The sequence below is a fragment of the Methylorubrum sp. B1-46 genome, from assembly GCF_021117295.1.
In the GTDB taxonomy this organism is placed as follows: Bacteria; Pseudomonadota; Alphaproteobacteria; order Rhizobiales; family Beijerinckiaceae; genus Methylobacterium.
In genome coordinates this window covers 956,617-1,007,500 of sequence record NZ_CP088247.1, presented here as the reverse complement: position 1 = coordinate 1,007,500, position 50,884 = coordinate 956,617, and the positions used below count along the sequence as shown (strand labels likewise).

Below are 50,884 nucleotides of genomic sequence, written 5' to 3'. Positions count from 1 at the left end.
CGCAGGCCGCCCGGATGGCCGGATGCGACGCGCTCCAGCTTCTGGCGGCCGAGGGGAGCGGCCTGCCGGAATTCTGCGCAGCGACCGGCTTCACCCCAAGCGCCGGCTGCTTCGTGAGGCCCCTACGCAAGAAGGGGTGACACGCTCCCGCACGTTCGGGCAGCGGAGGATCAGAAGTGTAGGAAGGGCAGATCGAGCGGTTGGCGGCCGTCGGGCCGGCGGCGCGATCGGAGGTGGGGCGTCCGCCGCGCCAAACTGGCCTCGACACTCTCGGAGACACGCCCGACGAGAAGCGTGAGACGGTCGAGCGCCGCGATCAAACCCCCGACGCCGGCGCGCAGGCCGCCGCCGCAAGCCTGACCGATCGAATGGAAAACCTGCATGACGACCTTTCGAATGCCGTGGCGCCGGCCTGTCGGCGCGGTCGAAACGTGCAAGTAGAACGCGAGGGCGTCGTGGAAGCGCGACCGAAGGCAGCATCGCTGGGCGGAACTTCCTGGCTGCCGGCTCTCATTGAGCGGAAGCGCCGCGGCGGGAACAGGGAGGGCGCGGACGAGCATGGCTGTCCCCACGTCATCGTTCCGGCTCATCATCCATTGCCGAAAGATCATATTAAGTGGGGCTAAGTTTAGGTCGCACGTGAGCCCGCGATTTCATCGTCTCGACGCGCAACGCGGGGCTGAGGTGGGCTTCAACCATCTGTTACGTCTTTGCCCGTAGAAGCAGTACGCTTCATCTTCGAAGCATATGACAGGCTCGTTCGCCATGCGCTCACGTCCGAGCACCGGGCCGCAGCTCGACAGGCAGATCCGCCGCGATCAGCTCGACGCGGTTCGTGCCAGCGTGCAGCAGGCGCTGCCCATCAACATGCTGCTCGGCTTGGCGAGCTTCCTTGTGGCCCGGCATTCGGGGCACGGCGTGGCGGGTGGATTGTGGTTCTCCGCCTCCCTGGCCGTGAACCTGCTGCGCTTGGGGTTGTGCCGCGCACCCTGCGCCGGATTGGCGATGTCCGCGGACGAGAGCCCGATTGCGGGGGAGGCGGCCGCACGCTCGGTCGACCGTCACCTGCTGCTGGCCTGTCTCGCCGCCCTGTGCTCCGGCTCCGTCTGGGCCTTTCTACCGATCCTCTCCGAGGGTTACACGACGGCGCAGACACTCTTTTATCTGACCATCACCTGTGGGATCACCGCCGGGGCGGTGACGCACGGCATCGCCTACGCCCGCATCCCGATCTGCTTCATCACGCCGCCGCTCCTATCGGCCGCGCTCTGCCTGCTCGCCGGCGGCGGCTTCGACCGGAATTGTCTCGCCGCCACTGTCCTGCTCTATCTGGCCGCGCTGATCCGCAGCACGATCGCGACCGAGCGGAGCTTCCGCGAGACCAGCCGCCTGAAGAACGAGGCGACCGCGCTCGCCGAGGCGCGCAAGGCCGCCCATGCCAGCGCGAGCGCCCTGGCGGAGGAGATGCGCGAGCGGGCGACACATGACGGCCTGACCGGCCTCCTGAACCGCGCGGGCTTCATCCAGCGGGCGGAGGAGCGGCTGGCCGCCGGGGAGGCGCTGTGCCTGATGCTGCTCGATCTCGACGGCTTCAAATCGGTCAACGACGTCTATGGTCACAGCACCGGGGACCGCGTGCTCACCGAGGTCGCCCGCCGCATCCGGGCCGCCCTGCCGGCCGATTGCGATGCCGCGCGCCTCGGTGGGGATGAGTTCGCCCTGGTCTACGACGGTGCGCGGGTGAGCGAGAGCCCGGCGGCACTGGCGGACCGCCTCATCCAAACCGTGGCCGAGCCGTTCGAGAGCTTCGACACGGGGCGGCTCGGCATGAGCATCGGCATCTGCCCGCTTCCGGCCGGCAGCCTGACCCATCTCCTGAGCTGCGCCGACGAGGCGCTCTACGCCGCCAAGCATTCCGGCCGGAACCACTTCCGCCTGTTCGACGAGGGCCTGCACGCCCGCCTGGAGGTGCGGCGCGACTGCGAGCGCGACCTCTCGCAAGCCCTGGCCGAGGGGGCGTTGGAGGTGTGGTTCCAGCCGATCTTCGGTCGGGACGGCCGCACCGTGACCAACCTGGAAGCGCTGGTGCGCTGGCACCATCCGGTCCACGGCTGGGTGCCCCCGGCCGATCTGATCGCCGCCGCGGCCATGGCCGGACTGACCGAGTCACTGCTGCGGTTCATTCTGGAGCAGGTCTGCAGGATGCTGTGCGCGCTGCGGGAGCGGGGGCGTTATTATCTCTCGGTGGCGATGAACGTCTCGCCGCGGGAGATGGCGCAGATCGCCGTCGACGAGATCGTACTCGGCCGGCTCCGGCTGCTCGGCCTTCCGGCGACCGCACTCGAGATCGAGATCACCGAGGAGACGGCGCTCGATATCGAGGCGGTGCAGGGCAAGCTGATGGCGCTGTCGCGGGCCGGCATCCGGATGGCGCTCGACGATTTCGGGACCGGCTACTCCTCGCTCGCCTCGGTGCGGCAACTCCGAGCCAATCGGGTCAAGATCGATCGCAGCCTCGTCACGGGTCTGACCGAGGCCGAGGACAAGCGCGGCCTCGTCCAGGCGGTGCTCGGTCTCGGCCGGGCGCTGGGCCTGGAGGTCGTGGCCGAGGGGGTCGAGACGGCGGACGATCTCGCTACGCTTCAGGCCATGGGATGCCCGTTCATGCAGGGCTACCATCTCGCCCGCCCGCAATCGGCGAACGATGTGCTGCGCCTCCTCGACGCACACCTTGCCGCCAGCGGTGAAACCCGTGTTCAGCGCCTCGGCATGTGACACCGCCCGAAGCGAATCGGGTTCCGGCGAAAGGTCGAGAGGGGGCTAAGAAAGGTGCGTTTCGGCACTGCGACCCCTGCGCGCCCGTGACACGTTAAACCCGGACTCCGGTTCGCGCGTTGGGACCCTTGCGTGAACAGCGTTGGTCGCTACCGGGCATTTCGGATTTCCATTAAAGATGGGAAGCGGCGTGGCCGGCTCAAGGGAGCGGCCATTCGCTTGGGGCCCGCCCGACAGGGGGGCTGTTGAAGGAGGTGCACATGGCCGGCGCTCTGCCCGTGCTCGCCAATGAGGGAGGCCTTTCGCGCTACCTCGATGAGATCCGCAAGTTCCCGATGCTGGAGCCGGCGGAAGAGTTTACCCTTGCCAAGAGCTGGCGCGACGAGGGCGACCGCGAAGCGGCCCACCGCCTCGTGACCTCGCATCTGCGGCTCGTCGCCAAGATCGCCATGGGCTATCGCGGCTACGGCCTGCCCATCAGCGAAGTCGTCTCGGAGGGCAATGTCGGCCTGATGCAGGCCGTCAAGCGCTTCGATCCCGATAAGGGCTTCCGGCTGGCGACCTACGCGATGTGGTGGATCAAGGCGGCGATCCAGGAATATATCCTGCGCTCGTGGTCGCTCGTGAAGATGGGCACCACCGCCAACCAGAAGAAGCTGTTCTTCAACCTGCGCAAGGCCAAGGGCCGCATCTCGGCCCTCGACGAGGGCGACCTGCGCCCCGACCAAGTGCAGCAGATCGCCACCTCGCTCGGCGTCCCCGCTCAGGACGTGATCGACATGAACCGCCGCCTGTCCGGCGACACCTCGCTCAACGCGCCCCTGCGCGAAGAGGGCGAGGGCGAGTGGCAGGACTGGCTCGTGGACAACAGCCCGAGCCAGGAGACCGTGCTCGCCCGCGAAGAGGAGGGGCGCAACCGTCTCTCGGCCCTGCGCGACGCGCTCGGCGTGCTGAACCCGCGCGAGCGGCGCATCTTCGAGGCGCGGCGGCTGGCCGACGACCCGATCACCTTGGAGGATCTCTCCGGCGAATTCGGCGTCTCGCGCGAGCGCGTCCGTCAGATCGAGGTGCGCGCCTTCGAGAAGGTCCAAGAGGCGGTCAAGCGTAACCTCGCGACCCGCGAATTGCCGCGGACCGAGGCGCGGATCTCGTAGGCGGCGCGGAGATCGTCGACACGTCCGACCTGATCACATGAAAAAACCCGGCCCTCGTGGGGCCGGGTTTTTTCATGGGGAGGCAAGCGGAGCGACACCGTCGCAGCGTGCGAGCGACCGTCAGTCGCTCCAAGTGGCGCGACATTACTCCCGCCACTGACTGAAGGCGTTCTGCAGCGCCTGGGTGCCGGCGGTGCCCTTCTCGAAGGTGATGACCGCCCGCTGGCCGCTCGTGTAGGTCAGCGCCAGATCGAGCCAGTTCTTGTGCAGCAGCAACTCGGTGTTGCGGTCCACGTCGCTCTTCAGCGAGGACAGGCCGATCAGGAACAGGTTCTCGCGAACCCGCACCGGAAGGCCCGAAACGGGCGAGCCGCGGGCCGCCTCCTCGTCCTTGAGCTGGAGCAAGCCGATATTCTGCACCGCGCGCTTGGCGCCGGCCTCACCGGTATTGGTGAAGGCGAGTTCGATCGTGTGCGAGGCGGGAAGCGTCGCATCGAGATTCTTGCGCATGGTCATCGCCAGCGTCAGCCCCGCATCCGGGAACTCCACATTGGCGCGAAGCACCGTCTGAAGCGGCTCGCCCTGCGCACCATTCACGGCCTCCACCCGCCAGACCGTGTGACCGTTGGTGGCGATCGGCTGGGCGCGCGGGTCGCTCTGGTTCTCCTCGTAGAGGATACCCCGCTGTGAGACCGTGACCTCCGGCTGCACCGGTGCAGCGCCCGGAACGGCCGGCTTCGGGCGTGCCTCAGCCTCGCTGCGCTCGCCTCCGACCCGGTCCGAGAACTTCGCGTCCGGCTGCTCGGTCGGCACTTCCTGCTCGGCCGCGCTCTGCTGAAGGTCGGATGGCTTGTCGCGCAGGAAGAAGGCGGCCACCGCGATCAGCGCGATCACCATCGCGAGCACGCCGCCGACGAACAGATTGCGCAGCAGGCGCGATCGGCTCTCGGGCGGCGCCACCACATCGATGCGCGGCCGCTGGCGGCCGTTCAGCTCCGGGGCGGCGTCGGAGGAGGCGGCGTCGGCACCCGTTCTGGGCTCGGCTTCGATCCCGGCCTCGGCAGGAGCCGGTGTCGGTGGGATGAAAGCGTCGGCGGCCTCCGTTGCGGCCGTCTCCTGCGCGGATCGGGCGGCCTCGTCCGCCCGGGGGCGGCGGGGCGGCGGCATGAACGGCACCGTCTCGCCGGCCGGCTTGGGCTCCGCGGGGCCGAGGTCCGATCCGATCCCGGCCGGCACCGAGGCGGGCGGCAGGACCAGCGGCTCCTCCGGATTCTGCGGCGGCTCGGGCTCGGGCAGCGTCGGCGGCAGGGGGCCGGGCGAGAGCGGCTCCGGCCGGATCGGTTCGGGGACCGGGGGAGGGAGGGGCGCCTGCGCCGGTTCGGGCGCCTTCGTCAGTTCCTCGGCCGCAACCGGGGGCGCCCCGTAATCGGCCTCGAGCCGCCCGATTGCGGTGTCCAGCGCCCGGCGCTCGAGGTCGATATCGGCCTCGGGCACCGGCGGATCGAGCGAGCGGAGTTGTGCAATCAGGGCGCTGCGCGCGCGATCGTAGACGGCGCGGCGCAGGGCCGGGGATCGATCAGGCAGGGCGTCGAGCGCGCGTGCCAGCAACGGATAATAGTCGGCCATCGTGCCCGGATCTGCCTGTCTCTCCCCGCCGTCCCGGGACTTAATCCTCGAAGGGGTTGTGCATCAGGATGGTGTCGTCGCGCTCCGGCGACGTGGAGAGCAGAGCCACCGGCGCGCCGATCAACTCCTCGATCCGGCGCACATACTTGATCGCCTGCGCCGGCAGGTCGGCCCAGGAGCGGGCACCTGCGGTGGTGCCGCTCCAACCGGGAATCGTTTCGTAGACCGGCAGGGCGCGCTGCTGCGCCGCCTGGCTCGCGGGGAGATGATCGAAGCGCTGCCCGTCGATGTCGTAGGCGGTGCAGACCCGGATCTCGTCGAAACCGTCGAGCACGTCGAGCTTGGTCAGGGCGATCCCGTCGATGCCCGAGGTCTTCACGGTCTGGCGCACGAGGCAGGCGTCGAACCAGCCGCAGCGGCGCTTGCGGCCGGTGACGGTGCCGAATTCGTGGCCGCGCTCGCCGATACGCTGGCCGATTTCGTCATGCAGCTCGGTCGGGAACGGACCCTCGCCGACGCGGGTGGTGTAGGCCTTGGCGATGCCGAGCACGTAGCCGATGGCCCGCGGACCGAGGCCCGAACCGGTCGCCGCCTGTCCCGCCACCGTGTTGGAGGAGGTGACGAACGGGTAGGTGCCGTGATCGACGTCGAGCAGCGCGCCCTGCGCGCCCTCGAACAGGATGCGCTTGCCGCCCCGGCGCGCGTCGTCGAGCAGCTGCCAGACGGTGTCCTGATAGGGCAGAACGCGGTCGGCGATGCCCGTCAACTCGTCGAGGATCGCCTGCTCGGAGATCTCTTCGAGGGCGAAGCCGCGGCGGAGTGCGTTGTGGTGGGCCAGCAGCCGCTCGATCTTCGGCGGCAGGGTCTCGGGCTCGGCCAGATCCATCAGGCGGATGGCGCGACGGCCGACCTTGTCCTCGTAGGCTGGGCCGATGCCGCGCTTGGTCGTGCCGATCTTGGTGCCCGGCGCTCCGTCCTCGCGCAGGGCGTCGAGTTCGCGGTGAAGCGAGAGGATCAGCGTGGCGTTGTCGGCCACGCGAAGGTTCTCGCGCGTCACCGTCACGCCCTGGCTGGCGAGCCGGTCGATCTCGGAAGCGAGCGCGTAGGGGTCGAGCACCACGCCGTTGCCGATCACGCCGAGCGTGTTCGGGCGGACGACGCCGGAGGGCAGAAGGGAGAGCTTGTAGACGGCCTCACCGACCACCAGCGTGTGGCCGGCATTGTGGCCGCCCTGGAAGCGGACGACGATGTCGGCCTGCTCGGAGAGCCAGTCGACGATCTTGCCCTTGCCCTCGTCGCCCCACTGGGCGCCTACGACGACGACGTTCGCCATGCGCGTCTGACCTGTCTCGCAATCGCTGGCGCGGGCGCCAAGCGGTTGCGCCACGCGCGAAAACCCCGGCTGTCGAGCCGGGGATCGAGCATACGGGGGCGTCTTCGGCGATCTCGGCAGGCAGGTCAAGCGATGGGCGGGCCTGCGCTGGGGAGCGCCCCGCATGGCTGATGCGCTCTCGCCGGTTCCTCGGCCTCGGCGGTTACTTGGCCTCGGCGGTTACTTGGCGTTGCCCGGCGGCTTGATCACGGGGGTCGAGTTCGGGGTCGGCTCCGGCGCGATCGTCTTGATCTCGGGATCGACGCCCGCGGGTGGCTTGATCACGCCGTCCGACTTCTCGAGCTTCTCGCTCAGCGTGGCGCCGGAATTGCCGCTCTCCGGCCGGACCTTTTCCGGCACCTGCTCCTGGGGCGGGGGCAGCTTCGGGTCGCTGTCCTGGCCGCGCTGCGGCACCGACGGGTCCTGGGCCAGGGCCGCCGTGCTCATCAGGCCGCCCAGCAGCGCGGCGCCGAGGATTGAAGTTCTCTTGAAGGTCATCGCGTCCTCAATGGTCCTTTGGGAACCAACGGATGCGTGCGCCTTCGCGTTCCTGTCAGGCCCTTCCCGGCAGGCTAGGCCTTCGCGCCCTCGGCGAAGGCGAAGTACAATTCGCGCAACCGCCGCGCCACCGGGCCGGGGCGGCCGTCGCCGAGGATTTTGCCGTCGATCTCCACCACCGGCATCACGAAGGCCGAGGCCGAGGTGTAGAAGGCCTCCGCCGCCTCGGGCAGCTCGCGGGCGTTGATGAGACGCTCCTCGAAGGCGAGGCCGGTCTCTTCGGCCAGCGCCAGCACCGCCTTACGGGTGATGCCGGGCAGGACCGCGTGGGAGAGCGGACGCGTCACAAGTGCGCCGGCCTTGGTGACGATGAAGACGGTGGAGGAGGAGCCCTCGGTCACCACGCCGTCCTCGACCATGAAGGCTTCGGCCACGCCCGCTTCCGCCGCCTGCTGCTTGGCGAGCACCTGGGCCAGAAGCGCCACTGACTTGATGTCCCGCCGCTTCCAGCGCAGGTCCGGCACGGTGATCGCCTTCGCGCCCGTCTCGGCCATCGGGTTGTTCACGATGGATTTTTCCTGCGTGAACATCACCACGGTCGGGGCCACGTCGCCCTTCGGATAGGAGAAGTCGCGCTCGGCCACACCCCGTGTTACCTGGATGTAGACGAGGCCTTCCCGCACGCCGTTCCGCTCGACGAGCTGCGTCTCCAGCCGCTCCCATTCCTCAGGTGCGTGCGGGTTGCGGATGCCGATCTCGGAGAGCGAGCGGTCGAGCCGGGCGAGATGCCCGGCATTGTCCACGAGGCGGCCGTGCAGCACGGCGGCCACCTCGTAGATCCCGTCGGCGAACAGGAAGCCGCGGTCCATCACCGGCACGCGGGCTTCGTCCAAGGGCAGGAACTGGCCGTTGAGATAGGCGGTGCGGCTCATGACAGTCTCGATCGTCCGTCGTCGGGTGAAGCGCGAAGCAGGTTCCGTGCAGGACGGATCAGGCTTGGCCGAACACCCGCGAAAAAATCGTATCGACGTGCTTGAGGTGGTAGCCGAGATCGAAGCATTCCTCGATCTGCTCCGGCTTCAGCACGGCGGTCACCTCAGGGTCGGCCTTGAGAAGGGACAGGAAGTCGCCCTCACCGCGCCAGACCGGCATCGCGTTGCGCTGGACCAGCCGATAGGAATCCTCGCGCGAGAGACCGCCCTGCGTCAGCGCCAGCAGCACCCGCTGCGAGTGGACGAGGCCGCCGAGCCGGTCGAGGTTCTTCTGCATCTGCTCGGGGTAGATCAGCAGCTTGTCGATCACGCCGGTGAGGCGAGCCAGCGCGAAATCGAGGGTGACAGTCGCGTCCGGGCCGATCATCCGCTCGACGGAGGAGTGCGAGATGTCCCGCTCATGCCAGAGCGCGACGTTCTCCAGCGCCGGGGTGACGTAGCCGCGCACCATGCGGGCCAGTCCGGTGATGTTCTCCGTCAGCACCGGATTGCGCTTGTGCGGCATGGCCGAGGAGCCCTTCTGCCCCTCGGAGAAGAACTCTTCCGCCTCCAGCACCTCGGTGCGCTGCAGGTGGCGCACTTCCGTGGCCAGCCGCTCCATCGAGCTGGCGATCACGCCCAGCACGGCGAAGAACATCGCGTGGCGGTCGCGCGGGATCACCTGGGTCGAGACCGGCTCTGGCTGGAGGCCCATCTGCTCGGCGACGTATTCCTCCACCCGCGGATCGATGTTGGCGAAGGTGCCGACGGCGCCCGAGATCGCGCAGGTCGCGACTTCCTTCCGCGCCGCGATCAGGCGCTCCTTCGCGCGGGAAAACTCGGCATAGGCCTGGGCGAGCTTGAGGCCGAAGGTGACGGGCTCGGCGTGGATGCCGTGCGAGCGGCCGATGGTGGGGGTCAGCTTATGCTCGAAGGCGCGCCGCTTCAGCGCGGCGAGCAGCGCGTCGAGATCCTTGATCAGGATGTCGGCGGCGCGGGTGAGCTGCACGTTGAGGCAGGTATCGAGCACGTCTGACGAGGTCATGCCCTGGTGGACGAAGCGCGCCTCCGGCCCGACGATCTCGGCCAGATGCGTGAGGAAGGCGATGACGTCGTGCTTCGTCACCGCCTCGATCGCGTCGATGCGGGCGACGTCGAAGGTCGCGTCGCGGCCCTTCTCCCAAACCTTCTCGGCGGCCTCCTTCGGCACGACGCCGATATGGCTAAGAGCGGTGGTGGCGTGGGCCTCGATCTCGAACCAGATCCGGAACCGGCTCTCCGGCGACCAGATCGCGGTCATCTCGGGACGGGAGTAGCGGGGGATCATGTTTTTCCGTGCCTCGGACGTGTCGCGGTTTCGCGAAATCGCTCCGCGCGTAGCACGGCGCGGCCCGGAGCCTCAACGCGCCGCCTGGCCGGGATGTGCATGGCTCCCCCGCGACGTCACGGAGCGGTTGACCGAGCCGGCCCGCGGGGCAACATCGGCAGCATGAACAGCGAGCCGACGTCCCGCGCCTTCATCCCCCTCTCGATCGCCGTGCTGACGGTGTCCGACACCCGCGTGCTCGCCGACGATAAGTCCGGCGACACCCTGGCCGCGCGGCTGACGGGAGCCGGACACCGGCTGGCCGAGCGGGACATCGTGCCCGACGAGGTCGTCGCCATCCGTGAGCGGGTCGAGGGCTGGATCCGCGATCCGGCGATCGATGTCGTGATCACCACCGGCGGCACCGGCTTCACTGGGCGGGACGTGACGCCCGAGGCGATCGAGCCCTTGTTCGAGAAGCGCATGGACGGCTTCTCGGCGGTGTTCCACCGGATCTCCTACGACAAGATCGGCACCTCGACCCTGCAGTCGCGGGCGACCGCCGGGGTCGCCGGGGCGACCTACATCTTCGTGCTGCCGGGCTCGCCCGGCGCCTGCAAGGACGCCTGGGACGGCATCCTGGCGCAGCAGCTCGATTACCGCCACCGTCCCTGCAACTTCGTCGAGATCATGCCGCGCCTCGACGAACACCTGCGCCGAGGCTCCGCCGCGACGATGTGAGCGTCCAAGGAGGCGCGTCGCGGGCGGATATGGAGCGATCTGGCGCCGCAGCGCCCACCGCGGATGCGTCGTCCCTCAGCCAAGTCGACCCCGCAGCGCGGGGGCGGTCCGAGTGTCGTGATCCGAATTGCGCGGCGGCATTGTCATTTGGCGGCACCTCAAGTCGCGGATGGCGTTACGCTTCGGGACGGCCGGGCTGCGAGCCGGCGCCGTATCCCCGAAGACGGCGCCGGCAGGCGCCATTCTTGTTCACGGAGTCCCTGTCCTTGCGTCCGTCCCCGGTACGGCCCTTCCTTCTCGCCGCGCTGATGCTGTGCGCGCCGCTCGTGCCGGTCTCGGCCGCGCCGCGGGTCGATGCGCGGGCGAAGACCTGGGTGGCCGGGATCGTCAGCCGAATCGGGATGGCCGACCGCGCCGCCGCGCCGGGACGCGGTGGGCAGGTGACGATCCGGGTACGGATCGAGGCCGACGGCGCGCTCGGCGGGATCGTGCTGGAGGAGGGGCCGGCGGCGCTCGGTGAACGCGCGGCCCGCGCCGTGCAGGCGGCCGCACCTTTCCCGCCGCCGCCCGCCGGGCTGCTCACGCTGGAAGGTTTTACGGAGCTGAGCTTCCCCCTCACGCTGCGGTGACGCGGCGACGCGGGCGGCTGTCATCGAATCGTCGCGGATGGATCGGAAAGGCAGGCGTTCCGATCGTGAGAAGAGCGCTGCTCCATGGATTTTCACCGCCGTTTCACCGTGCTGATGTGCACGCCCGCCTTCGATCCGGATGATCTGGAGGGGGCGCGGGTCGAGCAGATCGTCGCAGCGGTCGAGTCGCGCGGCTTCGAGGTGGTGCGGGCTCGGCGCGTCGAGGACGCCTCGATCGCGGTGCAGACCGACTCGGCGGTCGGCTGCCTCGTGGTCGATTGGGGCAAGCGCGGGCTCGAGGGCAAGGCCGCCGCCCTCATCGACATGATGCGCCGGCGCGGCCTCGATATGCCGATCGTCATCATGGTCCGCCGCAAGCGGCTGGAGGACATCCCGGTCGAGCTGCTCGACTTCATCGACGGCTACATCTTCCTCGCGGAAGAGACCCCGGAATTCATTGCCCGCAACCTCGTCTCCCGCGTGACGCAGTACGCCGACACGCTGAAGACGCCGTTCTTCGGCGCGCTGGTGGACTATGCCGAGGAGGGCAACCAGCTCTGGACCTGCCCCGGCCATAACGGCGGCATCTTCTACAACCGCTCGCCGATCGGACGCATCTTCGTCGAGCATCTCGGCGAGGCGATTTTTCGCGACGACCTCGACAACTCGGTGCTCGACCTCGGTGATCTGCTGACCCACGAGGGGCCCGCGCTGAAGGCGCAGAAGGAAGCGGCGAAGATCTTCGGAGCGGAGAAGACCTACTTCGTCCTCAACGGCACCTCGGCCTCGAACAAGGTCGTGCTGGGATCACTGGTGGCCGAGGACGACCTCGTCCTGTTCGATCGCAACAACCACAAGGCCGCCCATCACGGCGCGCTGCTGCTCGCCGGCGGCATCCCGATCTTCCTGGAGACCGACCGCAACGCCTATGGTCTGATCGGGCCGATCTACCACGAGGCGCTCGACGAACAGCGCATTCGCGAAAAGATCCGCGACAACCCTCTCGTGAAGGACAAGGAGGCGTGGCGCCGCGAGCGCCCGTTCCGCTGCGCGGTGATCGAGCAATGCACCTATGACGGCACGATCTACGACGCGCAGGAGCTCGTCAAGCGGATCGGCCACCTGTGCGACTACATCCTGTTCGACGAGGCCTGGGCGGGCTTCATGAAGTTCCACCCGCTCTACCAGCGGCGCTTCGCCATGGGCCTGACCGGGCTCGATGAAACCTCGCCGGGCATCATCGCCACGCAATCGACCCACAAGCAGCTCGCCAGCTTCTCTCAGGCCTCGCAGATCCACACCCGCGACGGGCATATCCGCGGCCAGACCCGGCGGGTCGAGCATAAGCGCCTGAACGAGAGCTTCCTCGTTCACGCCTCGACCTCGCCGTTCTACCCGATCTTCGCCTCGCTCGATGTCGGCGCGCAGATGATGAAGGGCCGCTCCGGCGTGGTGCTGTGGGACGACACCATTCGGCTAGGCATCGAGTGGCGCAAGAAGGCGCGGGCCATCCGCAAGGAGTTCGAGGAGCGCGAGGCCGACCCGAAGCGGCGCTGGTTCTTCGACCCCTTCGTGCCCGACGTGGTGAAGGGCCCGGACGGCACGGAAATCCCGTGGGAATCCGTGCCGACGGACGCCCTGGCCGCGGATGCCCGCTACTGGGAGCTGACGCCGGGCGCGGCGTGGCACGGCTTCACCCATGTCGCGCCGGGCTTTGCCATCACCGACCCCAACAAGCTCACGGTGCTCACCCCCGGCTTCGATCGGAAGACCGGTGCCTATGCCGAGCACGGCGTGCCGGCGCCGATCGTCGCGCAATACCTGCGCGAGAACCGGATCGTGCCGGAGAAGAACGATCTCAATTCGCTGCTCTTCCTGCTGACGCCGGGCGTCGAGTCGTCGAAGGCCGGTACCCTGATCTCGGGCCTCGTCGCCTTCAAGCGCCTGCACGACGACAACGTGCCGCTCGAAGAGGCGATGCCGGAATTCGTCGCTCGCCGGCCTAAGCGCTACCACGGCGTCGGCCTGCGCGATCTGTGCGCCGACTATCACAGCTTCCACCGCGAATCGGGCACCTCGGCGCTCCAGCGCAAGCAGTTCATGCCCGAGCACCTGCCCGACATGGTAATGCCGCCCAAGGCCGCCGCGCAGATGCTGACGCGCAACCGGGTCGATTACGTACCGATCGCCGAGGCCGAGGGGCGCATCGCCACCACCCTGATGCTGGTCTATCCGCCCGGCATCGGCACCGTGCTGCCGGGCGAGCGTCTGGATGAGCGGGCGAAACCCATGCTCGACTACTTCAAGATGTTCGAGGCGGCCGCCAACCTGTTCCCCGGCTTCGAGGCCGAGATCCAGGGCGTCTACCGCGAGACCGATCCGGACGGGCGCATCCGCTTCCACACCTACGTCGTGCGCGAGGGCGCCTGATGGCGGAGGGCGCAGCGGCGATCTCCGCTCACGCCGAGGTGGTGATCCGACCCTCGTCGGATGCCGACGTGTCGGCGATGATCGCGATCTACGAGCGCCATATCCGGAGAGGCGTCGGGGATACCGGCGACTTCGAGGAGGAGCGCCTGCTCCCCGACGAGTTGCGGCGGCGGCGTAAGACCATGCGCAGCAAGCGCCTGCCCCACCTCGTCGCCGAGCGGGGCGGGCAGATCGCCGGCTACGCCTACGCCGTGCCGTTCCGCAAGCGCCCGGCCTACCGCTACGCCCTCAAACACTCGATCTACGTGCATCCCGACCACCTGCACGCCGGCATCGGGCGCCGCCTGTTGCCGGCGCTGATCGAGGCCTGTTCTGCCGGCGGCTACCGGCAGATGATCGGCTATATCGACGCGAGCAACGAGGCCTCGTTGCGCCTGCACGAGGCCTGCGGGTTCGCCCGCGTCGGCTACCTTCCGGCGATCGGCTACAAGTACGGGCGCTGGAGCGACAGCGTGATCGTGCAATGCCCGCTAGGGACGGGGGCGGAGGATCAGCCGAAGGCGTGGCATCGGCCGGAGCGGGCCGGTTCGTTTCCCTCCTCGTAACGGGGACACCGAATTTGATCCGCTGGAAACGGTGACGACCGCAGGGCTGCCCTATCCGCGCCCGCTTTTTTGCGTGAAGCCGGCGAGCAACTTTCCCTCCGATGCACTAGATCGGTTGCAGGAAGCCTCTCCCTCCCAGGGCCGCCCGCGTTCTTGCCGCGGGGCGGCGCATCGTTGTTCCGAGCTGTTCCCATGACCATCCTCGCACCCTCGATCCTCGCCGCCGACTTCTCCAGGCTCGGCGAGGAGACGCGGGCGATCGCGCAAGCCGGCGCCGACTGGATCCATCTCGATGTGATGGACGGGCATTTCGTGCCCAACATCAGCTTCGGCCCGGCGGTGGTGAAGGCGCTGCGGCCCTGGACCGACAAGGTCTTCGATGTCCACCTGATGATCGCCCCGGCCGACCCCTACCTCGCCGCCTTCGCCGAGGCGGGCGCCGACGCGATCACGGTCCATGTCGAGGCGGGCCCGCACATCCACCGCTCGCTCCAGACGATCCGGGGCTTGGGCAAGCGCGCGGGCGTGGCGCTTAATCCCGGCACACCGGCCTCCGCCATCGAGCCGGTGCTCGACATGGTCGATCTCGTGCTGGTGATGACGGTCAATCCCGGCTTCGGCGGCCAGAGCTTCATCCACTCGGCGCTCGAGACCATTGCCCGCGTCAAGGCAATGACGGCGGGCCGTTCGATCGACATCTCGGTCGATGGCGGCATCACCCCGGAGACGGCGGGACCGGCCGCGCAGGCGGGCGCCAACATCCTCGTCGCCGGCTCCGCCGCGTTCAAGGGCGGGCCGGACAAGTATGAGACCAATGTCGCGGCGATCCGCGCCGCGGCCGATGCCGCCGCCGGGCGGGACGGCGTGCGATGCTGAGGGCGCTGATCTTCGACGTCGACGGAACGCTCGCCGAGACCGAAGACCTCCACCGCCAGGGCTTCAACCGCGCCTTCCAGGCGCTCGGCCTGCCCTGGCACTGGTCGCCGGAACTCTACGCCGAACTTCTCAAGGTGATGGGCGGCAAGGAGCGGCTCGTCCACTACATCGAGCGCTTCCACGCCGAGGAGGCGGAGGCGCTGAAAGTGCGGATGCCGGAGATCCACGATCTCAAGACGCGCTTCTACGGCGAACTGGCCGAGAGCGGCGGCCTTTCGTTGCGGCCCGGCGTGCGGCGCCTGGTCGAGGAGGCGCGGGCGCAGGGCGTGCGGCTGGCGGTGGCCACCACCACCAGCCGGCCGAACATCGACCTGCTGCTCAGGCTCAACTTTCCGGGCGACGCGCAGCCCTTCGACGTGATTGCCGCCGGCGACGAGGCGGCGCAGAAGAAGCCCGCCCCCGACATCTTTGCCCTCGCGGTCCACCGCCTCGGCATCGACCCGTCCGAGGCGATCGCGTTCGAGGATTCGGCGGCCGGCATCCGCTCGGCACTCGCCGCCGGCCTGCCGGTGCTCGCCACGCGCAGCCGCTACACCCAGAGCCACCGCCTCGACGGCGCCTTCTCCGCGGTCTCCAACCTCGGCGAGCCGGACGCGCCGCACCAGCACCTTCAGGGCCATGTCTGGCCCGATGGTGTCGTGACGCTGGAAGCGCTGCGCGACTGGCATGCGGGGCATCTGCGCGGGGCGGCATAGGCGCCGGTATCGCGCGCTCGTCACCGCGGTTCCGCTTCCCAACCCGCCCCGGCGCAGTCTATCAGGGCGGCCGTCTTCCGCTCCGGGTCGCGGGTCCCGGAACGGCGCCGCACCGGTCGCCTCGCGCGCCGCGTGGGAGGCCGCGACTGACCGCTTCGACGTCACACCGCCGGACCGTGGAGCCTGATGCGCGAGCCGAACGCGATCGATTTCTGGCGCGGCTTTGCGCTGGTGACGATTTTCATCAACCACATCCCCGGCAACTTCTTCGAGCGCTACACCTTCTCGCAGTACGGCATCTCGGATGCCGCCGAGTTGTTCGTGTTCCTGGCCGGCTGGTCGATCGGGCTCGCCACCCGCGGGCGTGACGGCCTGCCGGAGCCGCGCCTCACCACCGTGCTGCGGCTCCTGTCGCGCACGGTCGAGGTGTACCGCGCGCAGATCACCATCATGACGCTGGCGCTCGCGATGATCGCCGGCTGCGCGCTCTATCTCGACAACCCGCTGATCCTCGAATGGCACAATGCCGGCGGCTTCTTCGCCGACCCGATTCAGACCATGGTCGGCGTCGTTCTGCTCACCCACCAGCTCGGCTTCTTCAACATCCTGCCGCTCTACGTAGTGCTGATCGCCATTGCCCCGGCCGTGGTGCTGATCGGCCGCGTCAGCCGGGTCCTGCTCCTGGCGTTCTCGCTCTCGCTCTACGGCGCGAGTCTCGTTTTCGAGTGGAATTTTCCATCCTGGCCGGGCGAGGGCGACTGGTTCTTCGACCCGCTCTGCTGGCAATTGCTGCTGGTGCTGGGCTTCCTCGCCAACGAGGCGACCCACGGCTCGGAGCGGCTGCGGCGCCTCTGGCCGCGGTTGATGCCGCTTGGCGTCGTCATCGTCGTCGTCGGCGTCGTGCTCGCGGTGCTCGAATTGCGGCCCGATCCGATGCTGGCGCCCGACCCGCGCCTCGTCTTCACCTTCGACAAGACCTACCTCTCGCCCGCCCGGCTGATCCATTTCTGCGGCATGGTGCTGGCTTTCCAGGGCGTCTACGCTCTCATCGCCCCGCATGTCGGGCGGCTTGCCCGGTTTCTGTCGGGTTTGGGGCGCAACTCGCTGGCCGTGTTCTCGATGGGATCGCTGTTGAGCCTGGGCGGACAGTTCGTGCGCTTCCAGACCGGTGGCGGTATCTTCGTTGACATTTCGGTCGTAGGCTTCGGCCTGATCGCACTGGGTTTCACCGCATGGTTCGTCGAATGGCGTTCCCGCAGACCGCGGCCGACGCGCAAGGCTCCCGACACCGCCTCGCCCGCCGGCTCGCCGTCCTCCTCGGCCTGAGTCTCGCCTCGCCCGCCTTCGGCGAGACCTCGGGCGCCGCACCGATGCCGGCCGGGCCGGCAACCACGACGGTCGAGGCGCTCGACCTCAGCCTGTCGCCCGAATGCCGGGTGCCGGGCTCGAAGCTCTACACCCTGGCGCGGCTCAAGGCGGTCAAGGCGGCGCTCAAGGAAAAGCGTGTGATCCACGTTCTCTCGATCGGCTCCTCCTCGGCGGGGCTCGGCGCCTCCGCGAGCTACCCGGTTAAGCTCGAGAACGCCCTGGAGCAGGCGCTGCCCGACGTCCAGATCGAGGTCGAGGCCCGCGGCCTGCCCGGCGAGGTGGCGAGCGGGGCGGGCGAGCGGCTCCGGTCCATGGTGGCCGAGATGGAGCCGGACCTCGTGGTCTGGCAGGTCGGCACCAACGATGCGCTGGCCCGCGTCGACATCGAGGCCTTCGGCGAGGCGCTCGACGAATCGGTTCAGTGGGTGAAGTCGCACGGCATCGACATCGTGCTGATCGACCCCGTCTTCACCGAGAGCCTGGCCGACGACGCCTATTACACGCAGATGGTGCGCACGGTGCAGGATGTGGCTCGCCGCGAAGCGGTGCCGCTGGTCCACCGCTACGCGGCGATGCGCTTCCTCTCGACCCAGCGAACCACCGAGGCGCATATGCTGGGCCGTCATTTCCGGCTCAACGATCTGGGCTTGCGCTGCATGGCCGAGCACGCCACGCGGGCGATCACCCTGTCGCTGCTCCAGCCGGAGGCGGCCAAGGATGCGGGCAAGGCGGACTCTGGCAAAACGGATTCGGGCAAGTCGGATGCGGCGAAGACGGACCACGCCACATCCGATATCCCGAAGACCGATCCGGCCCAGACCGGGACGCCCGGTGCCGGCCCGGCCCCGAAGAAGCCGTAAGCCGGCGCGGGCGTTTTATCGAGCGCTCTTAACCCGCCCGAAATCTCGCGCTTCCTAGGCTGATCTCCGAGCGTGCCGGCCATACCCGTGGCCCGGCGCCTGTGTCGGATGGCGCCCCATGGCAGCGGACAAGGTGATCGCGGGAGGCTTCCCGCCCTCCTCGTTCGAGGCGCTTCTCGTCCGGCTTCGGGCCGCGCGCGCCACGCCCGCCGTCTCCGCGCTCGGCGTGTTCGCGGTCCGCATCGGCGCGGCCGGGTTCGCCTACGGGGCGCAGGTCCTGATGGCCCGGATGATGGGCGGCGCGGAATACGGGATCTTCGCCACCGTCTGGGTCTGGATCGCCATCCTCGGCCACACCGCGACCTTCGGCCTGTCCCAGGGCGCCTGCCGCTTCCTGCCCGCCGATCAGGCGACAGACCGGCTCGACAGCGTGCGCGGCTTCCTGCTCGGCGGGGCGCTGGCGAGCCTCGGCGGCGGGCTTGCCCTCGCGCTCGGCGGCCTCGCCATGGCGCTCCTTCAAGGCGATCTGCTCGCCGGACCCTACGGCACGCCGATCCTCGTCGCGGCTTTGGTCGTGCCGCTCTTCGCCATCCAGGACTATCTCGAGGGCGTGGCCCGCAGCCAGGGCTGGCCGCTGCTGGCCATCGCGCCGCCCTACCTGCTGCGCCAAGCCCTCATCATGGTCGCGATGATCGGCGCCGTGCTCGCGGGCGCCCCGGCCGAGGCCTGGGTCGCCATCGCCTGCACGCTGGCCGCGACCGGTCTCGCCGCCGCCGTTCAGGCCGGGCTGCTGCTGGCGCGCCTGCGCCGGCATCTGCCGGCCGGCCCGCGCCTCTACCGCTGGCGGCTATGGCTCACCGCCTGCCTGCCGATCGCGGCGGGCGACCTCGCCGCCAGCGCCTTCGGCTTCGTCGATGTTGTGATCCTCGGTTTCCTCGCAGCCCCGGAGGCGGTCGGCCTGTACTTCGCCGCGACCCGGATCCAGCAATTCGTCGCCTTCGTGCATTACGCGGCCTCGGCCACCACCGCGCAGCGCCTCGCCGCCGCCCGCGCGCGGGGCGACGAGGCCGGGCTCGCCGGTCTCGTGCGGATGCAGGCGCGCTGGACGTTCCTCGCCACGGCCGGCGTCGGCCTTGCCATCCTCGCGGTGTCGCCGCTGCTGCTCGGCCTGTTCGGCGAGGGGTTTCGCGCCAGCCTGCCGGTGCTGGCGATCCTCGTGGCCGGCAGCGTCGCGGCGAGCCTGTTCGGACCCGCCGAGGACGTGCTGACCATGCTCGGCGGCGAGCGGCTCTGCGCCGGGATCACCCTGGCGATGCTGATCCTCGCCGTCGGACTTTGCCTCGCTCTGGTCCCCTGGCTCGGCGTCACCGGGGCGGCGATCGCGGTGGCGCTGGCCCAAACGCTGCGCGGGTTCATCCTAGCGCTCGGCGCGCGCTCCCTTCACGGGCTCGCGACGCCGGTCGTCGGGTTTCCCCAACGGAGTGCCGCCCGGTGACGCGCGCCTTGTCCCTTTCCGGATCGTCCGCCTCTCTCTCCAGATCGCTTGACTTGGCCGTCGAGCCTGTCGCCGCGCTCGCGGCGGAGGCGACGGCCTGGGACGCTCTGGCCGTCCGGGCCGTCGCGCCGCACCCGTTCTACGCGCGGGCGGTCGTCGCGGCGCACCGTGCCCATGGCCTGTGCGCGCCTCGCCTCTCCGCGGTGGTCGTCCGCGAGCGGGGACACATTGCGGCGCTGCTGCCCTTCGTCCTGCGGCCCGACATGACCGGCCTCGGCGCGGCGGTCGCGCAGCCCTTCCACTCGCCCTACGTGACATCGACCACACCCCTCGTCGCCGATGGTCCCGGCCTGGAGGGTCGGCTCGACGCCCTCGTCGAGGGCCTCGCGCTGGCCTCAGGCGGGCGTCCCTGGCGCTGGCCGCTGCTCGCCGTCGAGACCCGCCTCGGAGCCGGGCTCCTCGCCGCCATGGGGCGGGCCGGCTGGCAGATCGGTAGCGTCGCGCAGTTCGAGCGCCCGGTTCTCGACCGGCGAGGCGATTACGATGCCTTCCTCGCCGGCCACCCGCACAAGGGCCGCCTCAAGGACCTGCGCCGCCGCCGACGCCGGTTGGAGGAGGCGGGAGCGCTGATCGTCGAGAGTGCGACAGAGGGGGCGGCGCTGGAGCGGGCGCTGGAGGATTTCCTCGCCCTCGAGGCCGGCGGCTGGAAGGGCGAGGCCGGCACGGCCCTGCGCAGCCGCCCGCGGACGGAAGCCTTCGCCCGCGCCCTGTTCCGGCCGCAGGAGGGGCCGGTGACGGTTCGGGCCGACGGGCTGCGCCTGGACGGCCGCACGGTCGCGGCGAGCCTCGCCCTGGTCTGCGGCGGGACCGCCTACCTGCTCAAGACCGCCTACGATGAAGGCCTGCGCGCCCAGGCTCCCGGCCTCGTGCTGGAGGACGCCATCGTGCGCGCGCTGCACGCGGAGGGCTTTGCCGGGCGGCTCGACTCGGCGACGATGCCGGGCTCGGCGCTGGAGAGTCTCTACCCCGAGCGCGAGACCATCGCCGAGATCATCGCTCTGCCACCGGGCGCCGGCCGGATCTCCCTGGAGCGACGGTTGCGCCTCGCCCGATTCGAGCATCGCGCCAAGGCCGAGGCCAAGCGGCTGCTGCGGCGGGGCTGACGACGCCTCATCCGAGGGGCTTTCCAGGCCTTGCCAAGCCCTCAGCAGGCCTCAGCGGGCCGAGTTGTCGCTGTTGTTGCGCTGAACGCAGCGATAGCCGGCGAAGCAGTTCGGATCGTCGAGGGTCGGTTCGAAGGCGGGCCGGGCGGTCACCTCGTTCCGGCAATCGCCGCTCTCGTAATGCACCGCCTCGTAGGCGTGCGGGCTCGTGGCGAGCACGACGCGGCCCTGCCGCGCCACCAGCGCCTGAACCGCGGCGCAGGTGAGCGCCGGGGTGTAGGGCCGCTCCTGGGCCGAGGCAGCGGTGACGGCCAGACCGAAGACGGCGGTGCCGAGACACAGAGCGCGAGGGATGAGAGAGAATGAGCGCGGCATCGTCGTGGGGCCTTATCTGGGCCAAAGGGCAGAGCCCGAGTTCTGCCCCGTGAAACGCTTCGGCGCCAAGCCGGTTCGCGGCTTCGCTCGTCAATAAATCCCGCGCGTTTCTCGCAGGAGGGAACCGGGGTCACCCTGCGGCTCTTCAAGCGCAAAGACTTCGGAGACGACCGTTGAGCCCGACCGACGCGACCCGCCCCGACGACCCCGTCGAGACCCCGAGCGCCCGGACCTACGAGCAGCGCCCGGTCGCCGCCCCGGCGCCGGGGCACCGCTCCCGGGCACCGACCGAGCCGGGCGACATGGCGGCTGAGCGTGATGAGGAGACATCTTCGCCCCGCGAGGAAGCCGGCTCCGCGGGTGGCCAGGACTCTCGCGGCGGCTGAGCGTCCGGAGAACGAGAGCGGGAGTGAGCCCGTGCCGATCCCGATCTGCGTCACATGCGGGACCAGCTTCCCCGACGCCCCGACCCCGCCCGAGCGCTGTCCCATCTGTGACGAGGAGCGGCAATACGTGCCCGCTGCCGGTCAGCGCTGGACGACCCCCGAGGCGCTTGCGGCCGATCACGCCAATGCGTGGCGGCAGATCGAGCCCGGCCTGTTCGAGATCGAGACCCAACCCCATTTCGGCATCGGCCAGCGCGCCTTCCTGATCCGGACGCCGCAGGGCAATGTCCTGTGGGATTGCCTCGCGCTCCTCGACCCGGCCACGGTCGCGCTGGTGCAGGCGCTCGGCGGCCTTGCCGGCATCGCCATCTCGCATCCCCACTACTACACCACCATGCCCGACTGGGCGGCGGCCTTCGACGCGCCGGTCTACCTCCACGCCCGCGACCGCGAATGGGTGATGCGGCCGGACGACCGCGTGGTGTTCTGGTCCGAGGACGAGCGTGCCCTCGCCCCCGGCCTGACCCTGCTGCGCCTCGGCGGCCATTTCCCTGGCGGCACCGTGCTGCATTGGCAGGATGGGGCGGAGGGGCGCGGCGCGGTGCTCGCGGGCGACATCGTCCAGCCCGGCGCGGACCGGAAGAGCGTCTCCTTCCTGTGGAGCTACCCGAACTGGCTACCGCTCTCGGGAGGCACCGTGGCCCGCATCGCGGCACGGCTCGAAGAGAAGGCGTTCGGCCGCCTCTACGGTGCCTTCGGCCTGCATATCACGGAGGATGCGGGCGCCGTGGTCAGCCGCTCGGCGGCGCGCTACCGGGCTTTGCTGGAGCAGGATCAGCCCTGACATCGTCCCGCGCGCCGCCCTTTCTCTCGCGACCCTTGGCAGGTCTCGGGAATAGGGTCGCGCCGGCCAGGGCGCCCAGAAGCGCGGTGAGGCCGAGACGCAAGGGTTTGCGCCGCGGGCCGAGTCTGCTCGTCTTGGTCGTCGGCATCGCGATCGTCCCACCAGCAATTGTGAAAAGGGGTTTCGTCGCCGCCCGCCTGATCTATCATCTCGGCTGTGCTGCCGGCGAGCGTCGGCGCCGGGGGAAAGATGGGAGACCACATGCCGATCCTGATCGCGATCGTGCTGCTGAAGCTGGTGACGCTCGCCGGTTCCATCGCCCTCACCGCAGGCTTCCTTGGCCTCTTCGCCTTCAAGGACACGCTCGGGCCCCATCTCACCGCCCTATGGCTCGGCGGTCTCCTTGCGGTTGCGGTGGGGGAGGGCGGGGCGTGGTGGATCGGGCGGCGGGCTGCGAAGACGATCGAGACCGGACCGTAACCGCCTCGCGTTGCCTCGGGGGGCGGCGGCGGCCTATAAGCGGAGCCCCCGACACATCCCGCGCGACGTCGAGGATCCTTTTATCGCGAAAGGAGCCCTCCGCCCGCACGAACGAGAAGACCATCCCGCCATGGCCGGGCATTCCCAGTTCAAGAACATCATGCACCGCAAGGGCCGCGTTGACGCGGTCCGCTCGAAGGTGTTCAGTAAGCTCGCCCGTGAAATCACGGTGGCGGCCAAGCTCGGCACGCCCGACCCCTCGATGAACCCGCGCCTGCGCGCCGCCATCCTCGCGGCCCGGGCCGAGAACATGCCCAAGGACAACATCGAGCGCGCCATCAAGAAGGCGGCCGGCAACGAGGGCGAGAACTACGAGGAGATCCGCTACGAGGGCTACGGCCCCGGCGGCGCCGCCCTGATCGTCGAGGCGCAGACCGACAACCGCAACCGCACGGCGAGCGACGTGCGCTCGGCCTTCACCAAGTCCGGCGGAAGCCTCGCCGAGACCGGTGCCGTCGCCTTCATGTTCGACCGTGTCGGCGTCATCGCCTTTGCCCCCGACGTCGCCGATGCCGACACGATGCTGGAGGCCGCCATCGAGGCTGGTGCCGACGACGTGCGCTCGGATGCCGAGGGCCACGAGGTCATCTGCGCCCAGGATGCCTATGGCGACGTGTCGAAGGCGCTGGAAGGTCGTTTCGGCGAGCCGCGCCGCACCGGTCTGATCTGGAAGGCGCAGAACACCATCGACGTCGATGACGAGACCGGCGAGAAACTGATCCGTCTCGTCGAGGTGATCGAGGACCAGGACGACGTGCAGAACGTCTACGTCAACTTCGCGCTGTCCGACGCGCTGGTGGAGAAGATGGGCGCATAAGGGCGCCTCACAAAACTCCCGGTCACCGACCGTTCTCGTTCTGGCGAAGACAGCGCTGCGGGAGTTTCGTGAGGATTACTTAACGGGGTCCACGCCGTCTTCGCTCGGGTTGTTCCTCTCCGCTGACGGGGAGGAGATTTCCCGCAAAGGAACCAAGCTGCCGATTTGTCGCGCGGATCGATCGGGTCTGCGCGCTATATGCCCGGCAATGCCGGTGCCGAGCCGGCGAACGATCCATCGCCAGGCTCCCTCTCCCGATCGATGCAGGACCGCCCGCTCATCCTCGGCATCCACGGCCTCGCCAACAAGCCGCCGAAAGAGGAGAAGCAGGCTTGGTGGGCCGCCGCGATCCGCGAGGGGCTGCGGCGCAATCTCGGCGAGGATCGGCCGGATCTGGCCTTCGATTTCGTCTACTGGGCCGACCTGCGCTACGACGCCCCGCTCTCCGAGGATCACAACCGGGAGCCCTACTATCCCGCACGCGGGAGGGGACCTTTCCCGAGTGCGGACGGCGCCTGCGCCCCGACCCTGACCGACCGGCTCTACCGCATCGTCGAATGGGCGCAGGAGAAGACCGGGCGCCTCGTGCTCGACGACTTCATCATCGAGCACCGGCTCGACGACCTCTGGGGCTATTACGAGGACAGTATTTTTCGCGCGGCCGCCCGCGACCGACTGCGCGAGGCGCTGGAGCGCCATGCCGGCCGGCCGCTGCTGATCGCGGCCCATTCCATGGGCTCGCTGATCGCCTACGACGTGCTGCGGCAACTCGAACGCGACGGGCGCTGCCCGCGGATCGACCATCTCGTCACCCTGGGCGCCCCGCTCGGGCTCGCCGAGATCAAGCATCGGCTGGCTGAGGAGCACGGACCCCTGCGCGTGCCCTACGCCGTCGCCCGCTGGAGCAATCTCGGCGATCGCGAGGACGTGGCGACCGTCGGCACGACGCTGGCCGAGGCCTATGCCCCCAACATGCTGGGCGTCGCCGTCACCGATTGCCCGGTGATCAACGCCTACCGGCGCCCGCGCGGCAGCGTGAATCCCCACAAGTCCTATGGCTACCTGCGCACGCCGGAGTTTTCGCAGGCTGTTGCGGCGTTCCTCGATGCAGAGGGAGCCGCGGCCGCCGTCGAGCTGTCGGGCATCTGAGGAATGCAATCCTCGTCGTCATCGCGAGCGAATGCGAAGCGATCCAGAGGCGCGGCCTGTACGGAGAAGTCGGCGTTCCGGATTGCTTCGGCCCCGCCTCGCATGGACAGGACGGCTCACGCCAGCCGCCGCCGTCGCTCCACCAACTGCATGATGATCGGCGTCAGGATGAGCTGCATCGCCAAGTCGAGCTTGCCGCCGGGGATGACGATGGAATTGGCCCGGCTCATGAAGCTGTCGTGGATCATCGAGACGAGGTAGGAAAAATCGATCCCCTTCGGGTCCTTGAAGCGGATCACCACCATCGACTCGTCCGCAGTCGGGATCCAGCGGGCGATGAAGGGGTTCGAGGTGTCCACCGTCGGCACCCGCTGGAAGTTGATGTCCGTCCACGAGAATTGTGGGCAGATCGTCTGCACGTAGTCCGGCATCCGCCGCAGGATCACGTCGGTGACGGCCTCCGTGGAGTAGCCGCGGGTCGAGCGGTCCCGGTGCAGCTTCTGGATCCATTCGAGGTTGATCACCGGCACCACCCCGATCTTGAGATCGGGATAGCGGGCGAGATCGACGTTGTTGTCGACCACGCAGCCGTGCAGGCCCTCGTAGAACAACAGGTCCGATCCCGGCTGGAACGGCTCCCACCGCGTGAAGGTACCGATCGGTACGCCGCCGTAACGCGCTGCGTCCGCTTCGTCGTGGACGTAGTGCCGGGTGCGGCCGGTGCCGGATTCGCTGTAGCTGCGAAACACCTCCTCCAGCTCCGGCAGGAGGTTGGCCCGCGGCGCGAAGTGGCTCAGCGTCGGTTCGTGCGCCATCATCGCGCGCATGGTGTCGCGGTCGTAGGCGTGGAAGCCGTCGCCCTCGATGTAGACGGCGCTGACATCCTCCCGACGGAAGATCTGCTCGAAGGTGTTGCGGACGGAGGTGGTCCCGGCCCCTGAGGAGCCGGTGACCGAGATGATGGGATGACGCGCCGACATGGGCTTTTCAGATGAATCGGGCCGAGTGCTGGGTTCCAGAAGGCGATGATCCCGAATCACCGCCTTCTGCCCGCGCGCAGGAGGGACTAACCTTCGCGGCGGCGGTCGTCCGCCGGACGCTTCGTCCCCGACCACAGGTTGGGGACGAAGCGTCCTTTTATCAACTCCGCATCAGGCCGCGCTGGCCGAACAGGGGTGAGCGGCCGGCGCTGGGCTGGCGCCCGTCATAGTACTTGGCCACGCACTCGACCTCCTCGGTGGAGCCGAAGACCAGCGGCGAGCGCTCGTGGATCTTGGAGGCGACGCGCTCCATGATGCGGTGCTGGCCGTCGGTGGCCGCGCCGCCCGCCTGCTCGATCAGGAAGGCGATGGGGGCGGTCTCGTAGAGCAGGCGTAGGCGCCCCTGCGCGTAGCCCTTCCGGTTGTCGCCCGGATACAGGAACACGCCGCCACGGATCAGGACGCGCTGCGCATCCGCCACCAGGGCGGCGGTCCAGCGCATGTTGAAGTCGCGGTCGCGCGGGCCCTCCGAGCCGCGCAGGCAATCCTCGATGAAGGACTTCACCGGGCCGTCCCAGTGCCGCACGTTCGAGGCGTTGATCGCGTACTCGTTGGCGGTTGCCACGATCTTCATCGCGTCGTGGGTGAGGCGGAAGACCTTGTCCGTCCGGTCGAGGGTGAAGATGCGGGTGCCGTTGCCGAGCGTGACGACGAAGGTCGTGGCCGGGCCGTAGACGACGAAGCCCGCGGCCGTCTGCGTCGTGCCCGGCGTCAGGAACGAGGCGTTCGGGTCGTCACCCCGCGTCACGGGGCGGATGCCGAAGATGGTGCCGACCACCATGCCGACGCCGATATTCGAAGAGCCGTCGAGCGGGTCGATCGCCACCGCCAGCGGCGCGTCGGGCTTCAGTTCGACCACGTCCTCGGCTTCCTCCGAGGCGACCTGCGCCACGGGCGCTTCCTCCAGCGCCTGCATGAAGCGCTTGTGGGCGATCACGTCGAGCGCCTTCTGCACGTCGCCGTCGCTGTTGTGCTCGCCCTGGGCAGCGAGATCACCCGCCAGTGACCCGCGGCCCACGGTCTCGCTCACGTCGATCGCCGCGGCGGCCAGCGCCCGGATCGTGGCGGCGGTGTCGGCCAGCGAGGCGTCGCGCGCGACCTCGGCGTCGAGATGGTCGTCGAGGGATGACCCGTACGGCTTCGTCATCGTTTTAAGGCTCGCTCCCGTCGCGGCCGCGGGACACCTGAGGTCCTGCGCGGCGTTCTTGCCGGCCATGCGTGCGCGAAGGCGTGCAGGCCCGTCTGGCCCTATGATACTCTGCGGCGAGGCGGCAGCGCCAGACGGCAGGGGAGTGCTGTCGAAGGTTTTCTAAAAAAACTTGTGGTGCCCCGCAAAAAAACTAAAAACGAGGCATGCGCAATCTCTCGCTCAAGCAGCTTCAGGCGGTCGCAGCGGTCGCGCGGCTCGGGACCATGACGCGGGCCGCGCAGGAGCTGAACGTCACGTCCGCCGCGCTCTACGCCCGCATCCGCCAGCTCGAGGAGGAGGCCGGCCTCCTCCTGTTCGACCGGACGCCGACCGGCCTCAAACCGACCGATGCCGGCCGCGAGATGCTGTGGGCGATCAACAGCATCAACACCGTGCTGGAGACCTGCACCGACCGGCTGCGCACGCTCAAGGGCGGCGGCGGTGGCCGGGTCGGCCTCGGCGTGGTCTCGACGGCGAAGTACTTCGCGCCGCAGGTGATCGCGGGGTTCATGGAGAGCCACCCGAAGGTCGAGATCTCGCTCACCGTCGGCAATCGCCAGGATACGATCGAGGCGCTGCGCAACTACGACATCGACTTCGCCATCATGGGCCGCCCGCCGCGGGACTTCGCCATCGAGGCGGAGACCTTCGGACCCCATCCCCTGGTTTTGATCGCCGCCCCCAACCACCCGATGGCCGGGCGGCGGGGGCTGACCCGCGCGGATCTGGCGGAGGAGTCCTTCCTCGTGCGCGAGGAGGGCTCGGGCACCCGCTCGGTATTCGAGGAGTTCATGAGCGGCGTGATGATCCGCCGGGCCAAGCTCGGGATCGATTCGGGCTCGAACGAGACGCTGAAACAGGCGGTGATGGCGGGGCTCGGCATCGCGCTCCTGTCCGGCCACTCGGTGGCGGCGGAGATCGAGAGCGGACGCCTCGTCCTGCTCGATGTGCAGGGCTTGCCGATCCGTCGGGACTGGTACGTCGTTCGCCGCGCCGACAAGGTGCTCGGCCCGGCCTCCGACGCGTTCTGGGACTATCTCGCGCATGAGGGGCGCCGCTTCCTGCCGACCATCCCCGGCGGCTTCTTCGCGGAAGGGGCGGCTGCACCGGCGTCCAAGGCGGTGCCGAGTCCAGCCGAGGCGGGCGAATGAGCGGAGCTGTGGAGTCGATCGTCATCGTAGGCGCGGGACAGGCCGGCTTCCAGGCCGCCGCCTCGCTGCGGGAGGCGGGATTTGCCGGGCGCCTGACCCTGGTCGGTGAGGAGACCGCGCTCCCCTACCAGCGCCCGCCTCTGTCCAAGGCCTATCTCGCCGGCAAGACCGATGCCCGCGGTCTGCTCCTGCGGCAGGAGAGCTTTTTCGCCGAGCACCGCATCGACCACCGGTCCGGCACGCGGGTGACGGCGATCGACCGGGCGGAGCGCCGTGTGCAGCTCTCGGACGGCGAGCATCTCGCCTACGATCATCTCATCCTCGCCACCGGCACCCGCAACCGGGCCCTGCCGGTGCCGGGGGGCGATCTCGCGGGCGTGCGTCAGCTCCGCTCCCTCGACGATGCCGATGCCCTTCGTACCGCGATCGAGGGCGTGCGCCGGATCGTGGTGGTGGGGGCCGGCTTCATCGGCCTGGAATTCGCGGCGGTCTGCGCCGACCGAGGCCTCTCCGTCACGGTGATCGAGGCGGCCGAGCGGGTGATGGCGCGGGCGGTCTCGCCGGAGACCTCGGAGACGTTCCGCGCCTTCCACGAGGAGGTCGGCGTCCGCTTCCTGTTCGGGGCGGGCGTCACCGCCATCGAAGGCGCAGGGGGGCGCGCCACGGCGATCCGCACGGCCGATGGGCAGAACCTGCCTGCCGACCTCGTGCTCGTCGGCATCGGGGTGGTACCGAACCACGAACTCGCCGCGGAAGCCGGCCTCGCCGTCCGCGACGGCATTGAGGTCGATGCCGTCCTCGCCACCAGCGATCCGGCGATCTCGGCCATCGGCGATTGCGTCCGCTTCCCCAGCCGCTTCGCGGCGGGAATGCCCGGCGGCGACCGTGTGCGGATCGAATCGGTGCAGAATGCGGTCGATCAGGGCCGTTGCCTCGCCGCGCGCCTCACCGGCCGGCCCGCCGCCTACGACGCGGTGCCGTGGTTCTGGAGCGACCAGGGACCGCGCAAACTCCAGATCGCCGGGCTCGCCGCACCGGGTGACGCGAGCGTCCTGCGCCGAGTCGGTGCCGGCTTCTCGGTGTTCCGCTTCCGCGGCGACGCGCTCAGCGCCGTCGAGTCGATCGATCGCCCTGCCGATCACATGGCCGCCCGGCGCCTGCTCGCCTCTGGCAAGGTGCTGACGCCGGAACAGGCCACCGACCCGAGCTTCGACCTCAAGGCTCTGGCGACAGGGTAAGGGCGGACCTTGAGCATCGTGCTGGATATCGGATCCAGCACGATGCTCTCACCTCTTGCTTTTGCATCGTCTTTTTCCCGAAAGCCGGCGGCCACCTTTCGGGACGATGCTCTACCGGTCGTTCTCGGTGGTGAGCTGATCGACCCGCGTGCCCTCGTCGCCGCCCCGCTGCTGCTCGGAGAGCCGCACGCCCGGCGTCGCGCCGTTGGTGAAGACGACGCCGCCCTGCATCAGGGCGCTGCGCAGGGCCTCGACCTGGCCGGAGGCGGGATCGCCGGTGCCGGCCTCGAACCCCTTCACGAAACCCTCGTCCAGTCCCGAACGGCGAGCCAGTTCCGTCTCCGACCAGCCGAGCAGGCCGCGGGCGCCCCGGCACTGGGCCGCATTCATCGTGTTGGGGGAGGCACCGCTCGACACGCCTTCATCCGATCCGGTCAAACCGCTCTCCTCACTCTTCAGCGCGCAATTTGTGCCACGCATCCTGGCCACCCCGCGCCATCGGGCACGGGCATCGGGCACGGGAACGCCCCATCAACCATCCGAAGGCCCGGTTCGTTTCGGCAAAGCTTGTGAGAAACGGCATTTCGTCCGGTCTGGCCGGCTCGCTCACCGGAACGTCCTGACGCACAAGGTTTGCGGCGCCTGGAACAGGACAGGATCGCCGCCGAACCGGATCCCGGAGGGGTCTTCACCATAATTGTGCTTGAATCTGTGTCGATTCCCCCTAGCGCCCAGAACCAGATGCCAAGACCGGGTGCGCGACCCGAACCGTTCGGAGCCTGCGCGCCGCAATGGGCGAAGAGTCGAGAGCCGTGTCCGTGCGATGTGCGGCCAGCCGGGCTCCGGGGTGAGGCAGCCGAGCAGAAAGGGGGCTGAACGATGAACAGGATGCTGACCGCCGCGCTGGCCTGTGCGGTTGCCGCGTTCGCGGCCGCGCCGGCGATGGCGCAGATGGGCATGGGCGGCAATCCGTCCGGCTTCGGTGCCGGCAAGCAGCCGGAGAAGAAGCCGCAATACGTCCCTGGCGCCAAGCCGCAGGAGAAGATGTTTCCCCTCGGCGCGATGTGGACCGCGGTCAGCATGAACGGCAAGCCGTTCACCGGCATCGACCGTCCGAGCTTCATCATCGATGCGCAGTACCGCGCCCGCGGCTACGGCGGCTGCAACACCTTCACCGCCACCGCCTTCCCGCTGCGTGAGCAGCACCTCGCCGTCGGTCCCTTGGCGCTGACCAAGAAGACTTGCGACAAGGCCCTGGCGGCCTCCGAGCAAGCCTTCCTCATCGCCCTGCGCACGGCGGGCAAGTGGGACCTCGACGGTTCGCAGCTCGTGATCCGCAGCCAGAACGGCGAGCTGCGCTTCGACCGGGCGCTGTGAGAGACACTTCGGACCGGGTTCTCGGCCATCGCGCCGGCCTCGAATGCGCCGGCGCGACGCCATGTCGACAGCCTGGGTAAGACCCCGTTGACGATGATTCGCGGACGGCGGTCCGGATTCATTCTCCGTCAGGCCCACGGACCGTTTCTTGGCAGCCCCGGTCGCGCTCCCGCGCGGCCGTTCAGGCGGAGAGACGGAATGCGGATCGGCCGGGTTCACCAGCGCGTCGTCCCGAGAGTTCGGCCGTCAGGCTCCGCCGCGACGCGCTACGACTTTCTCCGCGCCCAGCACGAGGGGGCTGCAGGCTTGGCCGCCCTCGCGACTAGCGCGGGCATCGCCGTCCTGATCCTCGCAGTGCCCCTGTTCGCGATCTGAGACGCGGTGGCGATGGTACAGCGTCGTTGAGGCGATGCTATGAGGATGACAATACTGTCGTCCGGGCGCGAAAAAAGAAAATAAAATTCTCTGCCCAAGCTCAGCTATCCGCTCTCCGTGTAAAGACCGGTATCCGACGGCTGTGAAGCTCGACGGAGCCTGTGAAATCGGCTACGCGTCGCCGCAGCGGCCTCCGCTTCGGCGGGAGCGCTAAGTTTCTGGTTTCGCATCGGCTTTGCCGAGTGCCGGTCATCTTCCCTCGGACCGATGCGAAGCCCTTCTTGTGGTGGCGCGCTTGCGCCGGCCCGGTGATCGCGTCGGCCCGGAAGCGCTCAGGGAGCGGACAGACGATGACAGACACCTCGACCCCGGACGTTCGGAAGCCTGGTCACGGCCGCGTCTACGGCTCGATCACCGAGACCATCGGCAACACGCCGCTCGTGCGCCTCAACCGGCTCACCAAGGAGCGCGGCGTCGATGCCGAGATCCTGCTCAAGCTCGAATTCTTCAACCCGATCTCGTCCGTGAAGGATCGCATCGGCGTCAACATGATCGACGCGCTCGAAGCCTCCGGCCGGCTCAAGCCCGGCGGGACGCTGGTCGAGCCGACCTCGGGCAACACCGGCATCGCGCTGGCCTTCGTCGCCGCCGCCCGCGGCTACCGCCTGATCCTTGTCATGCCGGAGACGATGTCGCTGGAGCGGCGCAAGATGCTCGCGTTCCTCGGCGCGCAGCTCGAACTGACCCCCGGCCCGCAGGGCATGAAGGGCGCAATCGCCCGCGCCGAGGAATTGCTGCGCGAGATCGACGGCGCGGTGATGCCGCAGCAATTCTCCAACCCGGCCAACCCCGAGATCCACCGCAAGACGACCGCCGAGGAGATCTGGAACGATACGCAAGGCCAGCTCGACGCCTTCGTGGCGGGTGTCGGCACCGGCGGCACGGTGACCGGCGTCGGCGAGGTGCTCAAGCCGCGTCTGCCCGGCCTCAAGGTGTTCGCGGTGGAGCCGGTGGACAGCCCCGTGATCTCCGGCGGCCAGCCCGGACCGCACAAGATCCAGGGCATCGGCGCCGGCTTCATCCCCGACAACCTGCACACCGACATCCTCGACGGCGTGCTCAAGGTGTCGAACCAGCAGGCGATCGACACGGCGCGGGATCTGGCCAAGTTCGAGGGAATTCCCGGCGGCATCTCGACCGGCGGCAACGTCGCCGCGGCGCTGGAGCTGGCGGGCCGCCCCGAATTCCAGGGCAAGCGCATCGTCACCGTCGCCTGCTCGTTCGCCGAGCGCTACATCTCGTCGGTGCTGTTCGAGGGCATCGGCTGAAGCATCGTCCCGAAAGGTGGGCGCCGGCTTTTCCGAAAAAGACGATGCTCCTTGATAGGGAAAACGCGGTGCGGGTCTGCGACGGACCCGCACCGCAACTCCTCCGGTCCCGGATGGTTGTCCCGGTCAGATCTGGAGGATGATGATGACGGAGACGTCTCCCAACCGGCCGCCGCCCATGGCGGCCGACGCGGACCGCAGCGGCCCGGAATTCGGCACGGATCGCCCGGGCGCCGCACGCGACGCAGCGGGGCCGACTGAAGCCGGGACGCGCTTGGATGATTTGCGCCGGATGTCCGATCCGTCCTCCCGGACCCAGCCCGACGCGACGGCGCAGGAGGCGATCGAGCGCGCCACCGCCGCCGTCGGCCAGGAGGAGCCGCCGCGCCACGGCGCCTCTGATGGAGGCCGCGATGGGAAATGAGAACCGGCCCGACGAGGACCTGAGCAACACCGGTACCCGCAAGCCCGACGAGGCCGTCGGCTCGCCCGGCCCTCATCCGGCTGGGGGCGGCCATCAGACGCCCGAGCAGGCGGCGATCACCGGCCAGGGCTCCGGCGGGCGATCCGATGCGGAGCGGCGAGGCGAGTGGGGCGCGGGCAGCCAGGGAAGCGATGCGGAGGGACGGACCCCGCCCGCGCTCGGCGGCTCCTCCGGCGGCCATTCCGACCGCAAGGCCTCGGCCGGTCCGCGCGAGGGGGAGCCGGTCGCGGGCGAACCCGATCGGGCCAAGCGATCCTGAGCGGCCCCGATACGATTCCGGATTCTTGAGGGAGCGTGACGATGAACGGGCAGGACGGGGGCGATCGCGAAAAGGATCGGGAGCGCAGAGGCGGGGACAAGCCCGCCAACAGCGCCCCCGACGCGGTCAAGGACCCGAACGAGAAGACCGACGGCAAGCCGGGCGTGCCGTCGCAGGGCAACGAGACCGATCCGGGCGCCGGCTGAACCGATTCCCGGCCCGGTCGCGTCCGCGCCTCAGGCCGCCTGCCTCGGCGCCTCGTCCAGAAGCTCGTCGGCCGGGCCGAAGAACTCGAAGCGGACCCGCTCCGCCGGCACGCCCGCACGGGTGAGGCCGTTCGACAGGGCGGCGAGGAAGGGCTTGGGACCGCACAGATAGTAGGTCGCTCGATCCGAAGGCGTGTTCGCCGCGAGCCACTCCGCCGTCACCAGCCCCGCCTCGTCGTAATGCTCGCCGGGCCGGTCCTGAGCCTCCGGCTCGGCGTAGAAGGTGCGGGCGGACAGGCTCTCGCGGTTCGCGACGAGGCTGCGCACGTGGTCGCGCATGGCGTGGACCCGTCCGTTCAGGGCGCCGTGGACGAACCAGGCCGGACGCTCGGGCGCCTCCTGCACGAGGCTCTCCAGCATGCTGACCATCGGGGTGAGGCCGACGCCGCCGCTGACGAGGACCACCGGCTCGGTGCTCGCGCGATCGAGGAAGAAGTCGCCCGCGGGGGCGGCGACCTTCAGCACGGTTCCGGGTTGAGCCTCCGCGTGCAGCCAGTTCGAGACGAGGCCGGCCGGCCGGTCCGATGCGGCCTCACGCTTGACGGTGATGCGGTAGGCACGGTCGTTGGGGGCGCAGGAGATCGAGTAGTTCCGCTTCAGCACGCCCCGGCCCGGCAGGTCGACGAGGAAGCCGAGATACTGCCCCGGCTCGTGCCGCAGCACCGGCCCGCCGTCCGTGGGGACCAGCACGAAGGAGCGGATCGTCTCGCTTTCCGAGGTGACGCTCTCGACCACGAAATCGCGCCAGCCGTTCCAGCCGCCGGTCTTGGACGCCTGATCCCGGTAGATCGTCGCCTCGCGGCCGATCAGCAGCTCCGCCAGGAACCAGTACGCCTCGCCCCAGGCCGTGAGGATTTCGGGCGTTGCCGCCTCACCGAGCACGTCGCGGATCGCCGCGAGCAGGGCGTCGGCAACGTGAGGATAGTGCTCCGGCAGAATGTTGAGTGCGACATGCTTCTGAGCGATGCGCTCGACAGCGCCCGTCAATACGCCGAGATTGTCGATGTTGCGAGCATAGGCCAGAACAGCCAGAGCGAGCGCCTTCGGTTGCGAACCGGTTTCACCGTGATGCGACTGATTGAAGAGGTCACGGATCTCGGTGTTCTCGAACAGGCGCTCGTACATGCGCCGCGTGATGGCGAGCCCGTGGGTCTCGAGGGCCGGAACGGTGGCTTTGACGACGGCGATGGTCTGGGGGGAGAGCGGTGCGGGCATGGGCGAATCCAAAGATCCATTCGATAGGAACCTTTTGCCGCACCGTCGTAAAAGATGCAACTGAAATGTACCTTAAAAACCCTTCGGATCCGTCATGCGCCTGACCCGCTACACGGACTACGCGCTCCGCACCCTGATCTATGTCGGCCTACGCGAACCGCGACAGAGTTCGATCGCCGAGATCGCGCGGGCTTACGGCATCTCGGAGAGTCATCTCACGAAGGTGGTGCATCAGCTCGGACGGCTCGGGCTGATCCAGACGATCCGGGGACGGGGCGGCGGCCTTCGCCTCGCCAAGCCGCCTGCCGAGATCGTGGTCGGCGCCGTGGTTCGGGCGACCGAGGACGACCTCGCGCTGGTGGAGTGCTTCTCCGGCGGTTCCTGCGCGATCACCGCACCCTGCCGCCTGCGGCGCGCTCTGGGCGAGGCGCTCGCGGCGTTCCTGGCGGTCCTCGACCGCTACACCCTGGCCGACCTTCTCGGCGGGGCGGACGGTGACGAGGTCGCACGGCTTCTCGGCCTATTCCCGCCGGCTGCCGCGGCGGGGGTCTCGGTTCCCGAGCCCGAGGGCGCCTGACTCGACTAGGCCGCGGCCGCCTCGACCCGGTTCCGGCCGAAGGATTTGGCGCGATAGAGGGCGGTGTCGGCGCGCTTGAGCAGGTCGGCCGGGCCGGTATCGGTCGCGCGCCGCACCGACACGCCGACCGAGACGGTCACGCCGATGTCGCGTGTCCCGCCGTCGATGGCGAAGGGCGTCGCCTCGATCCGCTCGCGGATGCGCTCGGCGATGGCGCGGGCGTCGGGCAGTTCGGCACCGGGCACCACCATCACGATCTCCTCGCCGCCGTAGCGGGCGAGGATGTCCATCGGCCGCACGTACTGGCGGATGCGCTCGGCGAAGGCGCGCAGCACCTCGTCACCGGCCTCGTGGCCGTAGGTGTCGTTGATGAGCTTGAAGCGGTCGATGTCGAGAAGCAGGCAGGCGAGGCCCTTCTGCTGCAGCGCCGCCTCACCGAAGACCGGGCCGAGATGCCGGTCGAGGTAGCGCCGGTTGTGCAGGCCGGTCAGATCGTCGGTGATCGCCAGTTCCATCGAGGCCTGGAGGGCGCCGCGCAGGGTCTCCGAGAAGCGCCGCCGCCGCACCTGGGTTCGCACCCGCGCGACCAACTCGTTGCGATCGACCGGGCGCAGCAGGTAGTCGTTGACGCCGAAATCGAGGCCGCGGGTGATGCGGGCCTTCTCGTGCATCTCGCCGATCATGATCAGCGCCATGTTGCGGGTCCGCTCCAGCGAGCGGAGCTGGCTGCACAGGCGCAGGCCGTCGAAGCCTTCGAGGTCGAGGCTCACCAGGGCGAGGTCGAACCCCTCCTCGGGCGCCCGCACCAGGGCGCGGTGAGGATCGGTCTCGACGGTGACCTGATGGTGTTGGGAGAGGGCGGTGCCGATGCGGTCGATCGCGCTCGGCCGGTCCTCCACGAGGAGGATGCGCGCACCTTCACCCGTATCGGCGGCGGCCAGAACCAGGGGATCGGGACCGCCGATCTCGCGCGTCGCGAGGGCGCGGGAGCGCAGCTCGTCGGTCACGGCCTTCAGCCGCACGAGGCTGCGCACCCGCGTCATCAGCGCGGTGTCGTCGATCGGCTTGGTCAGGAAGTCGTCGGCGCCGGCGTCGAGACCCCGCAGCCGGTCGGCGGGCTGGTCGAGGGCGGTGACGATCACCACCGGCAGGTGCGCGGTGGCGGGGTTGGACTTGAGCCGGCGGCAGACCTCGAATCCGTCCATGCCCGGCATCATCACGTCGAGCAGCACGACGTCGCAGGCGCCCTTCTCGCAGATCGCTAGGGCGTCGGGCCCGTTCATCGCCACGACCACGTCGAAATACTCGAGAGACAGCTTCGTCTCGAGCAGCCGTACGTTGGGGTAGAGATCATCCACGATCAGGACGCGAGCGGACATCGTTCCTCCGATGCGCGGCCTTCACGACCGCGACGGCATTCAGTCCGAAGTGGTCTTAAGGAGCGCCGTCATCGCCAATATAGCGCCTGACCGTTGCCAAAAACTTGGCAACCGAGATTGGCTTGGACAAATAGGCCTCGCAACCCCCTTCGCGGATGCGTTCCTCGTCGCCTTTCATTGCAAAAGCGGTGATAGCGATCACGGGAATGTTACGAAGGTCGTCGTCGTCCTTGAGCCACTTTGTCACTTCCAGGCCCGAGACTTCGGGAAGCTGGATGTCCATCAGGATCAAGTCTGGGTGGTGCGCGCGCGCCAGTTCAATCGCCTCGATACCGTTGGCGGTCTTGAGTGTGGCGTAGCCGTGCGCCTCCAGCAGATCGTTGAAGAGCTTCATGTTCAGCTCGTTGTCTTCAACGATGAGAACGGTTTTCTTCATGACCTGCTCCGGCGCGGTCGCGATGGCGTTCCACCCCGTGGCCCGGCCCTCGTACTCTCTTAAACTGCTACTCGTTGATGAAACGCAAACTTGATCATAGTGATGCGGCGAGCGAACGTCTCGCGGTCGATGTGCTGGGTTGGCTCGCCGCCGACGAGGATCGGCTGTTCCGATTCGTCGCCGCGAGCGGCCTCGAACCCGGAACGCTGCGCGAGAGCCTACACGATCCCGGCTTCCTCGGTGCCGTTCTCGATCATGTGATGAGCGACGAACCGTCGCTGCTCGCTTGTGCCGAGGCGCTCGAAGTGAGGCCGGAGCGGATCGCTTCCGCCTGGCAGCGCCTGCAGCCGCCTCCCTTCGATGACGGCGGCTGAGGAGGAGAATCTCGAGCATCATCCCGGAAGGCGGTCGCCGGGTGTCGGAAAAAGGTGACGCTCTAGCGCGCCAACTCCCGCAGGCCGAGCCGGATCAGCGTCTTGGCCTCCACCGTGTCGGCACCGTCGCCCAGGCCCTTCAGGGCGGCGGCGATGGCGGCCGAGGCCTGAACCTGGGGATAACCGAGATTGACCAGCGCCGAGATCGCATCCGCGACCGGCTGCGGTGCGGTGCGGTCCTCGATGGCGCCGCTGAGCGCCATGAGCGCGGGATCGACGGGGGCGAAGGCAGGCGCCTTGTCCTTCAGCTCCGCCACGAGGCGGGCGGCCAGCCGCGGGCCGACGCCGGGGGCGCGAGCGACCGAGCCCTTGTCGCCGGTGGCGATGGCGGTCGCGAGGGCGGATGGCTCCAGCACCGACAGCACGCCGAGCGCCACGCGGGTGCCGACGCCCTGCACCGTCTGAAGCAGGCGGAACCACTCCCGCTCGGCATCGGAGCGGAAGCCGTAGAGGCGGATCATGTCCTCGCGCACATGCGTCTCGATGGCCAGATCCGTGGCCTCGCCGGGCGAAGGCAGGCGCTGCAGCGTCCGGGCGGAGCAGTGGACGACGTAGCCGACGCCGTTCACGTCGAGGATCACGAAATCCTCTCCGTAGGAATCGACGATCCCCTTGAGTTTGCCGATCATGTGAGCGTGAGCTTCCCTCGGGTCCGTTGCCGCGCTTGGCCTAAGGCCATATCCGTCTTGGCGGCACAACCGACAAGGTGACCGCATGAAGCGCACGCTCGCCCTCGCCGCCCTCCTGATGGCGGGTTTCGCCCTCGCCGCGCCCGGCGGACTCCACGCGCAGGAGGCCCCTCCGGCCCTGACCAAGGATCCGGGACAGGTGAAGGCCGGGCGCTACCGCCTCGACCCTGCGCACGGCAAGATCACTTGGTCGATCAACCATCTCGGCTTCTCGACCTATTACGGTCAGTTCACGGATGTGACGGGCGAACTCGTCCTCGATCCCGCCGCGCCGGGCAAGAGCACCCTCTCGGCCAAGATCGGCACCGGCAGCGCCAACGCGCTGAATGACAAGCTCAACGCCCACCTCAAGACGCCGGACTTCCTCGATTCGGGCAAGTTTCCCGAGGCCACCTTCGTGAGCCAATCGATCGAGCCGACGGGGCCGACCACCGCGCGGGTCAACGGAACGCTCACCCTGCGCGGCGTGTCGAAGCCGGTTTCGTTCGACGCCACCTTCAACCAGGCGGGCGTCAACCCGGTCGACAAGATCTACTCCGTGGGATTCGACGGCTGGACGGTGATCAAGCGCTCCGATTTCGGAGTGAACGCCTTCCTGCCGCTGCTCGGCGACGAGGTGGCGCTCCGGCTAGAGGGCGAGTTCAAGCTCCAGTAGACGCCGCTGGCGCGGGTCGAGGGTTTGCGGCAAGGCTTTGTTCACGGTACGTGCCGTACCGGATCGCTGCTCTGAAGGAGGCCGAGGCCATGACCACGGACGTCCGCATTCTCGGCATCGATCCCGGCCTGCGCCGCACCGGCTGGGGGCTGATCACGGCGCGGGGCAGCAAGCTGTCCTACCTCGCCTGCGGCGTTGTCACCTCCGACGGCGACCTGCCCCTGGCCTTGCGCCTGCGTGAATTGCACGAGGGCCTCAGCCGCGTCATCGCGGCCCATGCGCCCGACGAGGTCTCGGTGGAGGAGACCTTCGTCAACAAGGATGCGCAGGCCACGCTCAAGCTCGGCCATGCCCGCGCCGTCGCTCTGTTGGTGCCGGCCCTCGCCGGATTGCCGGTGGCGGAATACGCCGCCAACCTCGTGAAGAAGACCGTGGCGGGCAACGGCCACGCCGAGAAGGTGCAGATCCAGGCGATGGTGAAGTTCCTGCTGCCGAAGGCGGAATTCAAGCTCGCCGACGCGGCCGACGCGCTCGCCATCGCCATCACCCATGCGAGCCACCGCGGCGCCATCGCCCTCGACCGCCGCCACGCCGTCGCCACCGGGGGAGGGCCGGGCGCGGCCCGCATCGCCGCGGCGCTGGCGCGGCTCGACCAGTAAGGGCCGGCCCGCGGCGCCACCGCGGGTGAGGGGTCACCCTTCCAGGTCGAGCAGAACCTTACCGACTGCCTCGCGGCGGACGAGCACGCCGAGGGCCTCCTCGTAGGCGCCGAGCGGATAGGTGCCGTGCACCTTCACGGTGAGCTTGCCCTCCGCCGCCCAAGCGAGCAGCTGGGCTTGGTTCGCACCGTGCGCCTCCGGCTCGCGTTCGACGAAGGCGCCCCAATGCACGCCCTGCACGTCGATGCCCTTGAGCATGATGACGTTGAGGGGAAATTTCGGGATCTCGCCCGCGGCGAAGCCGATCACGAGGAAGCGGCCCTTCCAGCCGAGTGCGCGCATGGCCGGTTCGGCGAAATCCCCGCCGACCGCGTCGTAGACCACATCGACTCCCCGCTCGCCGGTCAGTCGCCGCAATTCCTCGCGCAGATTGTTCGCCCGGTAGTCGACGAGGTCGTCGGCGCCGTGGGCGCGAGCCGTCTCGAGCTTTTCCGGCGAGGAGGCGCAGGCGATGACGCGCGCGCCGAGCAGCTTGCCAAGCTCGACCGCGGCGAGCCCGACCCCACCCGAGGCCCCGAGCACGACGAGGGTCTCGCCCGGCCGGATCTCCGCGCGGTCCCGTAGCGCGTGGAGCGTCGTGCCGTAGGTGATCGAGAGCCCGGCGGCGACGGCGTCGGAGACCGCCTCCGGAACCCGCGCGAGGCGCTTCGCCGGAACCGCGATCCGCTCGCGGGCGGTGCCGTGGCTGAGATGGACCATCACCCGGTCGCCGACGGAAAAGTTTTCCGCGCCCGGCCCGAGGGCCTCGATCACGCCGCAGGCCTCGCCGCCCGGCGAGAACGGCAGCGCCGGCTTCACCTGATAGCGGCCGGCGATGATGAGCGTGTCGAAGAAATTCAGCGCGGCGATCCGCACGCGCACCAGCGCTTCGCCGGGCCCCGGCACCGGATCGGGCAGATCCTCGAGGCTCAGATCCTCCGGCCCGCCGAGCCGGCTGCACACCAGGGCCTTCATGTCGGGGCCGTCTCCCTTAAACCTCGTGACTCACCCCTCATTTCCGCACGCGGGGAGAGGCGGGCTCATCGGCACGCGTTCGACGACGCTCATGCCTGCAGGCGCGGCTTGAGCGCAAGACGCTCAAGGACGCTCGCAGGTCCCCGTCAGCAGGCCCTTGGCGATCACGTTGCCTCGGAGTGCATCGAGCAGGGCGGTGCGGCCCGGCGAGGCGGGCAGTTCCGCGGGGCGGGCCAGTGCGAAGACCTGGAAAAGGTAGTGGTGCGGCCCATGCCCCGTCGGCGGGTCCGGAGGCAGCCAGCCGTCCTTCAGGAACGAGTTGCGGCCGAGATCGTATCGAGCGCCGTTGCCGGCCGGGCCCGCGAAGGTCCCTTCCGGGAACCCCTGGTCTTCCGGTGTCAGGTTCCAGGCGATGAGGTGAACGAGGGGGTGAGGGGAGGGCGCGTCCGGATCCTCGACGAACAGCACCAGGGCCGCCGCATCCTCCGGCACGCCGGCGACGGCGAGCGGCGGCGAGAGCCCGTCGCCGTCCGCCGTGTAGCGGGCGGGGATCGGCGCCGTGTCGGCGAAGGCCTCGCTCGTCACGCGCAAGGTCGGGGGAGCTTCCGCGGCGACCGTGTGGAACGCGGCCTTCTCCGCGCCGGCCCTGAGGCCGGACAGGGCTTCGCCGACAGCGTGCGGCAGCTTTTCGAGCATCGGCGAGGGCTCTCGTTTCCCTTGCGAAAAACCCTCAACGAACGCCGCCCGGCTTCGTTCAGAGTGCCTCACGGAACTCCGGATGACCGACCGTTCTCGTTCTGGCGAGCACGGCGCTACGCGCGATGTGTGACAGACATTCAGGCGGGGCGGTGGGCCGCGACCATGTAGTTCACTCCCGTGTCGCGGCTTGCGCGCCAGGAATCGCCCAGCGGATTGTAGACCACGCCGGTGGTGTCGGTGACGGTGAGGCCGCCGGCCGCGATGTCGGCGGACAGTTCGGCCGGCGTCACGAACTTCTCCCAATCGTGGGTGCCCCGCGGCAGCCAGCGCAGCACGTACTCGGCCCCGACGATGGCGAGCGCGAAGGAGCGCATGGTCCGGTTGAGGGTGGCGGCGAACAGCAGGCCGCCGGGCTTCACGGTGGTGCAGCAGGCGCGCAGGAAGCCGGCGCGGTCGGAGACGTGCTCCACCACCTCCATGGCGAGCACGATGTCGAAGCGCTCGCCCCGCGCCGCCACCGCCTCGATGGTCTCGTCGCGGTAATCGATGGCGAGCCCCTCGGCCTCGGCGTGGGCGCGGGCCGCCACGATGTTGCCGGTTGCCGGATCGAGGCCCGTGACCGTCGCGCCGAGCCGCGCCAGAGGCTCCGACAGCACGCCGCCGCCGCAGCCGATATCGATGACGGTCAGCCCTTCGAGGGGAAAGGGTGCGGCCGGGTCGCGGTCGAAGATGCGGCAGGCCTCGTCGCGGATATAGCCGACCCGGACCGGATTGAACTTGTGCAGAACCGCCATCGGCCCGCGCTCATCCCACCAGCGCGCGGCCAGGGCGTCGAAGCGCGCCACTTCGTCCCGGTCGATCGAGGCACCCGTCATCCGGCTCGCTTTCGTAACGTTTCAACCTGCCATCCGTCCGATTGACACGGCCGGGGGGCCCTTGTACCCGCCGGGCGCATCCCCGGTACAGCCGCGCCGTGTTGTTTTCCGTGTGACGCGGCGCGCCGGCCTCGCGGCCGGGACGGTGGGGACAGGATGAGCAGACCGGACGCGACATGCCCCGTTTGGTGATGAAATTCGGCGGCACCTCCGTCGCCAACGTCGACCGCATCCGCAACGTGGCGCGCCACGTCGCCCGCGAGGTCTCGGCCGGCTACGAGGTCGCGGTCGTGGTCTCGGCGATGTCGGGCAAGACCAACGAACTGGTCGGCTGGGTCAAGGACGCCGATCCGCTCTACGGCGCGGCGGAGTACGACACCGTCGTGGCGTCCGGCGAGCAGGTCACCTCGGGCTTGCTCGCGATCGCGCTCAACAAGGACGGCATCAAGGCCCGTTCCTGGCAGGGCTGGCAGATCCCGATCCACACCTCCGACGCGCACGGCTCGGCCCGAATCGAGGGCATCGACCCGAAGAACCTCGACGAGGGTTTCAAGCGCGGCGAGGTCGCCGTCATCGCCGGCTTCCAGGGCGTGAACGCCGAGACCGGCCGGATCGCGACGCTGGGACGCGGCGGCTCGGATACGTCCGCGGTCGCCATCGCTGCCGCCATCGGCGCCGAGCGCTGCGACATCTACACGGACGTGGACGGGGTCTACACCACCGATCCGCGCGTGGTGCCCAAGGCCCAGCGCATGGAGCGCGTGACCTTCGAGGAGATGCTGGAGATGGCGTCTCTGGGCGCCAAGGTGCTTCAGGTGCGCTCGGTCGAGCTCGCCATGGTGCACCGGGTGCCGACCACGGTGCGCTCCTCCTTCGATCCCCCCGATGCCGCGCGGCCGGGCACCCTCATCTGCGACGAGGACCAAATCGTGGAACAGCAGATCATCACCGGCATCGCCTTCTCGAAGGACGAGGCGCAGATCACCCTGCGCGCCGTGAAGGACAGTCCCGGCATCGCCGCGGCGATCTTCGGCCCGCTGGCGGATGCCAACATCAATGTCGACATGATCATCCAGACCGTGTCCGGCGACCAATCGACCACCGACATGACCTTCACCGTGCCGGCGGCCGAGTACGAGCGCTCCCGCGCCATCCTCGACGCCCAGCGCGACACGATCCAGTTCGGTCAGATCGAGGGCGCCACCGATGTCGTGAAGGTGTCGGCGATCGGCGTCGGCATGCGCTCGCATGCGGGCGTTGCAGCCAAGGCCTTCCGGGCGCTGGCGCAGAAGGGTATCAACATTCGCGCGATCACCACCTCCGAGATCAAGTTCTCGGTCCTGATCGATGCCGCCTACACGGAGCTTGCCGTGCGCACGCTCCACTCGCTATACGGCCTCGACCAGGCCTGACCGTTCTCGTCGGCGTCGGCCCCACGGCTCACCAGCCAGGGTTGCGCCGGCCGACCCGGATTGACGACACGATGCCCGCTGCGCCCGGAGGCCCGCGCCTGCTGCTGCGCCGGCTCCGCGAAGCCATGGCGGAGCCGGTCAGTCCGCAGCAGCGCCTCGACCGGATCGTCGTCCTCATTGCGGCGAACGTGATCGCCGAGGTGTGCTCGGTCTACGTGGTGCGCGATGACAACACCCTCGAACTGTTTGCAACCGAGGGTCTGAATCGCGACGCGGTCCACATCACCCGTATGCGCGCCGACGAGGGCCTCGTCGGCCTGATCGCCAAGACCGCCGAGCCGCTGGCGCTGTCCGACGCACAGTCGCACCCCTCGTTCTCGTATCGGCCGGAAACGGGCGAGGAGATCTACCACGCCTTCCTCGGCGTGCCGCTGTTGCGGGCCGGGAATACGCTCGGCGTGCTGGTGGTTCAGAACAAGACCTACCGGGTTTATTCTGAGGAGGAGATCGAGGCGCTCCAGACCACCGCCATGGTGCTGGCGGAGCTGATCGCCTCGGGCGAACTCCAAGCGCTGGCCCCCGGCGCCGGCAGTGCCGCGCGCCGCCCGGTGAGCCAGCGCGGCGTCGCGCTCGCCGACGGGATCGGCCTCGGCCACGTCGTGCTGCACGAGCCGCGCATCGTCGTGAAGACGCTGATCGCCGAGAATGTCGAGCGCGAGGTCGAGCGGCTGGAATCGGCGATCGAGGATGTGCGCTCGGCCATCGACGAGCTGGTCGAGCGCGGCGACGGCCTCAGTTCGGGCGAGTCCCGCGAGATCCTCGAAACGGTCCGCATGTTCGCCCACGACAAGGGTTGGCTGCGGCGGATGCGCGAGGCGGTCCAGTCGGGCCTCACCGCAGAGGCCGCGGTCGAGCGGGTGCAGTCGGACAACCGCGCCCGGATGCTGCGCCAGAGCGACCCGTATCTCCGCGACCGCCTGCACGACCTCGACGATCTCGCCAACCGCCTGCTGCGCCGCCTCGTCGGCCAGGAGGGGCGCGGCGGCGACGGGTTGCCGGAGAACGCGATCTTGGTCGCCCGCTCGATGGGGCCGGCCGCACTGCTCGACTACGACCGGGCGCGCCTGCGCGGCGTCGTGCTGGAGGAGGGGGGGCCGACGAGCCACATCGCCATCGTCGCCCGCGCGCTCGGCATTCCCGCGGTCGGCGAGATCGCCAACGCCACCGGCCTCTGCGACTCGGGCGACGCGATCATCGTCGACGGCCTCTCCGGCGAGGTCCAGATCCGGCCGACCCCCGAGGTCGAGGCCTCCTATGCCGAGATGGTGCGCCTGCGCGCCCGGCGGCAGGAGCAGTACCGGGCCCTGCGCGACGTGCCCGCCGTCACCCGCGACGGCGTCAAGATCGGCCTCCATCTCAACGCCGGCCTGCTGGTCGATCTCACCCATCTGCACGAGACCGGGGCGGAGGGCGTCGGCCTGTTCCGCACCGAGCTGCAATTCATGATTGCCGAGCGGATGCCCTCGGCGGCCGAGCAGCAGACGCTCTACGAGGCAGTCTATTCGGCGACCGGCGACTTGCCGGTCACGATCCGCACCCTCGACATCGGCGGGGACAAGATCCTCCCCTACATGCCGGCGCTCGAGGAGGAGAACCCGGCGCTCGGCTGGCGGGCGATCCGCATCGGCCTCGACCGGCCGGCGCTGCTGCGGGTGCAGCTGCGGGCGCTCCTCAAGGCGGCGGCCGGGCGCCCGATCAAGATCATGTTCCCGATGGTCGCCACCGTCGAGGAGTTCACCCGCGCCCGCGACATCGTCGAGCGCGAGAAGGCGCATCTGCGCCGCCACGGCTACCTCCTGCCGAGCGATTGCCGCCTCGGCGCGATGGTCGAGGTGCCCTCGCTGCTGTTCCAGATCGACGAGATCGCCCGCGAGGCGGACTTCCTGTCGGTCGGCTCCAACGACCTGATGCAGTTCCTGTTCGCGGTCGATCGCGAGAACCGGCGCGTGGCCAACCGCTTCGATCCTCTCTGCGGGGCGGCGATGCGCGCTTTCCGCTTGATCGCCGAGCGCGCGACCGCGCAAGGCTGCCCCGCCACCGTCTGCGGCGAGATCGGCGGGCGCCCGCTCGAGGCGCTGGCGCTGATCGGCCTCGGATTCCGCGAGTTCTCGATGTCACCGGCCGCGATCGGCCCGGTCAAGGCGATGGTCCTCTCCGCCCATGCCGGCGAGGTCTCGCAACTGATCGAGGCCGAGCTGACCCGCGTGACCGACGGCGCCTCGGTCCGGCCCGCGCTTGCGGCGTATGCGAAGGCGAACGGCGTGCCTATCTGACACGCTGTCCGGCTGGGCCGAATCTTCAACCTCCGTCAACTGTCAGATCCGTCGCGAGTATAGTCAGGGCGATGACCCCCATTCCTTCCGATCGCCTCGACGCCATCCTGGCCCGGCATGCCTTCGTCACGGCGCAGCTCGCCGACGGCTCGGCCGAGGCCGAGACGATCGTGCAGCTCTCCCGCGAACTGTCGGAACTCGACGGCGTCGTCGCCGCGATCCAGCATTACCGGGCGGCGGAGGCCAACCTCGCCGGCATCCGCGCGTTGATCGACGAGCCCGGCGGTGATCCCGAGATGCGCGCGCTCGCGGCCGAGGAGAAGCCCGAAGCCGAGGAAGCGATGGAGGCGGCCCACCGCGCGCTGCAGCTCATGCTGCTGCCCAAGGATGCGGCCGACGAGAAGAGCGCGATCCTCGAAATCCGCGCCGGCACCGGCGGCGACGAGGCGGCCCTGTTCGCGGGCGACCTGTTCCGGATGTACGCGAAATACGCCGAGTCGAAGGGCTGGCGCGTCGAGGTGATCTCGGAGAGCGAGGGCACCGTCGGCGGCTACCGCGAGGTGGTCGCCGAGGTGAAGGGCCGCTCGGTGTTCTCGCGGCTCAAGTTCGAGAGCGGGGCCCACCGCGTCCAGCGCGTGCCCGACACCGAGACGCAGGGGCGTATCCACACCTCCGCCGCCACCGTCGCCGTGCTGCCCGAGGCCGAGGAGGTCGATGTCGTCGTCAACGAGGCCGATCTGAAGATCGACACCATGCGAGCGCAGGGCGCCGGCGGCCAGCACGTCAACAAGACCGAGTCGGCGATCCGCATCACCCACATCCCGACCGGCGTGGTGGTGTTCGTGCAGGAGGAGCGCTCGCAGCATAAGAACCGGGCGCGCGCCATGGCGCTGCTGCGGGCCAAGCTGTTCGACGCCGAGCGCACGGCCAAGGATTCGGCGCGGGCCGCCGACCGCAAGGCGCAGGTCGGCTCCGGCGACCGCTCCGAGCGCATCCGCACCTACAACTTCCCGCAAGGGCGCGTCACCGACCACCGCATCAACCTGACCCTCTACAAGCTGGAGGAGGTCATGGCCGGCCCGGCACTCGACGAGGTGATCGACGCGCTGGTCACCGAGCATCAGGCGGAATTGCTGGCAGCTGAGGGGATGGCGTGATCCCTGATCGGGTGGAGCGCTACGAAACTCACTTCCCGCGCGGCCGCGGGCTCGCCCGAGACCCGCGAGCGTTTGCTCAAGCCGGGCGGGCCCGATCGGGATGGGGGCGAAGGCGCGGACACGTCCCGCGCTGTCCGGCATGAGCTTCGATCACACCCTCTCCCGTGAAGCCGCCCTGCGCCATCTCGTCCGCGTCTTCGAAGAGGCCGGCCTGCCGGAGGCGCGCACGGATGCCCGCTTCCTCGCCCTGCACGTCCTCGCGCTTACGGCCCTGGACCTCTCGCTCCGCGGGCGCGAGCCGATCGGCGCGGCCGGTGCACGCGCTCTAAGTGAAGCTGCGGCGCGTCGGTGCGCGGGCGAGCCGGTGGCGCGGATTATCGGCGCCTGGGAGTTCTGGGGGCTGCCCTTCGCGCTCGGACCGGAGACTCTGGTGCCGAGGCCCGACACCGAGAGCGTGGTGGAGGCCGCGCTACGGTTGTGTCCCGAGAGGGATCGTCCGCTTCGCCTGATCGATCTCGGCACCGGCTCCGGCTGCATCCTCGTGGCGCTGCTGCACGAGCGCGCCAAAGCCTTCGGCATCGGTCTCGACCGGGCGGAGGGCGCACTTGCGGTCGCCCGCCGGAACGCGGCGGGCAACGGCGTCGGCGACAGGGCCGCCTTCCTGTGCGGCTCCTGGCTCGATGCCGTGACCGGGCCATTCGACCTGATCGTTTCGAATCCGCCCTATATCGCCGCCTCCGTCGTCGCGACGCTCGCGCCGGAGGTACGCCTTCACGATCCGCACGCCGCACTCGACGGCGGCGCCGACGGCCTCGACGCCTACCGGGCGATTCTTCGCGGGATCGCGCGACGGCCCGGCCTGCTCGCCGTGGGCGGCGCCCTTGTCCTGGAGATCGGCTACGACCAGGGAGCAGCGCTCACCGACCTCGCGCGGGCGATGGGATTCGAGGATGTGCGTGTCGGCCGGGATCTCGCCGGCAACGACCGGGTCGTCACGCTTCGGCCATCCTTGGCGGGCAGGTGACGGAACGAAGAAGTGGATCGGCCGGTGCGGCAGGGCGCAAAACGCCACGCAAAATGCCACGGACCCCGCAGAAATTCGGCATAAGCCGGCGTTGCTCCGAAAAAATGCTTGTTGTCGAGGGCGTCAGTCACTAGCTTAGATATGCAGACCGCCAACGGCCCGTTGAGCGTCTCTCATAAAACTCCCGCTGCGCCGTTATGGACAAAGGGAGCTCCCGAATGCCGGGAGTTTTGTGAGGCACTCTTCAAGACGGTATCGGCAGGATCGGTTTTGACCGTGTCCTCCGGCCTCGGACGGTCTTCCCACCATCGAGCGGACGCGCTCCGGCAGTCGCGGTCAGTCTCGGTGGGATCGAACCTGACAGTCGAGGGATGTCTCGCGGCGCGCCGAACGGAGCGCAGCCACCGGACGAGCGGCAAACATCGCGGGATGTGCGCGCTCGGGTGCCCCGCGCCCGGCCCGCTTCGTCCGCGAGCAGGGATCCGGCGCTGTCAGTCACGCTGAGCGACAGGTTAACGAGGGTCAATCGAGGCCGATGAGACCAAACCAGAATCGACGGATGCGGGGTCGCAATCGGCCCAAGGGTCCGAATCCGCTGACGCGCTCCTACGAGTCGAACGGTCCCGACGTCAAAATCCGCGGCACCGCCCAGCACATCGCCGACAAGTACGCGCAGCTCGCCCGCGACGCCTTGGCGAGCGGCGATCCGGTCGCGGCGGAGAACTACTTCCAGCACGGCGAGCACTATTTCCGCATCATCACCAGTGCCCAGGAACCGGGCCGTCCTCAGGTCAGCCAGGGCTACGCCCGCAACGGCTTCGACGAGGACGAGGAGGGCGACGACGAGACCGTCCAGGGCCAGGGCGCCGAGGGGGGCCGCCCCGGCTTCGGCTACGGCACAGACGAGTACGGCGACCCGACCCAGCAGCCGCAGCCGTTCGAGCGCCACGACTTCGACGGCCGGAACCAGGGCCGCGACCGCAACGAGCGCGGAGACCGGAACCAGCGTTTCCAGGGCCGCGACCGCAACGAGCGTGGTGACCGCAACGACCGCGGTCAGCGCTTTGAGGGCAACCGGCAGGACTATAACCGCGGCGAGCCGCGGCAGGACTTCCGCCAGGATCGGCAAGACCGACCCGAGCGCCAAGATCGGCCCGAGCGTCAGGATCGGCCCGAGCGTCAGGACCGCCAGGACTATCCCCGTCAGGACGGTCATCGCCCGGATTACAGGCAGGACCGGCGCCAGGATTACCGGCAGGATTTCGGACCGCAGGCTCAGGAGGGCCGCGAGGGCCCGCGTGAGAACCGCCGCGACGCCGCGCGCTTCGAGAACGGTCGTCCGGAACCCTCCGAGGCGCCGCGGCAGGAGCCTCGCCAGGACTCGCGGCAGGAGCCGCGTCAAGAGGCGCGCCCGGTCGAGCCGCGCCAGGAAACCCGCGCCGAGGCTGCCCCACGCTCCGAGGGGCCGGTGCGTCCCGACAGCCCGGCGCCGCGGCGCGGGCGTGGCCGCGCAAGCGAGGCCAGCCGCGCGGCGGCGGCCGAAGCGGCCGATCCGTCGGCGCTGCCCGCCTTCCTGATGACGGCGACCCGCAATCCCGCTCCGCCGCCGGCCGATGCTCCGGCCCCGCGCTCCGCGCCGGAGCCGCGCGAAGCGGCCCCTAGCGCCGAAGTGCCCGCGGCCGACGACACGCCGGCGCCCAAGCCCCGGCGGCGTCGAACCCGCTACAAGGGTGCCGAGGGTGAGGCCGCTCCCGACCAGACGGATACGCCGGACGCGGCCGAGTAAGAGTGCCTCACTAAGACGTCCGGTCACCGACCGTTCTCCCGCGTGCGAGGACAGCGTGGCGGGAGTTTTGTGAGAGATACCAAGACGAAATCAGCGGCCCGAGGGAAACCTCGGGCCGTTTTCGTTGTGCCCGGCCGTCGCGCGGCGTCCCGAGCGACAGCCGCAGGCTTTCGTCAGAAGACCGCCCGTTCCGGCCCTAGGAAAGGCCTGCTTCCAGGCTGTCGATGAGGCATAGGCCGATGTCAGGGGCGGACCGGCTCGTGCAAGCGGCGCGTGCCCGATCCGGCCGGCGATCGGAGGACATGATGCGGCAGACCTTCTTCCTGGCCACGGCGCTCATGATCGCGACGCCGACCGCCGCACTCGCCCTGGATCCAAGGATGATCGCACAGGGGCAGGTGCTCTCCGGTATGGCGCGGGGCTACGCCGAGCGCAGGGGCAGCCGGTCACGACGCGCCGAGCCGAGTGAGGCGAGAACTCGGCAGACCTGCGCCAACGGGCGCGCGATGGTCCGTCGCGGAAACCCCGATCCACGGCTTCGCTATCTGCTCGCGCTGTGTCGCAGGGGTGGTTGGTAGGCCGATCAGGCGACGGGATGGACGCAAAGCCAACGTCGACGACCGGGGCAGCCGATGACGGCGCCCCGCCTTCAGCCGCTTCTTACGACGATGAGCAGATGGGGATGGGATCCTATCGCAGATAGTTCACGAGGCTCATCTCGGAGAGGATCGAGGTGACCTTGTAGCTCGCCTGCAACTGCGTCTGCAGGCTCAGCAGCTTGGCCGCGACCTCCTCGGTCGAGACGGTGTCGATGCCGTCGAGAGAGGCCTCCAGGGTGGCCTTGGTGGTGTTCGCCACCGCCTTGGCGTTGGCCATGCTGCTGGCCGCAAGGCCGAAATCGGTGCCGAGCTGCTCCAGACTCTGCTGGTTCTCGCCCGCGGTGAGCAGGCTGGATGCCCGGTTGGACACGGCCTCGTAGCGCGCCGTATCGACGGTTCCTGTCCCGCTGGTGAAGCTTTCGGCGGCCATCGCGGCGATGCTGGCCAGCGTCCGGCGGATCGCCTCCTCGTTGGCCTGGGCACCGATGGCCACCGTCCG

At 69.2% G+C, this 50,884-nt stretch carries 52 protein-coding genes (2 of these 52 running past the window's edge); 34 read left to right on the top strand and 18 right to left on the bottom strand.

What is annotated here, in order from left to right; translation table 11 throughout:
* Window positions 1-140, top strand: partial view of a GNAT family N-acetyltransferase gene (locus LPC10_RS04920; RefSeq protein ID WP_231345719.1) — the end only. Its footprint begins 307 nt before the window's first position; only the last 140 of its 447 coding nucleotides appear in the window; the start codon falls outside the window, past its left edge; the stop codon is at window positions 138-140.
* A gap of 30 nt (window positions 141-170) precedes the next feature.
* On the opposite strand, the gene LPC10_RS04915 is transcribed toward LPC10_RS04920, so the two are convergent.
* Window positions 171-560 carry a hypothetical protein gene (locus LPC10_RS04915; RefSeq protein ID WP_231345718.1) on the bottom strand — a complete coding sequence of 130 codons (390 nt, stop codon included), beginning with the start codon at window positions 558-560 and terminating at the stop codon, window positions 171-173.
* A gap of 205 nt (window positions 561-765) precedes the next feature.
* On the opposite strand from LPC10_RS04915, the gene LPC10_RS04910 reads away from it, so the two are divergent.
* Both LPC10_RS04910 and rpoH read left to right on the top strand, forming a co-directional pair.
* Window positions 766-2,775 (top strand): bifunctional diguanylate cyclase/phosphodiesterase, encoded by a 2,010-nt coding sequence (locus LPC10_RS04910; protein WP_231345717.1) that lies wholly within the window; start codon window positions 766-768, stop codon window positions 2,773-2,775.
* Window positions 2,776-3,035: 260 nt separating this feature from the next.
* Complete coding sequence (gene rpoH, locus LPC10_RS04905) at window positions 3,036-3,929, top strand: RNA polymerase sigma factor RpoH (protein ID WP_231345716.1); 894 nt, start codon at window positions 3,036-3,038, stop codon at window positions 3,927-3,929.
* 144 nt (window positions 3,930-4,073) lie between these two features.
* Here the strand turns inward: rpoH and LPC10_RS04900 are convergent, their stop codons facing one another.
* From LPC10_RS04900 to purB, 5 genes are all read right to left on the bottom strand, one after another.
* Complete coding sequence (locus LPC10_RS04900; protein WP_231345715.1) at window positions 4,074-5,555, bottom strand: histidine kinase; 1,482 nt, start codon at window positions 5,553-5,555, stop codon at window positions 4,074-4,076.
* Between the two features lie 40 nt (window positions 5,556-5,595).
* A complete protein-coding gene (locus tag LPC10_RS04895) occupies window positions 5,596-6,888 on the bottom strand; it encodes an adenylosuccinate synthase (RefSeq protein ID WP_231345714.1) in 1,293 nt (430 codons plus the stop codon).
* Between the two features lie 219 nt (window positions 6,889-7,107).
* Window positions 7,108-7,425, bottom strand: coding sequence for a hypothetical protein (locus LPC10_RS04890; RefSeq protein ID WP_231345713.1), 318 nt, complete (start codon window positions 7,423-7,425; stop codon window positions 7,108-7,110).
* 74 nt (window positions 7,426-7,499) lie between these two features.
* Complete coding sequence (locus LPC10_RS04885; RefSeq protein WP_231345712.1) at window positions 7,500-8,357, bottom strand: D-amino-acid transaminase; 858 nt, start codon at window positions 8,355-8,357, stop codon at window positions 7,500-7,502.
* A 58-nt stretch (window positions 8,358-8,415) separates the two neighbouring features.
* Window positions 8,416-9,723, bottom strand: coding sequence for an adenylosuccinate lyase (purB, locus tag LPC10_RS04880; RefSeq protein ID WP_231345711.1), 1,308 nt, complete (start codon window positions 9,721-9,723; stop codon window positions 8,416-8,418).
* 162 nt (window positions 9,724-9,885) lie between these two features.
* Between purB and moaB the strand changes: the two genes are divergently transcribed.
* The 10 genes from moaB (at window position 9,886) to LPC10_RS04830 (ending at window position 20,624) form a co-directional block, all read left to right on the top strand.
* On the top strand, window positions 9,886-10,443 hold the full coding sequence (gene moaB / locus LPC10_RS04875) for a molybdenum cofactor biosynthesis protein B (protein WP_231345710.1): 558 nt from the start codon (window positions 9,886-9,888) through the stop codon (window positions 10,441-10,443).
* A gap of 266 nt (window positions 10,444-10,709) precedes the next feature.
* Complete coding sequence (locus LPC10_RS04870; protein WP_231345709.1) at window positions 10,710-11,072, top strand: TonB family protein; 363 nt, start codon at window positions 10,710-10,712, stop codon at window positions 11,070-11,072.
* A gap of 84 nt (window positions 11,073-11,156) precedes the next feature.
* On the top strand, window positions 11,157-13,502 hold the full coding sequence (locus LPC10_RS04865) for an Orn/Lys/Arg decarboxylase N-terminal domain-containing protein (protein WP_231345708.1): 2,346 nt from the start codon (window positions 11,157-11,159) through the stop codon (window positions 13,500-13,502).
* Complete coding sequence (locus LPC10_RS04860) at window positions 13,502-14,107, top strand: GNAT family N-acetyltransferase (RefSeq protein ID WP_231345707.1); 606 nt, start codon at window positions 13,502-13,504, stop codon at window positions 14,105-14,107. The genes LPC10_RS04865 and LPC10_RS04860 overlap by 1 nt, the downstream gene beginning before the upstream one ends.
* A gap of 192 nt (window positions 14,108-14,299) precedes the next feature.
* Window positions 14,300-14,983, top strand: a complete 684-nt coding sequence (gene rpe, locus LPC10_RS04855; protein ID WP_108938945.1) for a ribulose-phosphate 3-epimerase — start codon at window positions 14,300-14,302, stop codon at window positions 14,981-14,983.
* The gene (locus LPC10_RS04850; RefSeq protein WP_231345706.1) at window positions 14,977-15,738 is read left to right on the top strand and encodes an HAD-IA family hydrolase; all 762 of its coding nucleotides are present in this window, start codon (window positions 14,977-14,979) and stop codon (window positions 15,736-15,738) included. The genes rpe and LPC10_RS04850 overlap by 7 nt, the downstream gene beginning before the upstream one ends.
* Window positions 15,739-15,924: 186 nt before the next feature.
* Window positions 15,925-17,064: an OpgC family protein gene (locus tag LPC10_RS04845; protein ID WP_231345705.1), complete on the top strand. Its 1,140-nt coding sequence runs from the start codon at window positions 15,925-15,927 to the stop codon at window positions 17,062-17,064.
* Window positions 16,983-17,966, top strand: a complete 984-nt coding sequence (locus tag LPC10_RS04840) for a GDSL-type esterase/lipase family protein (RefSeq protein ID WP_231345704.1) — start codon at window positions 16,983-16,985, stop codon at window positions 17,964-17,966. The genes LPC10_RS04845 and LPC10_RS04840 overlap by 82 nt, the downstream gene beginning before the upstream one ends.
* A gap of 118 nt (window positions 17,967-18,084) precedes the next feature.
* Window positions 18,085-19,461: a lipopolysaccharide biosynthesis protein gene (locus LPC10_RS04835; protein WP_231345703.1), complete on the top strand. Its 1,377-nt coding sequence runs from the start codon at window positions 18,085-18,087 to the stop codon at window positions 19,459-19,461.
* A gap of 53 nt (window positions 19,462-19,514) precedes the next feature.
* A complete protein-coding gene (locus LPC10_RS04830; RefSeq protein ID WP_231345702.1) occupies window positions 19,515-20,624 on the top strand; it encodes a GNAT family N-acetyltransferase in 1,110 nt (369 codons plus the stop codon).
* A 51-nt stretch (window positions 20,625-20,675) separates the two neighbouring features.
* Here LPC10_RS04830 and LPC10_RS04825 read toward each other — a convergent pair whose 3' ends face one another.
* Window positions 20,676-20,999 (bottom strand): hypothetical protein, encoded by a 324-nt coding sequence (locus LPC10_RS04825; protein ID WP_231345701.1) that lies wholly within the window; start codon window positions 20,997-20,999, stop codon window positions 20,676-20,678.
* Between the two features lie 173 nt (window positions 21,000-21,172).
* Between LPC10_RS04825 and LPC10_RS04820 the strand changes: the two genes are divergently transcribed.
* The 5 genes from LPC10_RS04820 to LPC10_RS04800 all read left to right on the top strand — a co-directional run bounded on the left by LPC10_RS04820 (window position 21,173) and on the right by LPC10_RS04800 (window position 24,735).
* Window positions 21,173-21,385: a hypothetical protein gene (locus LPC10_RS04820; RefSeq protein WP_231345700.1), complete on the top strand. Its 213-nt coding sequence runs from the start codon at window positions 21,173-21,175 to the stop codon at window positions 21,383-21,385.
* A gap of 31 nt (window positions 21,386-21,416) precedes the next feature.
* Window positions 21,417-22,229, top strand: coding sequence for an MBL fold metallo-hydrolase (locus tag LPC10_RS04815; RefSeq protein ID WP_231345699.1), 813 nt, complete (start codon window positions 21,417-21,419; stop codon window positions 22,227-22,229).
* 261 nt (window positions 22,230-22,490) lie between these two features.
* Window positions 22,491-22,709, top strand: coding sequence for a hypothetical protein (locus LPC10_RS04810; protein WP_231345698.1), 219 nt, complete (start codon window positions 22,491-22,493; stop codon window positions 22,707-22,709).
* Window positions 22,710-22,839: 130 nt separating this feature from the next.
* A complete protein-coding gene (locus tag LPC10_RS04805; RefSeq protein WP_231345697.1) occupies window positions 22,840-23,586 on the top strand; it encodes a YebC/PmpR family DNA-binding transcriptional regulator in 747 nt (248 codons plus the stop codon).
* Window positions 23,587-23,847: 261 nt separating this feature from the next.
* Entirely contained in the window at window positions 23,848-24,735 is an 888-nt protein-coding gene (locus LPC10_RS04800; protein ID WP_231345696.1) for a hypothetical protein, read from the top strand.
* Window positions 24,736-24,851: 116 nt separating this feature from the next.
* On the opposite strand, the gene LPC10_RS04795 is transcribed toward LPC10_RS04800, so the two are convergent.
* Both LPC10_RS04795 and LPC10_RS04790 read right to left on the bottom strand, forming a co-directional pair.
* Entirely contained in the window at window positions 24,852-25,715 is an 864-nt protein-coding gene (locus tag LPC10_RS04795) for a phosphoribulokinase (protein WP_231345695.1), read from the bottom strand.
* Between the two features lie 160 nt (window positions 25,716-25,875).
* The gene (locus LPC10_RS04790) at window positions 25,876-26,922 is read right to left on the bottom strand and encodes a class 1 fructose-bisphosphatase (RefSeq protein ID WP_231345694.1); all 1,047 of its coding nucleotides are present in this window, start codon (window positions 26,920-26,922) and stop codon (window positions 25,876-25,878) included.
* 206 nt (window positions 26,923-27,128) lie between these two features.
* Here LPC10_RS04790 and LPC10_RS04785 point away from each other — a divergent pair, with 206 nt between their 5' ends.
* Both LPC10_RS04785 and LPC10_RS04780 read left to right on the top strand, forming a co-directional pair.
* Complete coding sequence (locus LPC10_RS04785; protein WP_231345693.1) at window positions 27,129-28,115, top strand: LysR family transcriptional regulator; 987 nt, start codon at window positions 27,129-27,131, stop codon at window positions 28,113-28,115.
* A complete protein-coding gene (locus tag LPC10_RS04780; protein WP_231345692.1) occupies window positions 28,112-29,353 on the top strand; it encodes an NAD(P)/FAD-dependent oxidoreductase in 1,242 nt (413 codons plus the stop codon). Before LPC10_RS04785 ends, LPC10_RS04780 begins: the two co-directional genes overlap by 4 nt.
* Before the next feature lie 111 nt (window positions 29,354-29,464).
* Here LPC10_RS04780 and LPC10_RS04775 read toward each other — a convergent pair whose 3' ends face one another.
* Window positions 29,465-29,743 carry an XRE family transcriptional regulator gene (locus LPC10_RS04775; protein ID WP_108942796.1) on the bottom strand — a complete coding sequence of 93 codons (279 nt, stop codon included), beginning with the start codon at window positions 29,741-29,743 and terminating at the stop codon, window positions 29,465-29,467.
* Between the two features lie 489 nt (window positions 29,744-30,232).
* Here LPC10_RS04775 and LPC10_RS04770 point away from each other — a divergent pair, with 489 nt between their 5' ends.
* The 5 genes from LPC10_RS04770 (at window position 30,233) to LPC10_RS04750 (ending at window position 33,382) form a co-directional block, all read left to right on the top strand.
* A complete protein-coding gene (locus tag LPC10_RS04770) occupies window positions 30,233-30,730 on the top strand; it encodes an META domain-containing protein (RefSeq protein WP_231345690.1) in 498 nt (165 codons plus the stop codon).
* A 725-nt stretch (window positions 30,731-31,455) separates the two neighbouring features.
* Entirely contained in the window at window positions 31,456-32,433 is a 978-nt protein-coding gene (gene cysK / locus LPC10_RS04765) for a cysteine synthase A (protein WP_231345689.1), read from the top strand.
* A gap of 139 nt (window positions 32,434-32,572) precedes the next feature.
* Window positions 32,573-32,857, top strand: coding sequence for a hypothetical protein (locus tag LPC10_RS04760; protein WP_231345688.1), 285 nt, complete (start codon window positions 32,573-32,575; stop codon window positions 32,855-32,857).
* Window positions 32,847-33,176: a hypothetical protein gene (locus LPC10_RS04755; RefSeq protein ID WP_231345687.1), complete on the top strand. Its 330-nt coding sequence runs from the start codon at window positions 32,847-32,849 to the stop codon at window positions 33,174-33,176. Before LPC10_RS04760 ends, LPC10_RS04755 begins: the two co-directional genes overlap by 11 nt.
* 41 nt (window positions 33,177-33,217) lie before the next feature.
* Window positions 33,218-33,382 carry a hypothetical protein gene (locus LPC10_RS04750; RefSeq protein ID WP_231345686.1) on the top strand — a complete coding sequence of 55 codons (165 nt, stop codon included), beginning with the start codon at window positions 33,218-33,220 and terminating at the stop codon, window positions 33,380-33,382.
* 30 nt (window positions 33,383-33,412) lie between these two features.
* Here LPC10_RS04750 and hmpA read toward each other — a convergent pair whose 3' ends face one another.
* Complete coding sequence (gene hmpA, locus LPC10_RS04745; RefSeq protein ID WP_231345685.1) at window positions 33,413-34,657, bottom strand: NO-inducible flavohemoprotein; 1,245 nt, start codon at window positions 34,655-34,657, stop codon at window positions 33,413-33,415.
* Window positions 34,658-34,751: 94 nt separating this feature from the next.
* On the opposite strand from hmpA, the gene LPC10_RS04740 reads away from it, so the two are divergent.
* Window positions 34,752-35,234, top strand: a complete 483-nt coding sequence (locus LPC10_RS04740; protein WP_231345684.1) for an Rrf2 family transcriptional regulator — start codon at window positions 34,752-34,754, stop codon at window positions 35,232-35,234.
* 5 nt (window positions 35,235-35,239) lie between these two features.
* Here the strand turns inward: LPC10_RS04740 and LPC10_RS04735 are convergent, their stop codons facing one another.
* Together LPC10_RS04735 and LPC10_RS04730 are read right to left on the bottom strand one after the other, a co-directional pair.
* Complete coding sequence (locus LPC10_RS04735) at window positions 35,240-36,613, bottom strand: PleD family two-component system response regulator (protein ID WP_231345683.1); 1,374 nt, start codon at window positions 36,611-36,613, stop codon at window positions 35,240-35,242.
* Between the two features lie 55 nt (window positions 36,614-36,668).
* Window positions 36,669-37,049 (bottom strand): response regulator, encoded by a 381-nt coding sequence (locus tag LPC10_RS04730; RefSeq protein ID WP_003599942.1) that lies wholly within the window; start codon window positions 37,047-37,049, stop codon window positions 36,669-36,671.
* Window positions 37,050-37,126: 77 nt separating this feature from the next.
* On the opposite strand from LPC10_RS04730, the gene LPC10_RS04725 reads away from it, so the two are divergent.
* Window positions 37,127-37,423 (top strand): DUF3572 domain-containing protein, encoded by a 297-nt coding sequence (locus tag LPC10_RS04725; RefSeq protein WP_231345682.1) that lies wholly within the window; start codon window positions 37,127-37,129, stop codon window positions 37,421-37,423.
* Window positions 37,424-37,485: 62 nt separating this feature from the next.
* On the opposite strand, the gene ruvA is transcribed toward LPC10_RS04725, so the two are convergent.
* On the bottom strand, window positions 37,486-38,112 hold the full coding sequence (gene ruvA, locus LPC10_RS04720; RefSeq protein ID WP_231345681.1) for a Holliday junction branch migration protein RuvA: 627 nt from the start codon (window positions 38,110-38,112) through the stop codon (window positions 37,486-37,488).
* Window positions 38,113-38,197: 85 nt separating this feature from the next.
* Here ruvA and LPC10_RS04715 point away from each other — a divergent pair, with 85 nt between their 5' ends.
* A complete protein-coding gene (locus tag LPC10_RS04715) occupies window positions 38,198-38,827 on the top strand; it encodes a YceI family protein (protein WP_231345680.1) in 630 nt (209 codons plus the stop codon).
* Between the two features lie 89 nt (window positions 38,828-38,916).
* Window positions 38,917-39,486 carry a crossover junction endodeoxyribonuclease RuvC gene (ruvC, locus tag LPC10_RS04710; protein WP_231345679.1) on the top strand — a complete coding sequence of 190 codons (570 nt, stop codon included), beginning with the start codon at window positions 38,917-38,919 and terminating at the stop codon, window positions 39,484-39,486.
* Between the two features lie 33 nt (window positions 39,487-39,519).
* On the opposite strand, the gene LPC10_RS04705 is transcribed toward ruvC, so the two are convergent.
* From LPC10_RS04705 to ubiG, 3 genes are all read right to left on the bottom strand, one after another.
* Window positions 39,520-40,500, bottom strand: a complete 981-nt coding sequence (locus LPC10_RS04705) for an NADPH:quinone oxidoreductase family protein (RefSeq protein ID WP_231345678.1) — start codon at window positions 40,498-40,500, stop codon at window positions 39,520-39,522.
* Window positions 40,501-40,623: 123 nt separating this feature from the next.
* Entirely contained in the window at window positions 40,624-41,196 is a 573-nt protein-coding gene (locus tag LPC10_RS04700; protein ID WP_231345677.1) for a YbhB/YbcL family Raf kinase inhibitor-like protein, read from the bottom strand.
* Between the two features lie 140 nt (window positions 41,197-41,336).
* Window positions 41,337-42,074: a bifunctional 2-polyprenyl-6-hydroxyphenol methylase/3-demethylubiquinol 3-O-methyltransferase UbiG gene (ubiG, locus tag LPC10_RS04695; RefSeq protein WP_231345676.1), complete on the bottom strand. Its 738-nt coding sequence runs from the start codon at window positions 42,072-42,074 to the stop codon at window positions 41,337-41,339.
* Between the two features lie 176 nt (window positions 42,075-42,250).
* Here ubiG and LPC10_RS04690 point away from each other — a divergent pair, with 176 nt between their 5' ends.
* The 5 genes from LPC10_RS04690 to LPC10_RS04670 all read left to right on the top strand — a co-directional run bounded on the left by LPC10_RS04690 (window position 42,251) and on the right by LPC10_RS04670 (window position 49,786).
* On the top strand, window positions 42,251-43,486 hold the full coding sequence (locus tag LPC10_RS04690) for an aspartate kinase (protein WP_231345675.1): 1,236 nt from the start codon (window positions 42,251-42,253) through the stop codon (window positions 43,484-43,486).
* 71 nt (window positions 43,487-43,557) lie between these two features.
* Window positions 43,558-45,819 (top strand): phosphoenolpyruvate--protein phosphotransferase, encoded by a 2,262-nt coding sequence (gene ptsP, locus LPC10_RS04685; RefSeq protein ID WP_231345674.1) that lies wholly within the window; start codon window positions 43,558-43,560, stop codon window positions 45,817-45,819.
* A 71-nt stretch (window positions 45,820-45,890) separates the two neighbouring features.
* Window positions 45,891-46,976, top strand: coding sequence for a peptide chain release factor 1 (prfA, locus tag LPC10_RS04680; RefSeq protein ID WP_231345673.1), 1,086 nt, complete (start codon window positions 45,891-45,893; stop codon window positions 46,974-46,976).
* Window positions 46,977-47,115: 139 nt separating this feature from the next.
* The gene (prmC, locus tag LPC10_RS04675) at window positions 47,116-48,000 is read left to right on the top strand and encodes a peptide chain release factor N(5)-glutamine methyltransferase (RefSeq protein WP_231345672.1); all 885 of its coding nucleotides are present in this window, start codon (window positions 47,116-47,118) and stop codon (window positions 47,998-48,000) included.
* 559 nt (window positions 48,001-48,559) lie between these two features.
* The gene (locus LPC10_RS04670; protein ID WP_231345671.1) at window positions 48,560-49,786 is read left to right on the top strand and encodes a DUF4167 domain-containing protein; all 1,227 of its coding nucleotides are present in this window, start codon (window positions 48,560-48,562) and stop codon (window positions 49,784-49,786) included.
* A 690-nt stretch (window positions 49,787-50,476) separates the two neighbouring features.
* Here LPC10_RS04670 and LPC10_RS04665 read toward each other — a convergent pair.
* Window positions 50,477-50,884 carry the 3' end of a flagellin gene (locus LPC10_RS04665; RefSeq protein WP_231345670.1) on the bottom strand. 1,386 nt of this gene lie beyond the right edge of the window, so only the last 408 of its 1,794 coding nucleotides appear in the window; the start codon falls outside the window, past its right edge; its stop codon occupies window positions 50,477-50,479.

What these genes read in the sequence shown, in the direction of transcription:
- LPC10_RS04915 (WP_231345718.1), bottom strand. Translation starts at nt 560, where the DNA reads ATGCTCGTCCGCGCCCTCCCTGTTCCCGCCGCGGCGCTTCCGCTCAAT.
- LPC10_RS04910 (WP_231345717.1), top strand. Translation starts at nt 766, where the DNA reads ATGCGCTCACGTCCGAGCACCGGGCCGCAGCTCGACAGGCAGATCCGC.
- rpoH (WP_231345716.1), top strand. Translation starts at nt 3,036, where the DNA reads ATGGCCGGCGCTCTGCCCGTGCTCGCCAATGAGGGAGGCCTTTCGCGC.
- LPC10_RS04900 (WP_231345715.1), bottom strand. Translation starts at nt 5,555, where the DNA reads ATGGCCGACTATTATCCGTTGCTGGCACGCGCGCTCGACGCCCTGCCT.
- LPC10_RS04895 (WP_231345714.1), bottom strand. Translation starts at nt 6,888, where the DNA reads ATGGCGAACGTCGTCGTCGTAGGCGCCCAGTGGGGCGACGAGGGCAAG.
- LPC10_RS04890 (WP_231345713.1), bottom strand. Translation starts at nt 7,425, where the DNA reads ATGACCTTCAAGAGAACTTCAATCCTCGGCGCCGCGCTGCTGGGCGGC.
- LPC10_RS04885 (WP_231345712.1), bottom strand. Translation starts at nt 8,357, where the DNA reads ATGAGCCGCACCGCCTATCTCAACGGCCAGTTCCTGCCCTTGGACGAA.
- purB (WP_231345711.1), bottom strand. Translation starts at nt 9,723, where the DNA reads ATGATCCCCCGCTACTCCCGTCCCGAGATGACCGCGATCTGGTCGCCG.
- moaB (WP_231345710.1), top strand. Translation starts at nt 9,886, where the DNA reads ATGAACAGCGAGCCGACGTCCCGCGCCTTCATCCCCCTCTCGATCGCC.
- LPC10_RS04865 (WP_231345708.1), top strand. Translation starts at nt 11,157, where the DNA reads ATGGATTTTCACCGCCGTTTCACCGTGCTGATGTGCACGCCCGCCTTC.
- LPC10_RS04860 (WP_231345707.1), top strand. Translation starts at nt 13,502, where the DNA reads ATGGCGGAGGGCGCAGCGGCGATCTCCGCTCACGCCGAGGTGGTGATC.
- rpe (WP_108938945.1), top strand. Translation starts at nt 14,300, where the DNA reads ATGACCATCCTCGCACCCTCGATCCTCGCCGCCGACTTCTCCAGGCTC.
- LPC10_RS04850 (WP_231345706.1), top strand. Translation starts at nt 14,977, where the DNA reads ATGCTGAGGGCGCTGATCTTCGACGTCGACGGAACGCTCGCCGAGACC.
- LPC10_RS04845 (WP_231345705.1), top strand. Translation starts at nt 15,925, where the DNA reads ATGCGCGAGCCGAACGCGATCGATTTCTGGCGCGGCTTTGCGCTGGTG.
- LPC10_RS04840 (WP_231345704.1), top strand. Translation starts at nt 16,983, where the DNA reads ATGGCGTTCCCGCAGACCGCGGCCGACGCGCAAGGCTCCCGACACCGC.
- LPC10_RS04835 (WP_231345703.1), top strand. Translation starts at nt 18,085, where the DNA reads ATGGCAGCGGACAAGGTGATCGCGGGAGGCTTCCCGCCCTCCTCGTTC.
- LPC10_RS04825 (WP_231345701.1), bottom strand. Translation starts at nt 20,999, where the DNA reads ATGCCGCGCTCATTCTCTCTCATCCCTCGCGCTCTGTGTCTCGGCACC.
- LPC10_RS04810 (WP_231345698.1), top strand. Translation starts at nt 22,491, where the DNA reads ATGCCGATCCTGATCGCGATCGTGCTGCTGAAGCTGGTGACGCTCGCC.
- LPC10_RS04805 (WP_231345697.1), top strand. Translation starts at nt 22,840, where the DNA reads ATGGCCGGGCATTCCCAGTTCAAGAACATCATGCACCGCAAGGGCCGC.
- LPC10_RS04800 (WP_231345696.1), top strand. Translation starts at nt 23,848, where the DNA reads ATGCAGGACCGCCCGCTCATCCTCGGCATCCACGGCCTCGCCAACAAG.
- LPC10_RS04795 (WP_231345695.1), bottom strand. Translation starts at nt 25,715, where the DNA reads ATGTCGGCGCGTCATCCCATCATCTCGGTCACCGGCTCCTCAGGGGCC.
- LPC10_RS04790 (WP_231345694.1), bottom strand. Translation starts at nt 26,922, where the DNA reads ATGACGAAGCCGTACGGGTCATCCCTCGACGACCATCTCGACGCCGAG.
- LPC10_RS04785 (WP_231345693.1), top strand. Translation starts at nt 27,129, where the DNA reads ATGCGCAATCTCTCGCTCAAGCAGCTTCAGGCGGTCGCAGCGGTCGCG.
- LPC10_RS04780 (WP_231345692.1), top strand. Translation starts at nt 28,112, where the DNA reads ATGAGCGGAGCTGTGGAGTCGATCGTCATCGTAGGCGCGGGACAGGCC.
- LPC10_RS04775 (WP_108942796.1), bottom strand. Translation starts at nt 29,743, where the DNA reads ATGAATGCGGCCCAGTGCCGGGGCGCCCGCGGCCTGCTCGGCTGGTCG.
- LPC10_RS04770 (WP_231345690.1), top strand. Translation starts at nt 30,233, where the DNA reads ATGAACAGGATGCTGACCGCCGCGCTGGCCTGTGCGGTTGCCGCGTTC.
- cysK (WP_231345689.1), top strand. Translation starts at nt 31,456, where the DNA reads ATGACAGACACCTCGACCCCGGACGTTCGGAAGCCTGGTCACGGCCGC.
- LPC10_RS04760 (WP_231345688.1), top strand. Translation starts at nt 32,573, where the DNA reads ATGATGATGACGGAGACGTCTCCCAACCGGCCGCCGCCCATGGCGGCC.
- LPC10_RS04755 (WP_231345687.1), top strand. Translation starts at nt 32,847, where the DNA reads ATGGGAAATGAGAACCGGCCCGACGAGGACCTGAGCAACACCGGTACC.
- LPC10_RS04750 (WP_231345686.1), top strand. Translation starts at nt 33,218, where the DNA reads ATGAACGGGCAGGACGGGGGCGATCGCGAAAAGGATCGGGAGCGCAGA.
- hmpA (WP_231345685.1), bottom strand. Translation starts at nt 34,657, where the DNA reads ATGCCCGCACCGCTCTCCCCCCAGACCATCGCCGTCGTCAAAGCCACC.
- LPC10_RS04740 (WP_231345684.1), top strand. Translation starts at nt 34,752, where the DNA reads ATGCGCCTGACCCGCTACACGGACTACGCGCTCCGCACCCTGATCTAT.
- LPC10_RS04735 (WP_231345683.1), bottom strand. Translation starts at nt 36,613, where the DNA reads ATGTCCGCTCGCGTCCTGATCGTGGATGATCTCTACCCCAACGTACGG.
- LPC10_RS04730 (WP_003599942.1), bottom strand. Translation starts at nt 37,049, where the DNA reads ATGAAGAAAACCGTTCTCATCGTTGAAGACAACGAGCTGAACATGAAG.
- LPC10_RS04725 (WP_231345682.1), top strand. Translation starts at nt 37,127, where the DNA reads ATGAAACGCAAACTTGATCATAGTGATGCGGCGAGCGAACGTCTCGCG.
- ruvA (WP_231345681.1), bottom strand. Translation starts at nt 38,112, where the DNA reads ATGATCGGCAAACTCAAGGGGATCGTCGATTCCTACGGAGAGGATTTC.
- LPC10_RS04715 (WP_231345680.1), top strand. Translation starts at nt 38,198, where the DNA reads ATGAAGCGCACGCTCGCCCTCGCCGCCCTCCTGATGGCGGGTTTCGCC.
- ruvC (WP_231345679.1), top strand. Translation starts at nt 38,917, where the DNA reads ATGACCACGGACGTCCGCATTCTCGGCATCGATCCCGGCCTGCGCCGC.
- LPC10_RS04705 (WP_231345678.1), bottom strand. Translation starts at nt 40,500, where the DNA reads ATGAAGGCCCTGGTGTGCAGCCGGCTCGGCGGGCCGGAGGATCTGAGC.
- LPC10_RS04700 (WP_231345677.1), bottom strand. Translation starts at nt 41,196, where the DNA reads ATGCTCGAAAAGCTGCCGCACGCTGTCGGCGAAGCCCTGTCCGGCCTC.
- ubiG (WP_231345676.1), bottom strand. Translation starts at nt 42,074, where the DNA reads ATGACGGGTGCCTCGATCGACCGGGACGAAGTGGCGCGCTTCGACGCC.
- LPC10_RS04690 (WP_231345675.1), top strand. Translation starts at nt 42,251, where the DNA reads ATGCCCCGTTTGGTGATGAAATTCGGCGGCACCTCCGTCGCCAACGTC.
- ptsP (WP_231345674.1), top strand. Translation starts at nt 43,558, where the DNA reads ATGCCCGCTGCGCCCGGAGGCCCGCGCCTGCTGCTGCGCCGGCTCCGC.
- prfA (WP_231345673.1), top strand. Translation starts at nt 45,891, where the DNA reads ATGACCCCCATTCCTTCCGATCGCCTCGACGCCATCCTGGCCCGGCAT.
- prmC (WP_231345672.1), top strand. Translation starts at nt 47,116, where the DNA reads ATGAGCTTCGATCACACCCTCTCCCGTGAAGCCGCCCTGCGCCATCTC.
- LPC10_RS04670 (WP_231345671.1), top strand. Translation starts at nt 48,560, where the DNA reads ATGCGGGGTCGCAATCGGCCCAAGGGTCCGAATCCGCTGACGCGCTCC.